The sequence below is a fragment of the Pseudolysinimonas sp. genome (assembly GCF_044239695.1).
GTDB lineage: Bacteria > Actinomycetota > Actinomycetes > Actinomycetales > Microbacteriaceae > Pseudolysinimonas_A.
Map to the genome: position 1 here is coordinate 1 of NZ_JBIIAW010000006.1, position 57,406 is coordinate 57,406.

49 protein-coding genes, 1 pseudogene and 1 riboswitch are annotated in these 57,406 nt (G+C 70.6%); of the genes and pseudogenes, 25 read left to right on the plus strand and 25 right to left on the minus strand.

What is annotated here, in order from left to right; all coding sequences use genetic code 11:
• From ACILQS_RS01845 to ACILQS_RS01855, 3 genes and pseudogenes are all read right to left on the minus strand, one after another.
• Window positions 1-154 (minus strand): annotated as a pseudogene (locus ACILQS_RS01845) (N-acetylneuraminate synthase); the annotation flags it as partial.
• On the minus strand, window positions 151-1,350 hold the full coding sequence (locus tag ACILQS_RS01850) for a cytidylyltransferase domain-containing protein (protein WP_395638395.1): 1,200 nt from the start codon (window positions 1,348-1,350) through the stop codon (window positions 151-153). The gene ACILQS_RS01850 and the pseudogene ACILQS_RS01845, both read right to left, overlap by 4 nt.
• Window positions 1,347-2,270 (minus strand): hypothetical protein, encoded by a 924-nt coding sequence (locus tag ACILQS_RS01855; RefSeq protein WP_395638396.1) that lies wholly within the window; start codon window positions 2,268-2,270, stop codon window positions 1,347-1,349. The genes ACILQS_RS01850 and ACILQS_RS01855 overlap by 4 nt, the downstream gene beginning before the upstream one ends.
• A gap of 88 nt (window positions 2,271-2,358) precedes the next feature.
• Between ACILQS_RS01855 and ACILQS_RS01860 the strand changes: the two genes are divergently transcribed.
• From ACILQS_RS01860 to ACILQS_RS01870, 3 genes are all read left to right on the plus strand, one after another.
• Window positions 2,359-3,972, plus strand: coding sequence for an acyl-CoA carboxylase subunit beta (locus ACILQS_RS01860; protein ID WP_395638443.1), 1,614 nt, complete (start codon window positions 2,359-2,361; stop codon window positions 3,970-3,972).
• A complete protein-coding gene (locus ACILQS_RS01865; protein WP_395638397.1) occupies window positions 3,972-4,190 on the plus strand; it encodes an acyl-CoA carboxylase epsilon subunit in 219 nt (72 codons plus the stop codon). Before ACILQS_RS01860 ends, ACILQS_RS01865 begins: the two co-directional genes overlap by 1 nt.
• 453 nt (window positions 4,191-4,643) lie before the next feature.
• The gene (locus ACILQS_RS01870) at window positions 4,644-5,426 is read left to right on the plus strand and encodes an FkbM family methyltransferase (protein ID WP_395638398.1); all 783 of its coding nucleotides are present in this window, start codon (window positions 4,644-4,646) and stop codon (window positions 5,424-5,426) included.
• On the opposite strand, the gene ACILQS_RS01875 is transcribed toward ACILQS_RS01870, so the two are convergent.
• The 4 genes from ACILQS_RS01875 to ACILQS_RS01890 all read right to left on the minus strand — a co-directional run bounded on the left by ACILQS_RS01875 (window position 5,423) and on the right by ACILQS_RS01890 (window position 9,786).
• Window positions 5,423-6,457, minus strand: a complete 1,035-nt coding sequence (locus tag ACILQS_RS01875; protein WP_395638399.1) for a hypothetical protein — start codon at window positions 6,455-6,457, stop codon at window positions 5,423-5,425. The two genes, ACILQS_RS01870 and ACILQS_RS01875, sit on opposite strands and share 4 nt — an antisense overlap.
• Entirely contained in the window at window positions 6,454-7,719 is a 1,266-nt protein-coding gene (locus tag ACILQS_RS01880) for a sensor histidine kinase (RefSeq protein ID WP_395638400.1), read from the minus strand. Before ACILQS_RS01880 ends, ACILQS_RS01875 begins: the two co-directional genes overlap by 4 nt.
• A complete protein-coding gene (locus ACILQS_RS01885; protein WP_395638401.1) occupies window positions 7,706-8,419 on the minus strand; it encodes a response regulator in 714 nt (237 codons plus the stop codon). The genes ACILQS_RS01880 and ACILQS_RS01885 overlap by 14 nt, the downstream gene beginning before the upstream one ends.
• A 125-nt stretch (window positions 8,420-8,544) precedes the next feature.
• A complete protein-coding gene (locus ACILQS_RS01890) occupies window positions 8,545-9,786 on the minus strand; it encodes a class I SAM-dependent RNA methyltransferase (RefSeq protein WP_395638402.1) in 1,242 nt (413 codons plus the stop codon).
• Between the two features lie 18 nt (window positions 9,787-9,804).
• Between ACILQS_RS01890 and ACILQS_RS01895 the strand changes: the two genes are divergently transcribed.
• The 3 genes from ACILQS_RS01895 (at window position 9,805) to ACILQS_RS01905 (ending at window position 12,794) form a co-directional block, all read left to right on the plus strand.
• Window positions 9,805-10,419: a Maf family protein gene (locus tag ACILQS_RS01895; RefSeq protein WP_395638403.1), complete on the plus strand. Its 615-nt coding sequence runs from the start codon at window positions 9,805-9,807 to the stop codon at window positions 10,417-10,419.
• Window positions 10,420-10,542: 123 nt separating this feature from the next.
• Complete coding sequence (locus tag ACILQS_RS01900; RefSeq protein ID WP_395638404.1) at window positions 10,543-12,318, plus strand: acetyl/propionyl/methylcrotonyl-CoA carboxylase subunit alpha; 1,776 nt, start codon at window positions 10,543-10,545, stop codon at window positions 12,316-12,318.
• Window positions 12,319-12,341: 23 nt separating this feature from the next.
• Entirely contained in the window at window positions 12,342-12,794 is a 453-nt protein-coding gene (locus ACILQS_RS01905) for a hypothetical protein (protein ID WP_395638405.1), read from the plus strand.
• Between the two features lie 105 nt (window positions 12,795-12,899).
• Here the strand turns inward: ACILQS_RS01905 and ACILQS_RS01910 are convergent, their stop codons facing one another.
• A complete protein-coding gene (locus ACILQS_RS01910; protein WP_395638406.1) occupies window positions 12,900-14,336 on the minus strand; it encodes an NAD(P)H-quinone dehydrogenase in 1,437 nt (478 codons plus the stop codon).
• 61 nt (window positions 14,337-14,397) lie between these two features.
• Here ACILQS_RS01910 and ACILQS_RS01915 point away from each other — a divergent pair, with 61 nt between their 5' ends.
• From ACILQS_RS01915 to ACILQS_RS01925, 3 genes are all read left to right on the plus strand, one after another.
• The gene (locus ACILQS_RS01915; protein ID WP_395638407.1) at window positions 14,398-15,228 is read left to right on the plus strand and encodes a purine-nucleoside phosphorylase; all 831 of its coding nucleotides are present in this window, start codon (window positions 14,398-14,400) and stop codon (window positions 15,226-15,228) included.
• 4 nt (window positions 15,229-15,232) lie between these two features.
• Window positions 15,233-16,879 carry a phospho-sugar mutase gene (locus ACILQS_RS01920; RefSeq protein ID WP_395638408.1) on the plus strand — a complete coding sequence of 549 codons (1,647 nt, stop codon included), beginning with the start codon at window positions 15,233-15,235 and terminating at the stop codon, window positions 16,877-16,879.
• A gap of 63 nt (window positions 16,880-16,942) precedes the next feature.
• Window positions 16,943-17,614 (plus strand): response regulator transcription factor, encoded by a 672-nt coding sequence (locus tag ACILQS_RS01925; protein ID WP_395638409.1) that lies wholly within the window; start codon window positions 16,943-16,945, stop codon window positions 17,612-17,614.
• Here ACILQS_RS01925 and ACILQS_RS01930 read toward each other — a convergent pair.
• The 10 genes from ACILQS_RS01930 to ACILQS_RS01975 all read right to left on the minus strand — a co-directional run bounded on the left by ACILQS_RS01930 (window position 17,611) and on the right by ACILQS_RS01975 (window position 30,087).
• The gene (locus ACILQS_RS01930) at window positions 17,611-18,729 is read right to left on the minus strand and encodes an adenosine deaminase (protein WP_395638410.1); all 1,119 of its coding nucleotides are present in this window, start codon (window positions 18,727-18,729) and stop codon (window positions 17,611-17,613) included. The two genes, ACILQS_RS01925 and ACILQS_RS01930, sit on opposite strands and share 4 nt — an antisense overlap.
• Before the next feature lie 60 nt (window positions 18,730-18,789).
• Window positions 18,790-20,520, minus strand: coding sequence for a hypothetical protein (locus ACILQS_RS01935; protein ID WP_395638411.1), 1,731 nt, complete (start codon window positions 20,518-20,520; stop codon window positions 18,790-18,792).
• Window positions 20,521-20,713: 193 nt separating this feature from the next.
• Complete coding sequence (locus tag ACILQS_RS01940) at window positions 20,714-22,006, minus strand: thymidine phosphorylase (RefSeq protein ID WP_395638412.1); 1,293 nt, start codon at window positions 22,004-22,006, stop codon at window positions 20,714-20,716.
• A gap of 52 nt (window positions 22,007-22,058) precedes the next feature.
• Window positions 22,059-22,469, minus strand: coding sequence for a cytidine deaminase (locus tag ACILQS_RS01945; protein ID WP_395638413.1), 411 nt, complete (start codon window positions 22,467-22,469; stop codon window positions 22,059-22,061).
• 3 nt (window positions 22,470-22,472) lie between these two features.
• Window positions 22,473-23,759 (minus strand): ABC transporter permease, encoded by a 1,287-nt coding sequence (locus tag ACILQS_RS01950; protein WP_395638414.1) that lies wholly within the window; start codon window positions 23,757-23,759, stop codon window positions 22,473-22,475.
• Window positions 23,756-25,105: an ABC transporter permease gene (locus ACILQS_RS01955; protein WP_395638415.1), complete on the minus strand. Its 1,350-nt coding sequence runs from the start codon at window positions 25,103-25,105 to the stop codon at window positions 23,756-23,758. Before ACILQS_RS01955 ends, ACILQS_RS01950 begins: the two co-directional genes overlap by 4 nt.
• Window positions 25,102-26,598 carry an ABC transporter ATP-binding protein gene (locus ACILQS_RS01960; protein ID WP_395638416.1) on the minus strand — a complete coding sequence of 499 codons (1,497 nt, stop codon included), beginning with the start codon at window positions 26,596-26,598 and terminating at the stop codon, window positions 25,102-25,104. The genes ACILQS_RS01955 and ACILQS_RS01960 overlap by 4 nt, the downstream gene beginning before the upstream one ends.
• 140 nt (window positions 26,599-26,738) lie before the next feature.
• Complete coding sequence (locus ACILQS_RS01965; RefSeq protein ID WP_395638417.1) at window positions 26,739-27,812, minus strand: BMP family protein; 1,074 nt, start codon at window positions 27,810-27,812, stop codon at window positions 26,739-26,741.
• Between the two features lie 153 nt (window positions 27,813-27,965).
• Window positions 27,966-28,934, minus strand: a complete 969-nt coding sequence (locus ACILQS_RS01970; RefSeq protein ID WP_395638418.1) for a nucleoside hydrolase — start codon at window positions 28,932-28,934, stop codon at window positions 27,966-27,968.
• Between the two features lie 28 nt (window positions 28,935-28,962).
• Window positions 28,963-30,087, minus strand: coding sequence for a mannose-1-phosphate guanylyltransferase (locus ACILQS_RS01975; protein WP_395638419.1), 1,125 nt, complete (start codon window positions 30,085-30,087; stop codon window positions 28,963-28,965).
• Between the two features lie 108 nt (window positions 30,088-30,195).
• Between ACILQS_RS01975 and ACILQS_RS01980 the strand changes: the two genes are divergently transcribed.
• From ACILQS_RS01980 to ACILQS_RS02000, 5 genes are all read left to right on the plus strand, one after another.
• Window positions 30,196-31,329, plus strand: a complete 1,134-nt coding sequence (locus tag ACILQS_RS01980) for a glycosyltransferase family 4 protein (RefSeq protein ID WP_395638420.1) — start codon at window positions 30,196-30,198, stop codon at window positions 31,327-31,329.
• Between the two features lie 128 nt (window positions 31,330-31,457).
• Entirely contained in the window at window positions 31,458-31,886 is a 429-nt protein-coding gene (gene sdhC, locus ACILQS_RS01985; RefSeq protein WP_395638421.1) for a succinate dehydrogenase, cytochrome b556 subunit, read from the plus strand.
• A gap of 2 nt (window positions 31,887-31,888) precedes the next feature.
• A complete protein-coding gene (locus ACILQS_RS01990; RefSeq protein ID WP_395638422.1) occupies window positions 31,889-32,326 on the plus strand; it encodes a succinate dehydrogenase hydrophobic membrane anchor subunit in 438 nt (145 codons plus the stop codon).
• Between the two features lie 13 nt (window positions 32,327-32,339).
• Complete coding sequence (gene sdhA, locus ACILQS_RS01995) at window positions 32,340-34,136, plus strand: succinate dehydrogenase flavoprotein subunit (RefSeq protein ID WP_395638423.1); 1,797 nt, start codon at window positions 32,340-32,342, stop codon at window positions 34,134-34,136.
• Between the two features lie 2 nt (window positions 34,137-34,138).
• The gene (locus tag ACILQS_RS02000; RefSeq protein WP_395638424.1) at window positions 34,139-34,912 is read left to right on the plus strand and encodes a succinate dehydrogenase iron-sulfur subunit; all 774 of its coding nucleotides are present in this window, start codon (window positions 34,139-34,141) and stop codon (window positions 34,910-34,912) included.
• A 243-nt stretch (window positions 34,913-35,155) separates the two neighbouring features.
• Here ACILQS_RS02000 and ACILQS_RS02005 read toward each other — a convergent pair whose 3' ends face one another.
• Window positions 35,156-36,688, minus strand: a complete 1,533-nt coding sequence (locus ACILQS_RS02005) for a sigma-70 family RNA polymerase sigma factor (protein ID WP_395638425.1) — start codon at window positions 36,686-36,688, stop codon at window positions 35,156-35,158.
• A gap of 196 nt (window positions 36,689-36,884) precedes the next feature.
• Window positions 36,885-41,750: a hypothetical protein gene (locus ACILQS_RS02010; RefSeq protein WP_395638426.1), complete on the minus strand. Its 4,866-nt coding sequence runs from the start codon at window positions 41,748-41,750 to the stop codon at window positions 36,885-36,887.
• 275 nt (window positions 41,751-42,025) lie between these two features.
• On the opposite strand from ACILQS_RS02010, the gene ACILQS_RS02015 reads away from it, so the two are divergent.
• Genes ACILQS_RS02015 through ACILQS_RS02030 form a run of 4 tightly spaced genes read left to right on the plus strand, consistent with a single transcriptional unit; the run spans window position 42,026 to window position 45,484 of the window.
• Window positions 42,026-43,039: a YihY/virulence factor BrkB family protein gene (locus ACILQS_RS02015; protein WP_395638427.1), complete on the plus strand. Its 1,014-nt coding sequence runs from the start codon at window positions 42,026-42,028 to the stop codon at window positions 43,037-43,039.
• Window positions 43,040-43,090: 51 nt separating this feature from the next.
• A complete protein-coding gene (locus tag ACILQS_RS02020) occupies window positions 43,091-43,921 on the plus strand; it encodes an exodeoxyribonuclease III (RefSeq protein WP_395638428.1) in 831 nt (276 codons plus the stop codon).
• An 8-nt stretch (window positions 43,922-43,929) separates the two neighbouring features.
• Window positions 43,930-44,934 (plus strand): tryptophan--tRNA ligase, encoded by a 1,005-nt coding sequence (trpS, locus tag ACILQS_RS02025; protein WP_395638429.1) that lies wholly within the window; start codon window positions 43,930-43,932, stop codon window positions 44,932-44,934.
• 1 nt (window position 44,935) lies between these two features.
• A complete protein-coding gene (locus ACILQS_RS02030; RefSeq protein ID WP_395638430.1) occupies window positions 44,936-45,484 on the plus strand; it encodes a GNAT family N-acetyltransferase in 549 nt (182 codons plus the stop codon).
• Between the two features lie 68 nt (window positions 45,485-45,552).
• Here ACILQS_RS02030 and ACILQS_RS02035 read toward each other — a convergent pair whose 3' ends face one another.
• Window positions 45,553-46,416 carry a hypothetical protein gene (locus ACILQS_RS02035; RefSeq protein WP_395638431.1) on the minus strand — a complete coding sequence of 288 codons (864 nt, stop codon included), beginning with the start codon at window positions 46,414-46,416 and terminating at the stop codon, window positions 45,553-45,555.
• A 247-nt stretch (window positions 46,417-46,663) separates the two neighbouring features.
• A riboswitch (FMN riboswitch) is annotated at window positions 46,664-46,801 on the plus strand.
• Window positions 46,802-46,872: 71 nt separating this feature from the next.
• Between ACILQS_RS02035 and ribD the strand changes: the two genes are divergently transcribed.
• Genes ribD through ribH form a run of 4 tightly spaced genes read left to right on the plus strand, consistent with a single transcriptional unit; the run spans window position 46,873 to window position 50,272 of the window.
• A complete protein-coding gene (gene ribD, locus ACILQS_RS02040; protein WP_395638432.1) occupies window positions 46,873-47,886 on the plus strand; it encodes a bifunctional diaminohydroxyphosphoribosylaminopyrimidine deaminase/5-amino-6-(5-phosphoribosylamino)uracil reductase RibD in 1,014 nt (337 codons plus the stop codon).
• Complete coding sequence (locus ACILQS_RS02045) at window positions 47,887-48,489, plus strand: riboflavin synthase (protein WP_395638433.1); 603 nt, start codon at window positions 47,887-47,889, stop codon at window positions 48,487-48,489. It begins immediately after the preceding gene.
• Window positions 48,486-49,805 (plus strand): GTP cyclohydrolase II, encoded by a 1,320-nt coding sequence (gene ribA / locus ACILQS_RS02050; RefSeq protein WP_395638434.1) that lies wholly within the window; start codon window positions 48,486-48,488, stop codon window positions 49,803-49,805. The genes ACILQS_RS02045 and ribA overlap by 4 nt, the downstream gene beginning before the upstream one ends.
• On the plus strand, window positions 49,802-50,272 hold the full coding sequence (gene ribH, locus ACILQS_RS02055; protein WP_395638435.1) for a 6,7-dimethyl-8-ribityllumazine synthase: 471 nt from the start codon (window positions 49,802-49,804) through the stop codon (window positions 50,270-50,272). Before ribA ends, ribH begins: the two co-directional genes overlap by 4 nt.
• Here the strand turns inward: ribH and ACILQS_RS02060 are convergent.
• The 4 genes from ACILQS_RS02060 to ACILQS_RS02075 all read right to left on the minus strand — a co-directional run bounded on the left by ACILQS_RS02060 (window position 50,269) and on the right by ACILQS_RS02075 (window position 53,692).
• Window positions 50,269-51,030, minus strand: a complete 762-nt coding sequence (locus ACILQS_RS02060; protein ID WP_395638436.1) for a DUF4184 family protein — start codon at window positions 51,028-51,030, stop codon at window positions 50,269-50,271. The genes ribH and ACILQS_RS02060 overlap by 4 nt on opposite strands.
• A gap of 91 nt (window positions 51,031-51,121) precedes the next feature.
• Window positions 51,122-51,943 carry an ABC transporter permease gene (locus ACILQS_RS02065; RefSeq protein WP_395638437.1) on the minus strand — a complete coding sequence of 274 codons (822 nt, stop codon included), beginning with the start codon at window positions 51,941-51,943 and terminating at the stop codon, window positions 51,122-51,124.
• A 10-nt stretch (window positions 51,944-51,953) separates the two neighbouring features.
• Window positions 51,954-52,769: an ABC transporter permease gene (locus ACILQS_RS02070; protein WP_395638438.1), complete on the minus strand. Its 816-nt coding sequence runs from the start codon at window positions 52,767-52,769 to the stop codon at window positions 51,954-51,956.
• A complete protein-coding gene (locus tag ACILQS_RS02075) occupies window positions 52,766-53,692 on the minus strand; it encodes an ABC transporter ATP-binding protein (RefSeq protein WP_395638439.1) in 927 nt (308 codons plus the stop codon). Before ACILQS_RS02075 ends, ACILQS_RS02070 begins: the two co-directional genes overlap by 4 nt.
• Window positions 53,693-53,756: 64 nt before the next feature.
• Between ACILQS_RS02075 and ACILQS_RS02080 the strand changes: the two genes are divergently transcribed.
• Genes ACILQS_RS02080 through ACILQS_RS02090 form a run of 3 tightly spaced genes read left to right on the plus strand, consistent with a single transcriptional unit; the run spans window position 53,757 to window position 57,124 of the window.
• Window positions 53,757-54,527 carry a hypothetical protein gene (locus ACILQS_RS02080; RefSeq protein WP_395638440.1) on the plus strand — a complete coding sequence of 257 codons (771 nt, stop codon included), beginning with the start codon at window positions 53,757-53,759 and terminating at the stop codon, window positions 54,525-54,527.
• A gap of 9 nt (window positions 54,528-54,536) precedes the next feature.
• A complete protein-coding gene (locus ACILQS_RS02085; protein ID WP_395638441.1) occupies window positions 54,537-56,342 on the plus strand; it encodes an ABC transporter ATP-binding protein in 1,806 nt (601 codons plus the stop codon).
• A gap of 17 nt (window positions 56,343-56,359) precedes the next feature.
• Entirely contained in the window at window positions 56,360-57,124 is a 765-nt protein-coding gene (locus ACILQS_RS02090) for an IclR family transcriptional regulator (protein WP_395638442.1), read from the plus strand.
• The last annotated feature ends 282 nt before the right edge of the window (window positions 57,125-57,406 follow it).

Consider the following 57,406-nt stretch of genomic DNA (forward strand, 5'->3'; position numbering starts at 1 on the left):
TCTGGAACTTCACGGCCTGCGCGCCGGCGTCCGCCGCGACGTCGATCAGCTTCTTGGCGATCTCGACGTCGCCGTTGTGGTTGAGGCCGATCTCGGCGATGACGTAGGCCGCGAGGCCCTCGCCCACGACGTGGGATCCGATACGGACGTTCATGGTGTTCTCCTTGTGTTCGCTGTGGTCTTCTGGTCGGCCCGCTCACGGGCGGCGAGGATGCGCTCCGCCGCCTCGCGGACCGCGCCCCGCCCGCCCGGGCTCCCGAGCACGACCCGGGCCGCGGCCAGCACCCGCGGGTGCGCGTCGGGAACCGCGAGCGGCCAGCCGACGAGGTCCAGGCACGGCAGGTCGTTGACGTCGTTGCCGAGGTAGGCGATGCGGTCGAGGCTGAACCCGTGCTCCGCCGCCCAGGCGCGCAGCACCGAGGCCTTGTCGCCGAGGCCCTGACGCACCTCGACGCCCAACTTCGCCGCGCGCGCGCCCACCACGGGGTTCGTCTCGGTCGAGAGGATGAGGGTCGGCACTCCCGCCTTCCGCAGCAGGGCGACGCCCATGCCGTCCCCGCGGTCGACCGTCACGAACTCCGCGCCGTCCTGCCCGACGAGCACCGAGTCGTCGGTGTGCACCCCGTCGAAGTCGGTGACGAGTGCGTCGACGTCGAGGGTCGCGCCCGACGAGACGAGCGGAGCGATCGCCGTGGCGATCCGCAACTGCTCCTCGGTGTCGATCTCGAGCGCGTGACGTTCCTCGACGACCGCGACGCCGGTGCGCCCGAAGAAGCGGTGCCGCGCCACCCGGAAGCCGGCGGCGTCGAGCACGTAGAACGCGCCGGTCTCGAGGTACTCCGGTTCGCGGTCCTGACGGCGAGGACGCGCGGCGGGATCGTGGTTGACACCCGTCATCCCCTCGGCACCATGGCGCCAGAGGAAGCCCCACGCCTGCGCGGCCGAGAACACGACGTCCTCCGGCCCCTCCGCGACCCGGCCGATCGCGTCGTCGAGATCGGCGGCGTCGATGAACGGCGAGGTCGCCTGGAGGAAGACGAGGATGCCCGCCTCGATGCCGTGACCGCCGAGCACGTCGAGCGCGTGCAGGAGCGCCGACTCGCTCGACGCGGTGTCCCCCGAGAGGTCCGCCGGTCGGTCGACGACCTCGGCGCCCCACTCCCGAGCGACCGCGGCGATCTCGGCGTCGTCGGTCGACACCACCACGCGGTCGACCCGGGAGGCGTCGCGAGCCGCCGCGACCGCGCGTGCGACCAGCGGGATGCCGCCGACCCGGCGCAGGTTCTTCCCTGGCACGCCCTTCGACCCGCCCCGCGCCGGGATGACGGCGACGACCTCGCCCCGGCTCATGCCGACGCCTCCAGCACGCGCGCGAGCGTCGTGTCGGCGCTCGACCCCGACGACCTGACCTCGAGCCCGTCCAGCCCGGCCAGGAAGAGCTCGACGGGAAGCCCCGGCTCGACCACGGTCACGCCGGGGATCGCCCGGATCAGCTCGACCTCGGCGGCGGACTCGCGGCGATGAGGCAGGTACACGGTGGCCGCCGCCGCCGCGAAACGGCGCACCTCCGCCCGGTGCGCGACAGCGTCGAGCAACCCGTCGGCGACCCGCGACGTGCCCAGCAGCACGCGACCCGCGGGCAACCGCGGCGGCCGCGCGGTGCGGCGGGTCCACGCGAACCGATGGCCGCGCAGCCGCACCCCGAGAGCGGCGGCAGCGGCGAACCCGGGATCGTCCGTGCCGAAGATGGTGAAGAACTCGAGGCGGCCGTGGCCGGCGAGGCCGAGAAGATGGTCGCGCGTCAGATCCCCGAGCACGCGGCGCAGGCCCGTCGAGTGCTGCTCGGGTCGTTCGAACGCGCACTGTCCGGCCAAGGCGGCGGCGAGGCGCAGGCTCATCGTGCCGTCGTCGAGGAGGGTCACGGCTCGCGGTCGGAGCACCGCGGCAGCGAGTCGGAACTGTCCCGAGAGCCCATCGCCGACCACCCACTCGGACGCCCGCGCCAGCTCTCCCCAGGGGATGCCGACGTACGGGATGCAGGAGGCGAACGGCGCGCCGCGGGAGAGTAACTCCGCCGCGGTCTCCGACATCTGCGGGCCCAGGCGGAAGACCGCGCGCATCCGCACGCCGCGGTCGGCCGCCAGCTCGGCCGCCGAGACGAACTGCAGGGGCGACTCCACCCACACCACCGGATAACCGGCCATCACCGCCTCGATCTGTCGCTTGCTGAAGGCGACACGTCCACGCTCACCCGGGACGGTGGACGGCATCCGTCGTCGAGGTGTCGGGCAGGTGAACCGGAAGCGTCGTCGCAGTTTGGAGGTTCCCGCCAATTCGCGGCAGGGAAGCGTCGATAGGCTGAAGACCGTGACCGACGCCGCCTCTACGCCCGCGCCCGACCTGCGAACGACTGCCGGGAAGCTCGCGGACCTCAAGGTCCGCTACCACGAGGCGGTCACCGCGAGCGGCGAAGCCGCCATCGCGAAACAGCACGCGAAGGGCAAGAAGACCGCCCGCGAGCGCATCGAGCAGCTCCTCGACCAGGGCTCGTTCGTCGAGCTGGACGAGTTCGTGCGGCACCGCACGACGGCTTTCGGGATGGACAGGAACCGCCCCTACGGCGATGCCGTCGTCACCGGCACCGGCACCATCCACGGCCGCCAGGTCGCGGTGTACTCGCAGGACTTCACCGTCTTCGGCGGGTCGCTCGGCGAGGTCGCCGGGGAGAAGATCATCAAGGTCATGGAGCTCGCGCTCAAGACGGGCGTGCCGATCATCGGCCTGCTCGACTCGGGCGGCGCGCGCATCCAGGAGGGCGTCGTCGCGCTCGGCAAGTACGGCGAGATCTTCCGACTCAACACCGCGGCGTCGGGCGTCATCCCGCAGATCTCGGTGATCATGGGCCCGGCCGCCGGCGGCGCCGTCTACGGACCCGCCCTCACCGACTTCGTGATCATGGTCGACAAGACCAGCCAGATGTTCGTCACCGGGCCGGACGTCATCAAGACCGTCACCGGCGAAGACGTCGGGATGGATGAACTCGGCGGCGCCCACACGCACAGCCAGCGCACCGGCGTCTCGCACTACATGGCCGCCGACGAGGACGACGCCCTCGACTACGCCCGCGCGCTCATCTCGTTCCTGCCCGACAACAACCTCGTCGAGGCGCCGGTCTACGAATCCGACATCGCGCTGGAGATCACCGACGAGGACCGACGGCTCAACACCGTCATCCCGGACTCGCCGAATCAGCCGTACGACGTCACGACGATCATCGAGTCCCTCGTCGACAACGGCGACTTCCTCGAAGTCGCGCCGCTCTTCGCCCCGAACATCGTCATCGGCTTCGCGCGCATCGAGGGACGGAGCATCGGCATCATCGCCAACCAGCCGCAGGCGATGGCCGGCACGCTCAACATCGACGCCGGCGAGAAGGCCGCGCGGTTCGTGCGGTTCTGCGACGCATTCTCGATCCCGATTCTCACCCTCGTCGACGTGCCCGGCTACCTCCCCGGAACGGATCAGGAGTGGACCGGCGTGATCCGCCGCGGCGCGAAGCTGATCTACGCCTACGCCGAGGCCACGGTCCCGCTCGTCACCGTCATCACCCGCAAGGCCTACGGCGGCGCGTACATCGTGATGGGCTCCAAGCAGCTCGGCGCCGACCTCAACTTCGCCTGGCCGACCGCCGAGATCGCCGTCATGGGAGGTCAGGGCGCGGTGAACATCCTCTACCGCGGCGAGATCAAGAAGGCCGAGGAGGCGGGAGAGGATGTCGCCGCCGTGCGCACCCGTCTCGCGAACGAGTACACGTACAACGTCGCGAACCCGTACCTCGCGGCCGAGCGCGGAGAGCTCGACGGGATCATCGAACCGGCGGCGACCCGCGTCGCCATCGTGAAGGCGCTGCGGGCCCTGCGCACCAAGCGCTCCTCGCAGCCGCCGAAGAAGCACGGGAACATCCCCCTCTGATGCCCGAACAGCAGCCTGCGCCCCAGATCCGCGTCCTCGGCGGCAACCCGAGCGACGAGGACGTCGCCGCCGTCACCGCCGTGCTCGCCGCCGCCCTCGATGAACTCGCGGGCGAGAGCCGCCGCCGTGGCGACGAGGGTCCGACGGGGTGGCAGGTCAGCCAGCGCGCGATTCGCGCGCCGCTGCCGTTCGGCGCCTGGCGCGACTTCCGCGCCTGAGCCGCGCCGCGGAATCCGTCGTCGCCTCGCGCGAAGTCGTCGAATGAGAGCGTCCCGACGCGGCATCCCGGGGCACTTGTCCCCCGGATCAGAGGCGTAATCGGAGAATTTCCCCCCTGTTTTCGGCAGTTGGGAGAGCTGATGTCCCCCGAAATGACGACTTGGGTGATGCCGGGTGCCCGGGTACCGTGGAGTCAGCAGGTGAGTCTCGCATCGCGAACTCACCACCATGGATCGGCGACAAGGGTAAGCGCGCCGATCATGTGGGGGCGAGTCAGGGCGATATTCGGGTTGTCGCCCTGACTCGATTATTGGGCGGGGCCGGGTCATCGATCCGGCCCCTTTCCCATTCCCCCGCGCGCGCGAACGCGTCATCCGCCAGGACGACGTCTCCCGCTTCTCCCGCCCATTAGAGTTGTCGCGACCCGCGCCCCCCTTTGATCAGAGGTACTCGTGACCGAAGCCGCCGTCCCGACGGCCTCCGCCCCCGCACCGGCCCGCCGTGGAGGCTGGCGCTCGCGCGTCGGGCACGCCATGTATCTCGCGGCAGGCCGCCTCGACTGGGCCGAGCCCGAGATCAAAGGCCTCGCACAGCTGGTGCATCCGGGCGACACCGTGATCGACATCGGCGCCGGGCTCGGCATGTACACGGTGCCGCTCTCGTACCTCATCGGCTCCACCGGGCGGATCGACTCGATCGATCCGCAACCGCGCAACTTCCACGTCGTCCGATTCCTCCGCGGGCTGGTCGGCACGGCCGACGGCAAGCTGCGCCGCGTGGCCATGGGGCCGCAGCCCGGCGAAGGCGAAATCGTCGTGCCGGTGAACGGACCCTTCCCGATCTTCGGCCACGGCCACCTCCGCCCGGTCGGGACGCCGTCGGATCGACGCGTGCACCGGGTCCGCACCGACATCGACACGGTCGACGCGTGGGTGGAGCGCGAGAACCTGGGCCGGATCGCGTTCATCAAGATCGACGTCGAAGGCTTCGAGCCGCTCGTCGTCGAAGGGGCCCGGGGCGTCATCGACCGTGACCGTCCGAGTCTCCTCATGGAGATCGAGGATCGTCACCTCGTGCGGTACGACCGCGACGCCGCCGGGTTCCTCGCCGAGATCCGCGATCGGTGGCCCGAGTACCGCATGTACACCTGGGTCGACGGTGCGTGGACGCGCACCGACGCCGTGCGGCCCGAGGTGCGCAACTACCTCTTCGCGACCGAGAAGGCGCTTCCCTAGACGGTCCTGGGGATCTCGAGCCAGAGCTCGACCTCGTCGTCGTCGAGCGAGTCGCCGAGCAGGCTGGCGCTGCCGTCGTCGCTCGACCGCAACCCGACGACGGTCACGGCCACGTCGGACCCCTCGGGCACCGTGCGGGCGATGACTTTGTCGGCGTTCGTGCGGCGCAGCGCGTCCGCGAGCGCGCCGAGCACGCGGTCGAGGTCGTCGCCTTCCAGATCGTCGATGCCGCCCTCGTCGAGGAGAGTCACGGTCGTGCCCCTCCGCCGGGCGAGCATGACCTGCTCCCGCACGGAGTCGTTGAGCAGCTTGCGGCCGCGGATCTCGTCGCGGATGGCGCCTTCCAGGTGGAGGCACTCGGCGCGTTGCGCCGCGGTGAGGTCGCCGGCGCTCTGCTGGATGGTGCGCAGCATCGGCAGCGCCATGACCGTCGTCTGCCCGAGGCGGAACTGCCGCTCGTTGAGGTGGGCTTCCTGGGCGGCCTGCCACTCGGCCGCTCCGCGCTCGGCCACCGCGAACCGCTGCGAGTCGCGGACGGCCTTCGCGAGCGCGTTGGTGAGCAGGTGCGCGACCCCCACCCAGGACGCGCTGCCGATGACCCCGAGGCTGGCGAGCCCGTCCGGGCCCGCCCAGAACACGGTCTGCACGACGAGGAACCCGATCCCGAACCACGCGAACCCGGGGCGCCGACGCACCGCCGTGATCGTCATCAGGGCGCCGATCGCGGCGACGTACCAGGTGGCGTACCCGTTGCCGCCCTCACGATTCGGGTCGAGCACCAGCGTCACCAGCATCGGCATGACGACGGCGATGGCAACGGCGAACGCGGCGAGCCAGATCGGCATCCGCGGACGCTTGTCGGGGATGAGAATGGCGACGGTCGCGAGCGCGTAGATCGCCAGGGCGGCGACGACGGTTTCGCTCGACGACGCGAAACCGAAGGGCAGCGAGTAGATCCCGAGCACGATGATGTAGCCCGAGAACAGCGCCGCGACCAGCACGATCAGCGGTCGCGGGACCGTGACCCTCACGTCGCCTCCTCGGTCTCGCGCGGAGTGCTCTCCGGTGCGGCGGGGCTCGCGCCGTCCCAACTGAGGGTCACGACGGTGCCTTCACCGGGCGCGGTGTCGATCCGGGCCTGCCCGCCCGCGCTCGACACCCGCTCGAGGATGGACACACGGACCCCGAGACGCTCGGTCGGGATGAGGGCAGGGTCGAAGCCGGCGCCCTTGTCGCCGATCTCGATCGTGAACGCCTCGTGGCCGTGCGAGCGCACGTCGACCCACCGGTCGACGCCGTGGCCGGCGTGCTGGAGGCTGTTGACCATCGCCTGCACCGTCGCGGAGTAGGCGGCTTCGGCGACATGCACCGGGATCAGGCACCACTCCTCGGCGAAGGTGCGCACCCGGTAGGTCTGGGACATCGAGTCCGCGGCGCTGACGATCCGCTGCGCCACCATCTCTCCCGAGACCGTCGCCTCGGAGTCGGGGGCGACCGCGACCGCCTCGCGCAAGTGACCGATCGCGTTGCTGGCCATGGTCGCGGCGAGGGCCTTCGCTTCCGGCGTGAAGGCGCGTGCCGCAGAGAGCAGCGTCGTCAGAACGCTGTCGTGCACGATCGAGTCGACCTGCACCCGCTCCGCCTCGGTCGCGTGCTGACGCACGGCGTGGGCGTAGCGTTCGAGGGCGTTCTGCTGCGCCGTGTCGACGCCGCTCGCCGCCGTGCGCAGCACGACGATCAGGATCAGGATGCTGCCGCCGAGCAGGATCGAGTACACCGAGTCGAGCAGGGCCCTGCCGACTTCGACGTTGCCGCCGGGCGGGGTGATGCGGATGAGTCCGTAGAGGATCGGCGTGCCGACGGTGTAGAGCACGGCGATGGGCAGATCCATCGCGACGGATGCCATCGCCGTCGCGATCGTGAGCAGGAAGTAGAGCCAGTAGCTGTCTCGCGGCGCGTCCGCCTCGCTGAGCACCGCGAACGGCCAGCTGACCAGGGCGATCAGGTAGATCACCGCGAACGCGACGTACGCGGACCGCACCATCCGCTTGAGGGTCGCCGCGACCGCGCAGGCCACGAGCGAGGTGATCAGCAGGGTGAGGATGGCGACGTTCCACGCGGGTGCCATGTTGGGCAACTGCGCGAGCTGGAGCGGGATCGACTGGAGGAAGAACGCTCCGCCGATGACGGCCGCGAGCCGCGCGACGGCCGCGTCGACGCGGAGGAGGCTGAGCGGGTTGCGAACCGGACGCCCGAACGCGGGCTGACCGGTTGCCAGCTCAGGCGTCGCCACCGTCGGGGTCGAGACCCGGCAGGATGCCGTCCTCGACCGCGCGGCGGAGCAGATCGACCTTCGTCGGGGCGGGGCGACCGACCTCGACGTATTTCACGCGGATCCGGTCGAGGTATTCGCGGGCCGTCGAGTAACCGATCCCGAGTTGTTCGGCGGCGAGTTTGAGCGGCAGACCGGAGGCGTACAGGTGCAGGATCTCCCGCTCGCGTCGGCCCAGTTGCGCCTTGGCGAAGTCGCGGTCGGCATCGATCGCGGTCGCCCACTCGAGGTTGTTGAGCACCTCGCCGCGCGCGACCGTGGCGGCGGCGATGATGACCGTCTTCGTGGCCGACGACTTCGGGATGACCCCCGCGGCTCCCGCGGCGAGAGCCTCGCGGACGAGACCCACGCGGTCGGCGATGCTGTGGATGAGCACGGCGGCACCGGCGCCTTGCACGCGCTTCACGTTGTCGGTGACGGTCGATCCGTCGCCGAGCGACAGGTCGAGAACGACGACATCGACCTCGCGACCCGCGAGTGACGTGATCAACTCGTCGACATTGGCGCCGACGGCCACGACGTCATAGCCCTCGTCGGCGAACGCGGCCTTGAGCCCCAGGCGCACCGACTCGTGGTCGTCGACGATCGCGACGCGGACCCCCGACCTGTCGGGCGCGCCGGACGAGTCGGCGGCAGGGCCAGGATCGACCGTCTGCGACATGCTCATCCGTTCTTTTCCCCGCGATCGGACTAGCAGCATCCGGGCGGTCCTGATCCGCTCCTTATCGTACTCTGACGCCAGGTGGGCGGGCCGATCTATCCACACCCCTAGTTCAGGGTTCGGGATCAGCGGCGACGGAAGGTGCCGACCGCCTCGACGTGATGCGTGTGCGGGAAGAGATCGAGGGCGCGCAGGCGATCCAGCTCGTACCCCGCCTGCGCGAGCACGGCGACGTCGCGGGCGAACGCCACCGGGTCGCAGGCGACGTAGACGATCTGCGCGGGTCCCGCGGCGGCGAGCGGCTCGAGCACCGCGGCACCCGCCCCCGACCGCGGCGGATCGAGGACGACGGTCGCGGCGGCGAGCCGGGCGCGCTCCGTCACCGAGGCGTCGGCCAGCCCGCGCGCGAACGACTCGACGCGCGCGGTGACGACTGCGGCGCCCAGCCACTCCGCGAGGTTCTCGGCGGCGTGCTCGGTGGCACGTTCGTCGGACTCGACGGAGGTGATGCGGAGCCCTGCGCCGAACCTGTCGCCGACGGCGGCGGCGAGAAGCCCGACCCCGCCGTAGAGGTCGAGGTTGGCGGCCTTCGGGTCGAAGAGGTCGGGGTCGATGGCATCCTGCACCGCCGCACTGAGCGTCGCGGGCGCGGCGGTGTGCACCTGCCAGAAGCCGGTGTCGTCGACGCGGAACTCGCGATCGCCCACCCGCTCGCGGATGACGGTGGGCTTCTGCGCCCCGATCACCAGTCGCGCGCCCTCACCCACGCTCGGCGCGAGGATCGTGACGGTGCCGGCCCCCGGCATCCGCTCGGAGAGGGGGGCGTGCTCGCGCACCGCGTCGACGGCGAGCGGGAGCCCGGCGACCGCGATGACCCGGTGCGAACGAGCCGCGTAGGGTCCGAGCCGGCCGTCGTCGCCGACGTGCAACCGCTCGCGCGTGCGCCAGCCGGTGCCGTCGGCCGTGGACTCCGGCGTCGAACCCGGCAGCGCCTCGACGACGACCTCGCGCTCGACCTTCGCCATCCGGCTGAGTGCGTCGACGAGCACGCCGGCCTTCAGGTCGCGCTGGAAGGCGAGGTCGATGTGCCCGTAGTCGGCTCCGCCCGGCCGGCCGGCGGGGTCGCGGTCGACGGATGCCTCCGGCCAGACGTGCGCTCGCCGGTGCGGGCTCGGCTCGAGCACCCGCACGGTGTCGGCCCGCCAGAAGCTCTTCTTGGTGTCGTCGGTGACCCGCGCGACGACCTTCTCGCCGGGGATCGCATCCGCGACGAAGACGACGCGGCCCTCGTAGCGCGCGACGGATTCACCGCCGTGGGCCATGTTCGTCGTCTCGACCTCGATCTCGCGGCCCTGCATGTCGCCCATTCGAGCAAGCTTAGGAGGGTGACCGTGCCCTTCCACCTCGCCTCCACCTCCCCCGCACGCCTCGCGACGCTGCGGGCCGCCGGGATCGAGCCGATCGCGATCGCCCCCGGCGTCGACGAGGAGGCCGCGGTCGCCGCTGCCGGCCCGCTCGCGCCGCCCGAGATGGTGATGCTCCTCGCCCGGCTCAAGGCGGAGGCCGTCGCCGTCGCCCACCCCGACCTCGACGGCCTCGTCTTCGGCGGCGACTCGGCGTTCGAGTTCGACGGCACGGTGTACGGCAAGCCCCACCTGCCCGAGGTCGCCCGCGACCGCTGGCGCGCCCACCGCGGCCGCTCCGGCCGCCTGCACTCGGGCCACTGGCTCATCGACCTGCGCACCGGTCGGGCCGTGGGCGCGCCCGCCGTTGCCACCGGGAACTTCGCCGACGACATCACCGACACCGAGATCGACGCCTACATCGCCACCGGCGAGCCGCTGGAGGTGGCGGGGGCGTTCACGATCGACGCCAAGGGCGCCGCGTTCATCACGTCGATCGAGGGCGACCCGCACGCGGTCGTCGGTTTGAGCATCCCGTTGCTGCGCGACCTCACCCGACGCCTCGCGATCGACTGGCCGGATCTCTGGAACCGCTGACGACCACCCCGGGCGACAGCGGCATCCGTTCGGCGCACTGACGATCGGCCACCGCGTTTCGCGCGCGTTTCTGTGGGACGCCGACAAAAAGAACCCCGGAGCCGAAAGATATGCTCGGGAGTTATGGCCTCCGCCCCCGCACGTCGAATCACCAAGGTGCTCATCGCGAATCGGGGGGAGATCGCCGTGCGCGTCATCCGGGCCGCGCGTGATGCCGGCATCGGGTCCGTCGCCGTCTACGCCGACCAGGACCGCGACGCCCGGCACGTGAAGCTCGCCGACGAGGCCTACGCGCTCGACGGCACCACCTCGGCCGAGACCTACCTCGTCATCGAGAAGCTGCTGTCGGTCGCCCGGCGCTCCGGGGCGAACGCCGTGCACCCGGGATACGGGTTCCTCGCCGAGAACGCCGACTTCGCCCGCGCCGTGATCGACGCCGACCTCATCTGGATCGGGCCCTCGCCGGACTCGATCGAACGGCTCGGCGACAAGGTGTCGGCCCGGCACGTCGCCGAGAAGGTCGGGGCTCCGCTGGCACCCGGCACGCTGAATCCGGTGAAGGATGCCGCGGAGGTGCTCGAGTTCGTCGATCAGGTCGGCCTCCCGGTCGCGATCAAGGCGGCCTTCGGCGGCGGCGGACGCGGCCTCAAGGTCGCCCGCACCCGCGAGGAGGTGCCGGAGCTGTTCGACTCCGCCGTGCGCGAAGCCGTCGCCGCCTTCGGCCGCGGCGAGTGCTTCGTCGAGAAGTACCTCGACGAACCGCGCCACGTCGAGACCCAGTGCCTCGCCGACTCCGCCGGCACCGTCGTCGTGGTCTCCACACGCGACTGCTCGCTGCAGCGCCGCCACCAGAAGCTCGTCGAGGAGGCCCCCGCGCCGTTCCTCACGCCCGAGCAGACCGAACTGCTGTACACCTCGTCGAAGGCGATCCTCAAGGAGGTCGGCTACCTCGGGGCCGGCACCTGCGAGTTCCTCATCGGCAAGGACGGCACCGTCTCGTTCCTCGAGGTGAACACCCGCCTCCAGGTCGAGCACCCGGTCTCGGAGGAGGTCACCGGCATCGACCTCGTGCGCGAGCAGTTCCGCATCGCCGAGGGCGGCCTGCTCGACCCCGTCGACCCCGTGACCCATGGGCACTCGATCGAGTTCCGCATCAACGGCGAGGATCCGGGGCGCAACTTCCTGCCGACCCCCGGACCGGTCAACATCCTGCGCTTCCCCGGCGGACCCGGTGTGCGCGTCGACTCCGGCGTCACCACGGGCGATGTCATCTCCGGCTCGTTCGACTCGCTGCTGGCCAAGCTCATCGTCACCGGCCACACCCGCGCCGACGCCCTCGAGCGCGCCCGCCGCGCCCTCGACGAGTTCGAGGTCGCCGGGCTGCCGACCGTGCTGCCGTTCCACCGCAAGATCGTGCGCGACCCCGCGTTCCTCGCCGAAGACGGCCACTTCGGCGTCTACACCCGCTGGATCGAGACCGAGTTCGTCAACGACATCGAACCGTGGGGCGGGATGCTGCCGGAATCGGGGGCGCCCGAGAAGCGTCACTCCGTCGTCGTCGAGGTCGAGGGCAAGCGCATCTCGGTGTCGCTGCCCACGAAACTGCTCCCCGGCTCCGGCTCGGTCTCGGCGGCTCCCGCGCCGAAGAGACGCTCGGGCGGCGGCGGATCGTCGTCGGCCACCGGCGCCACCGTGCAGGCCCCGATGCAGGCGACGATCGTGAAAGTCGCCGTCGCCGAGGGCGACAAGGTCGTCAAGGGCGACCTCGTGCTCGTGCTCGAGGCGATGAAGATGGAGCAGCCGATCACCGCGCACAAGGACGGCACGATCGCCGCCCTCGACGCCACGGTCGGCGCGACGGTCTCGGCCGGCCACCGGCTGCTCGCGATCGAGGACTGACCGCGCGACCTAGGCTTCGGGGTATGCCCACCCCGCTGCCGGAGCTTCTCGCGCTCGTCCCGACGCTGAACTCCCCCGACGTGCCGATCGTCTACGCCGTGGAGGGCGACACGATCGTCGCCCGCTGGGACGTCGTCAACGCGCAGACCGTGTACCCGACCGAGTTCGCCACGGTCGACCGCGATTTCTCGGTGACCGTGACCTTCGACGAGAAGAAGGGCACTTGGAGGTCGAAGGACCACGAGACGCAGTCCACGACCTCGTTCGGCCCCGGTGGCATCCGGATGGAGAAGAGCTTCTTCTCGGGTAAGAAGGTCGGCAAGGAGTTCCACCTCGAGCTCGGCGGCCTGACCCGGCAGAACGGCGAACTCTCCCCCGTGTTGGCCTGGTCGTTCGACACCGCACGGATCAAGAAGCCGCTGTTCGCGTTCCTCGAGCAGCACGGCTGGACGAAGAAGCGCGGCCTCTTCGGCTGACCCCGGTGGCCGGCAGGCCGCCGACATCCACGATCTGCGACGAGCGCGCAGACTCACGCACGCGCACTCGACGCGAATCGATGCACTCGGCCGGGGTGCGCGGGGTCAGCCGACGATGTGCATCGCGCGTGCGGCGTCGGTGATCGACCCCGAGAGCGACGGGTAGACGCTGAACGCGCGGGCGAGCTGATCGACCGTGAGACGGTGCTCGACGGCGAGCGCGATCGGCAGGATGAGGTCGCTCGCCTTCGGCGCCACGATCACCCCGCCGATGACGGTGCCCGATCCGGTGCGGGCGAAGATCTTCACGAACCCGTCCTTGATGCCCATCATCTTGGCGCGCGGGTTGCTCGCGAGCGGGAGCTTGTAGATCTCGCCCTGCGCGATCCCCTCCTCGATCTGGTGCTGCGACCAGCCGACGGTGGCGACCTCGGGCTGCGTGAAGATGTTGCTCGTCACGTTGCGCTGCTCGGTCGGGGTGACCGCATCCCCCATCGCGTGGAAGACGGCGGTGCGGCCCTGCATCGAGGCGACGGATGCCAGCGGCAGGAAGTCGGAGCAGTCACCGGCCGCGTACACCGACGGCATCGAGGTGCGGGCGACGCGGTTGACCCGGATGTGCCCGGACTCGGTGAGCTGGATGCCCGCCTCCTCGAGCCCGATCCCGGCGGTGTTCGGCACCGAGCCGAGGGCGAGCAGCGCGTGCGACCCGGTGACCTCGCGACCGTCGACCAGTTTCACGACGACGGAGTCGCCGTCGCGCTCGACCGACGCCATCCGGCTCTTGTTGAGCACGGTCATGCCGTTGCGGCGGAACACGTTGCCGATGACCTCGGCGGCGTCGGCATCCTCTCCCGGCAGCACCTGGTCGCGGCTGGAGACCAGCGTGACCTTGGCGCCGAGTGCGAGGTAGGCGGAGGCGAACTCCGCCCCGGTGACGCCGGAGCCGACGACGATGAGATGCTCGGGGATCGACTCGAGGGAATAGAGCTGGGTCCAGGTGAAGATGCGCTCGCCGTCGGGCTTCGCCGTCGGCAGGATGCGCGGCGCGGCGCCCACGGCGACGACGAGGGTGTCGGCGGTGATCTCGTCGAAGTCGGTGCGGGCCTTGCCGCGACCGGTCGAGGCGATGATCGTGTTCGCGTCTTCGAGACGTCCGTCGCCCTGCACGATGCGCACCCCGGCCCGCACGAGCTGGGCCTTCATGTCGGCGGACTGCTGCTGGGCGAGTGCGAGGAGGCGCTTGTTGACGGCGCCGAGGTTGACCGCGACCTCCGGGCGCACGGGGCGGTCCTTGTCGTTGCGGGTGAAGAACTGCACCCCGAGGTCGGCGGCCTCGCCGACGGCGGTGGCGGCTTCGGCCGTCGCGATGAGGGTCTTGCTGGGGACGACATCCGTCAGCACCGCGGAGCCGCCGACGCCGGCCCGCTCGACCAGGGTCACCTCGGCGCCGAGCTGCGCGCCGGTGAGCGCGGCCTCGTACCCGCCGGGACCACCGCCGAGGACGGCCAGACGGTGGGTGCGCTCGAACTCGTACGGCATGCCCCCATCCTCCCAGGAACGCCGTACTCCCGCGGGCACGACCGGGTTCTAGAGTGAACGGATGGGTAACGCCGCCAATCCTCTCGACGCCTCCGACGCCGACCCGTTCGCCATCGCGAAAGAAGCCGCCGCACAACTGGCCGCCGCGACCGGGGTCGAGAAGCACGACGTGGCCCTGACCCTCGGCAGCGGCTGGGCGAAGGCGGCCGACCTGCTCGGCGAGACCGTCGCGACGATCCCGGCGACCGAGATCGTCGGGTTCGGCAAGCCCGCGCTCACCGGCCATGTCGGCACACTCCGCAGCGTGCGCCTGCCGAACGGGAAGCACGCGCTGGTCATCGGCGCGCGCACCCACTACTACGAAGGTCACGGCGTGCGTCGCGTCGTGCACTCGGTGCGCACGGCGGCGGCGGCGGGGGCATCCATCATGGTCCTCACCAACGGCGCCGGCGGCATCAAGGAGCACTGGACCCCGGGCACCCCCGTGCTGATCTCGGACCACATCAACCTCACCGCCGACTCCCCGCTCGAGGGGGCGACCTTCATCGACCTGACCGACCTGTACGCGCGGCGCCTGCGCGACATCGCGCGCACCGTGCAGCCCGGACTCGACGAGGGCGTCTACACGCAGTTCCGCGGACCCCACTACGAGACCCCGGCCGAAGTGCAGATGGCGAAGGCGATCGGCGGCCACATCGTCGGGATGTCGACGGCGCTCGAGGCGATCGCCGCCCGCGAGGCCGGCATGGAGGTGCTCGGCTTCTCGCTCATCACGAACCTCGCGGCCGGCATCTCGCCCGAACCGCTGAGCCACGCCGAGGTGCTGCAGGCCGGCAAGGACGCCGAGTCGGCGATCTCGGACCTGCTCGCCCGGGTCGTCGCGGCGCTGTAGTCCGATGGGAGCCCTGGAGGACGCCCGCGCCTGGATGGCGCAGGACCCCGACCCGGTGACCCGGGCGGAACTCGACGCGCTGCTGGCGCGCTCCGCGGCCGGTGACGCCACGGCGACGGATGATCTCGCCGACCGGTTCTCCGGACGCCTCGAGTTCGGCACCGCGGGCCTGCGCGGCGAACTCGGCGCGGGTCCGATGCGGATGAACCGCGTCCTCGTCGCCCAGGCGGCCGCCGGTCTCGCCGCCTACCTGCGGGCCAGGGACCCGCATCCGACCGCCGTCATCGGCTACGACGGGCGCCACAACTCGGCGGTCTTCGCCCGGGATTCCGCCGCCATCCTCGCCGGGGCCGGCGTCGAGACGACGATCCTGCCGCGCCCGCTGCCGACCCCGGTGCTCGCCTTCGCGGTGCGCGAGCTGCGGGCGAGCGCCGGGATCATGGTGACCGCGAGCCACAACCCGGCCCGCGACAACGGCTACAAGGTGTACCTCGGCGGCGGCGACGACGGCTCGCAGATCGTGCCCCCCGCCGACGGCGAGATCGCGGCCGAGATCGAGCGCGCCGCGACCGTGGCCTTCGGCGACCACCCGACGTCCTCGATCTACGCGACCGCGGACGAGTCGGTCATCGACGCCTACGTCGAGCGCACCGCCGGGATCGCCACGGAACCCGAGCCGCTGCGCTACGTCTACACGCCCCTGCACGGCGTCGGGCGCGAAGTCGCCGAGCAGGTGTTCGGCGAGGCCGGTTTCGCGGCTCCGATCGTCGTCGCGACCCAGGCCGACCCCGACCCCGACTTCCCGACCGTCGCGTTCCCGAACCCCGAGGAGCCGGGGGCGATGGACCTCGCGTTCGCCGCCGCGCGAGCATCGAATGCCGACCTCGTGCTCGCGAACGACCCCGACGCCGACCGCATCGCCGTGGGCGTGCCCGACCCGCACGTCGAGGGCGGCTGGCGCCGGCTCAGCGGGAACGAGGTCGGCCTCCTGCTCGGCTGGCGCGCGGCCCGGGAGCACGACTCCGGCACCCTCGCCTGCTCGCTCGTGAGCTCCCCGGGCCTGCGCGAGATCGCCCGCGTGCGCGGTCTCGACTTCGTCGAGACGCTCACCGGGTTCAAGTGGATCTCGCGCGCCCCGGGCCTGATCTTCGGCTTCGAGGAGGCTCTCGGCTACCTCGTCGACCCGTCGAAGGTGCGCGACAAGGACGGCATCTCCGCCGCGGTCGCCGTGCTGTCGCTGTTCTCCGAGCTGCGAGCGGCGGGTGAGACCCTCGACTCGGACCTCGAGCACTTCGCCCTCGAGTTCGGAGCGTTCGCGTCGGCGCAGATCTCGATCCGCGTCGCCGACCTCGCCGAGATCCCCCGCGCGATGGCGCGCCTTCGCGCCGAGCCGCCGGCCTCGATCGGCGGACTCGCCGTCGCGGGCGTCGACGACTACCTCACCGGGGTCGACGGCTTCCCGCCCAACGACATCCTGCGCTTCCGCACCGTCGGCGGCGGGCGGGTGATCGTGCGGCCGAGCGGCACCGAGCCGAAGCTCAAGTGCTATCTCGATGCGTCGTCGAACGAGGGAACGGCCGCCGCGCGGCGGGCGGCGGCCGCCGCGGCGGTCGCGACGCTCGAGGCCGGGATGCGCACCCTCCTCGGCTGACACTCAGGGAAAGTACTCCCCGAGGATGACGCCGACCCCGCGTCGCGTCGGAAGACTCGGGTCATGCCCGCAGAGAGTCGCCCCGTCCGCATCCTGGTCGTCGACGAGGAGGAGACGTTCACTCACGTCGTGCGCCTCGCCCTCGAGCTCGAGGGCTGGGAGGTGAAGGTCGTGCACTCGGCCGCCGACGCGATCGCCGACAGGTCGCGCCCCGACATCGTGCTGCTCGACATGATGCTGCCCGACGGGCTGGGCACCGACGTGGTCGCCGCGCTCCGCTCCGCCGGATCGCGCGCCGTCGTGGTGTTCGTGACCGGGCGCGCCGAGCACGAGGAGCGGGCCGCCGCGTACGCCGCGGGCGCCGACGGCTACCTCACGAAGCCGTTCTCGCTGGAGGAGGTCGTCGACCACCTCCAGATGATCGTGCGGCGGCTGGGACTCGCCGCGACCAGTCGCGTCGCGGGCGACCTCGTGCTCGACGTCGACGCCGGGATGGCGTGGCGGGCCGACGAACTGCTGCCCCTCACGTCGCTCGAGTTCGAGTTGCTGCGGGAACTCGTCGAGCATCGCGGCGCACGGCGCAGCACGGGCGAGCTCGTCCGGGCCGTCACCGCCCGCGGCATCCGCGTGCCCCGCGAGTTCGTCGCCCGCATGCTCGAGCGCATCCGCGTCGCGGTCAACGGCGTCGGCCGCCCGCTGCTCGTCGGCGACGAGGCGGGCTGGCAGGTCGGCTAGGCCCGGCCGAATCCCGTCACGATGCGCTCGACCAGCTCTTCGCGATCCTCCAGCGGCAGGAACGCCGCGTCGGCCGCGTTGACCATGAACTGCTCGACATCGTCGGCGTCGTAGCCGAAGGCATCCACGAGCAGCGCGACCTCCCGGGTGAGCGAGGTGCCGCTCATCAGCCGGTTGTCGGTGTTCACGGTGACCTTGAAGCCGAGCTGATACAGCACGTCGAACGGGTGACCGGTGATGCCCGGACCCCAGCCGGTGAACGCCGCCGTCTGCAGGTTCGACGACGGGCTGGTCTCCAGCGGGATGCCGCGGTCCTTGATCCACTGCGCCAGCCGGCCGAGCGTGACCAGACTCGTCTCGTCGTCGTCGCCGTCCTCGAGCTGGATGTCCTCGGCGATGCAGACGCCGTGGCCGATGCGCAGGGCGTGACCGTCGACGAGGGCCGAGCGGATGCTGTCGAGCCCGTCGGCCTCACCGGCGTGCACCGTCACCGGGAACGACTCGTTCGCGAGCAGGTCGAACGCGTCGGCGAACCGCGACGGCGGGAAGCCCTTCTCCGGGCCGGCGATGTCGAAACCGTGGGCGCCGCTGTCGCGATGCCGCAGCGCGAGCTGGGCGATCTCCATGCCGCGGTCGTTCTGCCGCATCGCCGAGATCAGCTGCCCGGCGCGGATCCAGCCGCCGCCCGCCTCGATCGCCTCGATCGCCTCGTCGATGCCCTCCTGCACCGCCTCGACCGCCTGGTCGAGGCTGAGGCCGCCGGCGAGGTGCTGCTCGGGCGCCCAGCGCAGTTCGCCGTAGATGACGCCGTCCGCGGCGAGGTCCTCCACGAACTCGCGCGCGATGCGCGTGAGGTTCTCCGCCGTCTGCATCACCGCGATCGTGATGTCGAAGGTCTTCAGGTAGTCGACGAGTTCCCCCGACGAGCACGACGCGAGGAACCAGGCCTCGAGCGCCTCGGCGGTGTCGGCCGGGAGCTCGACCCCCGCGGCCGGCGCGAGGTCGATGATGGTCTGCGCCCGCAGCCCGCCGTCGAGATGGTCGTGCAGCGAGATCTTGGGCAGCTGGCCCAGGGGCACGCGGGAACCGGGGAGGATGCGCTCGGCGTCAGTCACCCGTTCAGCCTAGAGCGACCGGCAAGGGGCACGACCCGCGCCGACCCCTCCCCGGGTCGCTCAGGCGTCCGCGTCCCGGCGGCGACGACGGAAGAGGAGGAAGAACAGCCCGGCGAACACCAGCACCACGGCCGCCGCGAGCGCCAGCCAGAGCAGCAGCAGATCGGTGCCGCCCTGCTGATCGCCGGCTCCCGCGGTCGCGTCGGGGTCGGGCGACCCGTCCGGATCGTCGTCGGCCGGCGCGTCGTCCGCCGGTTCGTCGGTCTCGTCGGTCTCGTCGTCGTCGGTCTCGTCCTCGGTGAACGGCAGCGTCGTCAGCTGCGCGGTCCCACCGCCGGCCGCCGGGGTCGTGCCCGTCGTGCCCGTGCCGCCACCTGTGGCCGGCGGGACGACGGCCGGCAGGTCGAAGACGATCTGGAAGCAGCCCGCCTGGATCAGCGTCAACATCCCGTCGCCGGTCACGCCGGAGCCGAGCGAGTAGCCGATGGCCAGGCCCTTCGCGTCCGGCCAGACCGCGAGGTACTGGTCGATCGTGCCGTTGATCGACCCACCGCCACCACCGACCGCCGGAGCGCCCGTCGTCGCGAAGCCAGGGGCGATCGACGCCAGCCACAGGTTCTGACCATAGAACGCCGGCTCGAACACCAGGATGCCGTCCGCCGAGCCGTTGCCGTCGAGGTCGACCACCATCTGGCCGCCGGGTGCCGGACTCGTCCCCGTCCAGCCGAGCGCGACCGTGCCGGTCTGCGTCAGCGGGAAGTCGGGCACATCGAGATAGCCGGCCGCCTTCCGCGGATCCGGCGACCCGGTCGCCGTGCCGGTCCAGACGCGGAGCGCGCCGTCGACGATGAGGTTGTTGCCGTCCGATCGGGTCGACGACAGGTCGAGATCGCTCAGGGAGTCGACCGCCACGGGCGTGAAGACCGTGCACGCCTGGTTGGTCGCGGCTTCGAAGACGAAGGTGTCGCAGCCGATCGTCAGCGAGGTCACGACCCCTGCTCCGACCGACCCGGAACCGCCCGAGTAGCCGATCGCCGTGACATCGACATCCCAGCCGGCGGCTTCGAAGGCGGCGAGGAACTCGTCGAGGGTGCCGTAGGCGAGCTGGTAGCTCGGGTTCGGACCGGCCGACATCCCGGGCACCGACTTGTTGATCCAGAACGCGTCGAACAGCGGCTCGTCGACGAGGTTGCCGAACCAGGATCCGTTCTTGAACAGGGTCAGGTTCAGCCCGGCGCTGGCCCCCGACGTGCTGGTGTATCCCATCCCGGGGACCCCCACCTCCGCGAACGGCACATCGACGGGAAGATACCCGGCCGACTTCGACAGCGAGAGGTTCGCGTGACTCCAGGCGATGCTCAGGCCGTTCGCCGTCAGGGAGTGCGAGCCGCCGGCGCGATCCTCGAAGAACATGCCCGTCGTGGTGCGCACGATGGTGTCGGCGTTCGGCGCGGCGCACAATTCGACGGTCGAGGACGTCGAGGCGGTCGTGAACGACGCGGCTGAGAGGCGTGCGGCACCGAGGGGCTCATCCGCCGTCTCCTCGCTGTCGCCGGCCTCCCCGGAGTCCGAGGTGTCGTCGGGCTCGATCGCATCCGTCGGCTCGACCGCGGGCTCGTTCGGCTCCGCGGCCGGCTCGGTCGCCTCGGCGGTCGGATCGACGGGCGCGCCGGTCGAGGCGACGGCGGAGTCGGTCGATTCGTCGGCCAACCCGGGGGCGGCGGCAGCGACGAGGGCGAGGCTCGCCCCGAGGGCGACGGCGCCGACGGTGGCGAGGATCTTCCTGAACACGGGGGAACTCCAGGGGTCGGCGACATCAAGGCAGCGCACATCGCAGAAGACCCTGATCACGCACCCGTGGGGGACGGTCGGCACGGGGGTACGGCCTCGGGAGCGTGGCGCCACGGTAGCAGCGCGTCGCGGTGTCCCTCAAGTGGGGGACCGGGGCTACTCCCCATGTACCCCTGGGTACCCGGGGAGTCCGTCAGTCGACGCGGCCGGCGATGAGCGGACCGCCGTCGTCGACCGGGGACCCGGGTTCGCCGATCGCCCAGGCTCCCTCGAGGGCTTCGAGCGCGCGGGCGAAGCGGGCGGGCTCGTCGGCGGAGAGGGTGAAGAGCGGCTGTCCCTTCGTGACGGTGTCGCCGGGCTTGGCGTGCAGGTCGATCCCGGCGGCGTGCTGCACGGGATCCTCCTTGCGCGCACGACCGGCGCCGAGACGCCAGGCGGCGATGCCGAACGGCAGCGCTTCCTGCTTCACCAGGATGCCGTCGCGATCCGCGGTGACGACCTGCGTCTCGCGAGCGACCGGGAGGGCGGCATCCGGGTCGCCGCCCTGCGCGGTGATCATCGCGCGCCAGGAGTCCATCGCGCGTCCGTCCTTCAGCGCAGCCTCGACGTCGGCATCCGGAAGTCCGGCGAGCGCGAGCATCTCGCGAGCGAGAGCGACGGTGAGCTCGACGACATCCGCCGGACCACCCCCGGCGAGCACCTCGACGGACTCGCGCACCTCGTTCGCATTGCCGATCGCGAGCCCGAGAGGCACGTGCATGTTGGTCAGCAGGGCGACGGTCTTCGTGCCGGCGTCGTTGCCGAGCCGCACCATCACCTCCGCGAGTTCACGGGACCGCACCGGGTCCTGCAGGAACGCGCCCGAGCCGTGCTTGACGTCGAGCACGAGGGAGGCCGTCCCCTCGGCGATCTTCTTGCTCATGATGCTCGATGCGATGAGCGGGATCGCCTCGACCGTGCCGGTGATGTCCCGCAGCGCATAGAGCTTCCCGTCCGCGGGGGCGAGGCCCGCACCGGCCGCGCAGACCACGGCGCCGACCTCCTCGAGCTGCCGCATGAACTCGTCGTTGGAGAGCTTGGCGCGCCATCCCGGGATGCTCTCCAGCTTGTCGAGCGTGCCGCCGGTGTGACCCAGCCCGCGGCCCGACAGCTGCGGCACCGCGACGCCGAACGACGCGACGAGCGGAGCCAACGGGAGGGTGATCTTGTCACCGACTCCGCCGGTGGAGTGCTTGTCGGTCGTCGCCTTCGACAGCCCCGAGAAGTCGAGGGTCTCCCCCGTTGCGATCATCGCGAGGGTCAGATCCTTGATCTCCTGCGGCGACATCCCGTTGAGGAAGATCGCCATCGTCAGCGCCGACATCTGCTCGTCGGCGACATAGCCGCGGGTGTAGGCGTCGACCAGCCAGGAGATCTGCGGCGTCGAGAGCGTGCCGCCGTCGCGCTTGGTCTTGATCAGGTCGACGGCGTCGAAGGGTTCAACCATGGGTCCTCCTCGGACAGGGTTTCGATACGCGTCCGGCTTCGCCGGGCGCTACTCAACCCGCGGTGGCTTCGTACTCCGCCAACTGGCGGGGGCCGAACGCGTCGGGCAGCACCTCGTCGATCGTCTTGATGCCCGACACCGTCTCGAGGAGCATCCCCGGGGCGGAGAATTCGTAGAGCAGTTGCCGGCAGCGACCGCACGGCATCAGCACGTTGCCGTGACCGTCAACGCACGAGAAGGCGACCAGCTTGCCGCCGCCCGACGAAGCGAGGGCCGAGACGAGTCCGCACTCGGCGCACAGTCCGACGCCGTAGGAGGCGTTCTCGACGTTGGCGCCCTGCACGATGCGGCCGTCATCGACGAGCGCGGCGGCGCCCACCGGGAAGTTCGAGTACGGCGAATACGACCACCCGAGGGCTTCGTTCGCCTTGGCGCGGAGCAGTGCCCAATCGATCTCGGACACGGCCTACTCCTTCACGTACGGACGACCGACCGCCTTCGGCGCGACGGCCCGACCCACGAGCACGGCGACCGCGATGAGCGTGACGAGGTAGGGCGTCATCGCGATGAGGTCGGGCGGGATCGTCGACCCGGCCTGCCCCGCCCAGATGCGGAAGTTGCGCGAGAACCCGAACAGCAGCGCCGCCGAGGCCGCCAGGAACGGGTTCCATCGGCCGAGGATCACGCAGGCGAGGGCGATGAAGCCCTGGCCTGCGCTCATCTCACGCACGAACGGCCCGATCGAGCCGAGAGTCAGGGCGGCCCCGCCGAGGCCGGCGATGAGGCCGGCGACGGAGACGGTCCAGAACCGCCAGCGGTTGACGTTGATGCCCACCGTGTCGGCGGCGAGCGGGTGTTCGCCGAGCGCCCGGATGCGCAGGCCCCAGCGGGTCTTGAACAGGAAGAACCAGACCGCGGGCACGAGCACGAACATCGCGTACGTCGTCGGTCGCTGATCGAACAGCACCGGGCCGATCACCGGGATGTCGGAGAGGAACGGGATCGGCAGGAACGGCAGGGTACCGGGGAAGTTCAGCACCTCGCTGTTGCCGGAGAGCGCCGCCGAGTAGAAGAAGTTCGTCAGCCCGATCATGAGCGCGATGAGCACCACGCCGACGATCACCTGGTCGACGAGGTACTTGATCGAGAACGCGGCGAGCACCATCGAGAGCAGCATGCCCGTCAGCATCCCGGCGATGAGTCCGACGAGGAGGTTGTCGGTGACGCTCGCGACGACGGCGGAGGTGAACGCACCGCCGAGCAGCTGACCCTCGATCGCGATGTTCGTCACGCCGACGCGTTCCCCGAGCACGCCGGCGAGCGACCCGAAGATGACCGCGGTGGAGAGCCCGATCGTGCCGGTGAGCAGGAAGACGACGGGGATGTTGCCGCTCTGGCTACCGGCCGCCACCGACGCGACGAGCGCGACGAGGAACGCGAACGCCGTGAGGAAGGTCAGCACGAGCGGCACCTTGCGGGCCAACGCGACGAGCACCAGCGCCGTGACCGCGCACGCCTCGGCGATCACCGCGAGCACGAGGCAGATCAGCTGCGCGTTGACGACCGTCGCGGGGATGACGGCCTCCTGCCCGGTGTCGTTCCAGGAGAAGAACACCTCCACGGGCCCGGTGGTGAGCGCGAAGGCGAGCGTGATCTGGGCGACGACCGCCATCACGATCGCGCCCTTCCAGTTGCGCGGGGCGACGACGACGGGTCCGACGACCGGCGCCTCGGGTGCGAGCGTCTGGGTCATAGCGGGGACTCCTTCTCGGCCTTCGAGGCGCCGTCGTTCGCACTGTCACCCTGGGCCGTGTCGACCTGCGCCGACGTCGCCGCAGCGCTCGGCGCGACACGCGATCGGCGGGGCGAGGACTTGGCGACGACCACCCGCGGCTCGGGGAGGAAGCGGAAGATCTGCCGCACGAGGGGAGGTGCTGCGACGAAGAGCACGATGAGCCCCTGCATGACGATGAGCACCTCGGGGGCGACATCCTGCACCTGCATCGACGGGCCCGCGGCCTTCATGGCGCCGAAGAGGAGCCCGGCGAACAACACCCCGAACGCGCGGGAGCCGCCGAGCAAGGCGACCGTGATCGCGTCGAATCCGATGCCCGCGTCGATGCTCGGCCCGAAGGTGCCCTCGCGTCCGAGCGCCTGGTTGATGCCGGCGAGGCCGACGAAGAGACCCGACAGCACCATCGCGATGATGAAGACGGCCTTGACGTTGACGCCCGCGGTGCGCGCCGCATCCGGGTTCAAGCCGACCATGCGCAGGCGGAAGCCGAGCTTGCTGCGCTCCATGAGCCACCAGAAGACGAACACGGCCGCGATGCAGAGGATGAATCCCAGGTGCAGGGCGAAGTCGGGGCCCAGGATGCGCGGCAATTGCGCCGTGGGGAGCGGAGCGCGTGCGGTCGGGTTGTTCCCCGACTCCATGTCGTGCAGCACGGGCGTGCGCATGAAGAAGGTCACGAGGCTGACCGCGATGTAGTTGAGCATGATCGTGACGATCACTTCGTGCGCGCCGGTGAAGGCCTTGAGCAGGCCCACGATCCCCGCCCAGAGCCCGGCGCCGATGAACCCGAAGGCCATCGCGACGAGCAGGTGCAGCCCCCACGGCAGCGGGAACCACATCGCCGCGAAGCCGGCGAACGCGGCGCCCATGAGCATCTGCCCCTGGCCGCCGATGTTGAACATGCCGACCCGGAAGCTCAGCGCGATGCCGAGCCCCGCGGCGATGAGCGGCCCGGCGAACCGCAGCGACTCGGTGAGCGGACGGATCGCGGCCTCGAACGAGCCGGCGTTGTAGTTGAACACCGCGCCGCGGAAGAGGGCCGCGTAGGCGTCACCCGCCGCACGGCCGGCGGCTCCGAAGAAGTCGCCGGGGCGGGCACCGAAATAGCCCAAGGTCTCGAGCACGTCTTCATTGGTGAAGATGATCAGCAGCGAGCCGATCGCGAGCGACAGCAGCACGGCGAGGAAGATCCGCAGCGGGCCGCCGCTCGCGATGTCGTAGAGCACCTCGCGCGCGGTCGGACGCCCCGAGGTGGAGGTGGTCGCCGGCGTCGTCGGCAACGGGTCGAGGGTCGGGGTGGTCATCCGGTCACTCCCGCCATGAGCTGGCCGAGCTTCTCGCGCGGGGTGCCGGCCGGCACGATGTCGATGATGCGGCCGCGGTACATCACGGCAATCCGGTCGGCGAGGGCGAGCACCTCGTCGAGTTCGGTGGAGATGATCAACACGGGCACTCCGCTGTCGCGCACGGCGACGATGCGCTCGTGGATGAATTCGATGGAACCGACGTCGACCCCGCGCGTGGGCTGCGAGGCGACGAGCAGTTTGAGGTCGCGCGACAACTCCCGGGCGAGCACGACCTTCTGCTGGTTGCCGCCGGAGAGGCGCCCCACCGGGGTCTCGCCGTCGGGCGTGCGGATGTCGAACTCCTCGATGGCATCCGCCGCGAACGCGTCACGGTAGGCGAAGTCGATGTTGACCCCCTTCGTGAAGGGCCCGGAGACGCTGCGGTCGAGCATGAGGTTCTCGGCGACGGTGAACTCCGCGACCAGCCCGTCCTTCTTGCGGTCCTCCGGGACGAAGCCGACTCCCGCGTCGAGGGTGTGCCGCACCGAGGAATGGGCGATCTCGACCCCGTCGAGCACGATGCTGCCGTGCACCCGGTCGCGCAGCCCGATGATCGCCTCCGTGAGCTCGGTCTGGCCGTTGCCCTGCACGCCGGCGACGACGAGGATCTCGCCCGCGTGGATCTCGAACGAGATCTCGTCGAGCAGCTTGCGTCCGAGGTGGTCGTAGAGCGTGACGTCCGAGACGACGAGGGACGCGGCGCCGGGCGTCGCGACCGCCTTCTCGACCGTGAGTTCGACCTCGCGGCCGACCATCATCGTGGCCAGCTCCTCCGTCGACGCATTCGGGGCGGCGGTTCCGACGACCTTGCCGAGGCGGATGACGGTGATGGTGTCGGCGACGGCCTTCACCTCGCGCAGCTTGTGGGTGATGAACACGATCGAGGTGCCGGCATCCGACAACTGGCGCATGGTGTCCATCAGCTCGTCGGTCTCCTGCGGGGTGAGAACGGCGGTCGGCTCGTCGAGCACGAGCACCTTCGCCTCGCGCGAGAGGGCCTTGACGATCTCGACCCGCTGCTGGGCGCCGACCGGAAGATCTTCGACCTTCGCATCGGGGTCGATGTCGAACCCGAACTTCGCCGAGATCTCGCGTACCCGTGCCCGGGCGGCATCGAGGTCGATGATGCCGAACCGGGAGGGTTCGTGGCCGAGCATGACGTTCTCGGCCACCGTGAACACCGGGATGAGCATGAAGTGCTGGTGCACCATGCCGATACCGGCGGTCATCGCCTGGCCGGGCCCGGAGAACCGGACCGGCTGGTCGTCGAGGAGGATCTCGCCCTCGTCGGCGTGATAGAGGCCGAAGAGAACGTTCATCAACGTCGACTTGCCGGCGCCGTTCTCACCGAGGAGGGCGTGGATCTCGCCCGGCTCGACCGTGATGTTGATGCCGTCATTGGCGACGAGACTCCCGAAGCGCTTCGTGATGCCGCGGAGTTCGAGTTTCATCGGGTCCATCCTGCACGAGGGGGCGGGCCGATGCGAGAACGGGCGGGACTCGACATCGGGGGAAAAGGCGATGTGCCGGGGCGGCCGAAGCCACCCCGGCACATCGTTCGATCAGCTCATCGCCGATCTAGGACTGCGGATCAGGCGAGCGGGTCGATCGATCCGTCGATGATCCCGGCCTTGAGCTCGTCGAGCTTCGCGAGGAGCTCGTCCGAGATCTTGTCGCTGTCCGACAGCGCGGTGCCGTCGTTCTCGAGGGTGCCGACGTACGCCTCGACGTCGAACTCGCCGCCCGAGGACAGGTCGGAGATGATGTCGAACACGGCCTGCGTCATGCGCTTCTCGACCGAGGTGAGGACGAGGTCCGCGTACTCGGGCGAGGTGACGGCGATGTTCTTGTCGACGCCGAGGAAGACGGCGGTGGTCGAACCCGACTCGGTGATCGCCTCAGCGGTCGAGGCGAACAGGCCGCCCGCGACCGGGAAGATCACGTCGGCGCCCTCGGCGAGGAAGCCCGCCGAGATCGACTTCGCGCCCTCGGTGTCGCCGAACGACAGGCCCGGGTCGGTGAACGTGCCGGTGCCGGCGATCGGGTCGCGACCGAGGACCGTGACGGCCGTGCCGGTCTCGGCCTCGTAGGCCTTGGCGCCGTAGTAGAAGCCGTCCATGAAGGCGGTCACGGCGGGGATGTCGAGGCCGCCGTAGGTGCCGATGACCTTGGTCGTCGAGTAGGCCGCCGAGAGGTAGCCGGCGAGGTAGGACGACTGCTCCATCGCGTAGGTGATGGGCTTGAGGTTGGTCTGGCCCTGGTTCCAGCCGTCGATCCAGACGAACTGCGAGTCCGGGTTGGCGTCGGCGACGGTGAAGATGGTGTCGTTGATCGAGAAGTTGAAGCCGACCGCGAAGGTCACGTCGCAGGGGACCTCGACCATCTGGGTGAGGTTCGGCTCGAAGTCCTCGATCGACTGCGACTCGGCGTCGTTGATCGACACGCCCAGCTCGTCTTCGGCCTTGAGAAGACCGTCGTAGGCGGCCTCGTTGAAGCTCTTGTCGTTCCAGCTGCCCTCGTCGGAGACGGCGCAGGCGGTGAAGTCGACAGCCTCGCCGCCGCCATCGCCCTCTTCAGGGGCGGCGCCACAGCCGGCGAGCACGAGCGCGCTCGCGCCGGCGAGCGCGATGCTCAGCAGCGCACGCTTACGGGTGATCAGGTTCACTTGGGTCCTCCATGTGCAAAAGCCCCGGCGGGGACGCCGGGGTGTGATGGGCCCAGAGTAACGCGGCGTCACACGCGGCCACTACCCGCCCGGCCCCCGTGGGCGATTAGTTACCCGATCGCGACACATGCGAAATGTGGCGGAAATGATCGCCTACAGAACCGGGCTGAACGGCCTCGGCGGCGTGGTTTCCAGGCTCAGCAGGGAGATCAAGTAGTCGAGGAACGCGAGCCGGTCGACCGACTCGATCACGGTCGCGTTCTCGGGCAGTCCGTGGACCCCCCACGACATCGCCGAGTACCCGCGGGTGAGCTCCGAGTCGGCTTCGACATCGACGGCGTACCGAGCGCTCGCGGCGATCAGCTCGGGGTGCAGCACGAGCGCGGCCGTCAGGGAGTCGGGATGCGTCGAGCCCATGATGCCGACCGACTCGTCGAAGGCGAGGGTCGCCTCGCAGACGCGCACGACGAACTTCGCCAGCGGCGTGCCGACGGCCGCGATGCGCGAGATCTCGTCACGGTCGAACACGCCGTCGACGAGGGTGAGCGGAGCCCAGGGCACGACGACGATGTCGGCGAAGCCCGCCGCGAACACCGTCTTGGCCGCATCCGGATCGACGTAGAAGTTGAACTCCCCGGCGGCGGTGATGTTGCCGCGCGCGTTGTTCGAGCCGCCCATAATGTAGAGCGACTTGACGTTGGCGACGAAACCCGGATCCTTGATGATCGCCATCGCGATGTTGGTGAGCGGCCCGATGCAGACGATCGTCAGCTCCCCCGGCGCTTCCGCGGCGAGGCGGATGAGGGCATCCACCCCGTGCTCGGCCTGCGGGGCGAGTCCGCTCTCGTCGATCGCGAGCCCGCCGCCACCGTCGCCGTGCACGTTCTCGGCGGAGACCCATTCGCGCACGAGCGGGCGTCGGCACCCGAGGTAGACGGGGACGTCGAGCCGATCGGCGACGTTGAGCGTCATCCAGGCGTTCTTCACCTGGCTCTCGAACCCGACGTTGCCGGCGACCATCGTGATCGCCCGCAGGTCGGCGGCGGGGTCGAGGAGCCCGACGAGGATCGCGACGCAGTCGTCCTGGGCGGTGTCGGTGTCGATGACGAGGGGGATGCTCACGGGTCCACGCTAGGACAGTGTGCGGTCGCTACAGCACCTCGGAGCGGCCCGAGAGCTTGAGGGCATCCACGACGCTCTTCACGCGCTGGGCGTTCGCGGTCGTCGTGACGAGGAGCGCGTCGGGGGTGTCGACGATCACGATGTCGCGCACACCGATGAGCGAGATGATGCGGTCGCTCTGGCTGATGACGACGCCGCTGGATGCGTCGGCGAGCACGCGCGCGTTCTCGCCGAGGATTGCGAGGTCGTTCTTACGGCCCCCGGAGTGCAACTTCGCGATCGACGCGAAGTCGCCGACGTCGTCCCAGTCGAAGGTGCCCGGGATGACGGCGAGCTTGCCGGCCGCGGCCGCCGGCTCCGCCACCGAGTAGTCGATCGCGATCTTGATGAGCCCCGGCCAGATGCGGTCCACGGCGGGGCCGCGGGTCGTCGGGTCGTCCCACGCGGACGCGAGTTCTTCGAGCCCGGCGACGAGTTCGGGCTGGGTCTGCCGCATCTGCTTGAGCAGAACGTCGGCCCGGGACACGAACATGCCGCCGTTCCACAGATGATCGCCGCCCTCGACGTAGCCTTCGGCGGTCGCCAGGTCGGGCTTCTCGACGAAGCTCTCCACCCGCAGCGCCTTCGGCGCGCCCTCGATCCCGAGCGCCTCCCCGCAATGGATGTAGCCGAATCCGATCGCCGGTTCCGTCGGCGTGATGCCGATCGTCGCGATGTAGCCGGCATCCGCGACCACGACGGCCTGCTCGATCGCGCGGCGGAAGGAGCGCACGTCGCCGATGACGTGGTCGGCGGCGAACGACCCGATGATCACGTCGGGCTCGCGAAGCTTCAGGATGGCCGCGGCCAGCCCGATCGCGGCCGAGGAGTCCTTCGGCTCGGTCTCGAGCACGATGTTCGCGTCGACGAGTTCGGGGAGCTGCGCCTCCACGGCGGCGCGGTGGGCGCGGCCGGTGACCACCATGATGCGCTGGTCACCGGAGAGCGGTGCCAGCCGGTCCCAGGTTCCGCGCAGCAACGTGCTTCCCGAACCGGTGAGGTCATGGAGGAACTTCGGCGCGTCGGCACGCGAGAGGGGCCAGAGCCGCGATCCGACACCGCCCGCCGGGATCACGCTGTAGAAGCGGGCGAGGGCATCGGAGCGGTCGGCCATGCGTGCCAGCGTATCGGGGCCGCTTCTGGTCAACTCTTCAGCGGACGTACACCGTCCGGTCACGCCGTCGTCGCCGGAGCCCGCGGCGAACGCACCTACCGTCGCGGCATGAGGGTCGCAGTCGTGAGCGAGAGTTTCCTGCCGACGGTCAACGGCGTGACCACCTCGGTCGTGCGGGTGCTGGAGCATCTCGCGGCACGCGGCCACGAGGCGATGGTCGTCGCACCGGCCGCGGGCTCCCCCCGCGAGTACGCCGGATTCCCCGTGAGCCAGGTGCCGGCGCTGGCCTACCGGCAGTTCCCCGTCGGGCTGCCGAACGCGCAGGTGAGCGGTCTGCTCGCGGCGTTCCAACCCGACGTGCTGCACGTCGCCTCGCCGTTCCTGCTCGGCGCGCAGGCGATCGCCGCCGGCAATCGGCTCGGCGTGCCCAGCGTCGCGATCTATCAGACCGACGTCTCCGGCTACGCGAAACGCAACCGGCTGTCCGCCGCGAGCGCGTTCGCGAAACGGCTCACCCGATGGATCCACGAGGGCGCCGACCTCACCCTCGCCCCGTCGACCTCGGCACTCACCGACCTGCGCGCGGCGGGAGTGCCGCGCCTGGCACGCTGGGGCCGGGGGGTCGACCTGGAGCGCTATCACCCGCGCCGGCGCGATGGCGAGGGTGCCCGCGAGCTGCGGTCGCGGCTCGCGCCGAACGGGGAGACGATCGTCGGCTACATCGGCCGGGTCGCCCCGGAGAAGAGCCTCGAACGCCTGGCCGAACTCCGTGGCGTTCCGGGGATGCGCCTCGTGATCGTCGGCGACGGACCGTCGCGGCCCGCTCTCACCCGGGTGCTCGACGGGATGCCGGTGGAGTTCCTGGGTGCGCTCGGCGGCGAGGATCTCGCGAACGCCTACGCCGCGCTCGACGTCTTCGTGCACACCGGGACCGAGGAGACCTTCGGCCAGACCCTTCAGGAGGCGCACGCGAGCGGGCTTCCGGTCGTCGCGCCCCGAGCGGGAGGCCCGATCGACCTCGTCGACTCGGGGGTCGACGGCGTGTTGTACGAACCCGCGGTGGAGGGCGACCTCCGGCAGGCGGTCGCCGGGCTGGTCGCCGCTCCCGAACTGCGGGCCCGGATGGGCGAAGCCGGCCGACGCCGCGTGCTGAGCCGCTCCTGGTCGGCGATCTGCGACGACCTCCTCGAGTTCTACGGGCAGGTCGTCACCGCCCGCGCCCTCGCCGACGCCCGGCCGTGAACGTCCGTCGGGGTTAGGCCCGCCTTCCCTGCGACCGCCGCGGGGCGGGCCTAGACTGAGCCGTACCGAACCACCTGCGGCGCCACCCCGCTTGGAGACAATCCACTCTGGAGTACGAGGAGGAATCCGTGTCCACCGAGGCCGCGGCCAAGATCCGGGCTCCCAAGACCACGAAGACCCTGAAGCGACCCGTCGGAACCCTGTACCGCGGTCGTGAGGGCATGTGGTCCTGGGTGCTCCACCGGATCACCGGAGTCGCCATCTTCTTCTTCCTGCTCGTGCACATCATGGACACGTCGCTGATCCGCATCTGGCCGGCCGGCTACGACGTCGTGATCGAGTCGTACAAGACCCCGATCATGGGTCTCGGTGAGATCGGACTCGTCGCCGCGATCGGCCTGCACGCGCTCAACGGGCTGCGGATCATCGCGATCGACTTCCTGGCGATCGGCCCCCGCATCCAGCGCCTCATGTTCTGGATCGTCATCGCGCTGTGGGCCGTGCTGCTCGTCGGGTTCATCCCGCGGCAGCTCATGCACATCTTCGGAGGCGAGTGAACATGACCGCCATCCCGATGCCGAACGAACGAGCCCCCCGACGCCGCCGCGTCAACTGGGAGATGTGGGGCTGGCTCTACATGCGCTTGTCGGGCGTGCTGCTCGTCGTGCTGATCTTCGGCCACCTCCTGGTGAACCTCTTCCTCGGCGACGGCGTAAAAGCGATCGACTTCGCCTTCGTCGCCGGCAAGCTCGCCGATCCGTTCTGGATCGTCTACGACATGCTGCTGCTCTGGCTCGCCCTGATCCACGGCTCCAACGGCATGCGGACGATCATCAACGACTACGCCCGCGGTCGTCTGCGCGTCGTGTTCCTCGTGCTGCTCGCCATCTCGACGGTGTCGTTGCTCGTGCTCGGCAGCCTCGTGCTGACGACGTTCGATCCCTGCCCGGCCGGGACCCCCGCCGACATCCTGCCCCAGTTCTGCTCGACTCTCTAAGGCGCCGCACCACATGGACTTTGAAGACGGGGATGTCATCGACGGCGTCCATTACCACCGGTACGACGTCGTCATCGTGGGGGCGGGCGGAGCCGGGATGCGCGCGGCGATCGAAGCCGCCCCGAAGGCCCGCACGGCCGTGATCACGAAGCTGTACCCGACCCGGTCGCACACCGGCGCGGCGCAGGGCGGCATGGCCGCGGCGCTCGCGAACGTCGAGGAGGACAGCTGGGAGTGGCACACCTTCGACACCGTCAAGGGCGGTGACTACCTCGTCGACCAGGATGCGGCCGAGATTCTCGCCAAGGAGGCGATCGACGCCATCCTCGACCTCGAGAACATGGGTCTGCCGTTCAACCGCACGCCCGAGGGCAAGATCGACCAGCGCCGCTTCGGCGGCCACACCCGCGACCACGGCAAGGCGCCCGTGCGTCGGGCCTGCTACGCCGCCGACCGCACCGGGCACATGATCCTGCAGACGCTGTTCCAGAACAGCGTGAAGCTCGGCGTCGAGTTCTACAACGAGTACTACGCGCTGGATGTCGTCATGACCACGGTCAAGGGCCGCGAGCAGCCGTCGGGCGTCGTCGCCTACGAGCTGTCGACGGGCGAGATCCACGTGTTCCAGGCGAAGTCGATCATCTTCGCCACCGGTGGCTTCGGCAAGATCTACAAGACGACCTCGAACGCCCACACTCTCACCGGCGACGGCGTCGGCATCATCTGGCGCAAGGGCATCCCGCTCGAGGACATGGAGTTCTTCCAGTTCCATCCGACCGGACTCGCCGGCCTCGGCATCCTCCTGACCGAGGGCGCGCGCGGCGAGGGAGCCATCCTGCGCAACGCGAGCGGCGAGCGCTTCATGGAGCGCTACGCGCCGACGATCAAGGACCTGGCGCCGCGCGACATCATCTCGCGATGCATGGTGCAGGAGGTCGCGGAGGGCCGCGGCGCTGGTCCGCACAAGGACTACGTGCTGCTGGACTGCACCCACCTCGGCGCCGAAGTGCTCGAGACGAAGCTGCCCGACATCACCGAGTTCGCCCGCACCTACCTCGGTGTCGACCCGGTCGTGGAACCGGTGCCCGTCATGCCGACGGCCCACTACGCCATGGGCGGCATCCCGACCAACGTCAAGGCCGAGGTGCTGCGCGACAACGACACCGTCGTACCAGGTCTCTACGCCGCCGGCGAGTGCGCCTGCGTTTCGGTGCACGGCTCCAACCGCCTCGGCACCAACTCGCTGCTCGACATCAACGTGTTCGGCAAGCGCGCCGGCAACAACGCCGTCGACTACGCGAAGACCGTCGACTTCACGCCGCTGCCCGAGAACCCCGCCGCGTTCGTGATCGGACTCGTCGAGCAGTTCAAGAACGCGACCGGTACCGAGCGCATCGCGGCCATCCGCAAGGAGCTGCAGGAGGAGATGGACAAGAACGCCCAGGTCTTCCGCACCGACGAGTCGCTCGAGCGGGTCACCCACACGATCCACACCCTGCGTCAGCGGTACCAGAACGTGTCGATCCAGGACAAGGGCAAGCGGTTCAACACCGATCTGCTCGAGGCGATCGAGCTCGGCTTCCTGCTCGACCTCGCGGAGGTCGTCGTCTTCTCGGCGCGCAACCGCAAGGAGAGCCGCGGCGGCCACATGCGCGACGACTACCCCGACCGCGACGACGCCAACTACATGAAGCACACGATGGCGTACCTCACCGGCGACCCGCACTCCGCCGACGCCGCCGACCACATCACGATCGATTGGAAGCCCGTCGTGATCACCAACTACCAGCCGATGGAACGGAAGTACTGAGGATGTCCACGCACGCCCCCGCCGCCGAGGCCCCCGTGCAGGCGTTCACCGTCACCCTCATCATCCGCCGGTTCGACCCGGAGGTCGACGAGGAGCCGCGCTGGGTCGACTACGACGTGCAGATGTACCCGACCGACCGCGTGCTCGACGCGCTGCACCAGATCAAGTGGGAACAGGACGGCTCGCTGTCGTTCCGCCGGTCGTGCGCGCACGGCATCTGCGGATCGGATGCCATGCGCATCAACGGCCGCAACCGGCTCGCCTGCAAGACCCTGATCAAGGATCTCGACATCTCGCAGCCGATCTACGTCGAGGCGATCAAGGGCCTGCCGCTCGAGAAGGACCTCATCGTCGACATGGAGCCGTTCTTCGAGTCGTACCGCGCCATCCAGCCGTTCCTGATCGCGAGCGACAAGCCCGACAAGGAGCGCATCCAGTCGGTCGCCCAGCGCGCCGTGTACGACGACACCACCAAGTGCATCCTGTGCGCCGCGTGCACGTCGTCGTGCCCGGTCTTCTGGACCGACGGCCAGTACTTCGGCCCGGCCGCCATCGTCAACGCGCACCGTTTCATCTTCGACAGCCGCGACGAGGGCTCGCAGGTGCGCCTCGACATCCTCAACGACAAGGAAGGCGTCTGGCGCTGCCGCACGACCTTCAACTGCTCCGAGGCCTGCCCGCGCGGCATCGAAGTCACGAAGGCGATCGCGGAGGTGAAGCAGGCGGTGCTCCGCGGCAACCCCGGCCTGCCGAAGCTCGACCTGACGGTCGTCTGACTTTCCGTACCCACGAGAAGGCCCCAGAACCCTCTGCCGGTTCTGGGGCCTTTCGCATCATGGAGTGATGGTGAGGAATCCGACCCCGCGGAGGCTGGGATCACCGCGGGGCCGGAAAGGGTGCCCTCGCTGGGACGTTGAGGGCGGCCGTCGTTGGCCTCACAGGAAGAGACCCGCGCGGCCCGCGGTTATGACGCGGCGCGCGAGAAAAATGTCCCCCGGGTTCGGGGGACATCTCGGGGGTCAGCCGACGAGGTGCACGGCGACCGTGCCGCCGCCGGACGAGAGCCCGAGCGGTTGGATGAGGGCACCGATGAGCCCGTCGAGGAGGCCGAGCACTTCGGCGAGCGGGTTGTCGCCGAGCACCAGTCCCTTGAGGTAGTTGCGGTCGACCGTCTGCACCAGCTCGAGCGAGGCGAGACCGCTCGGGAAGGCGGCGATGTCGAGAACGTAGTGGCCGGAGGCATCCACCTGGACGCTCGCGTAGACCTGACCCGCGGCCCGCGCCGTGACCGTCGCGCCGGGGGTGCCGGTGCCGGTGAGGCGCAGGGCGATATCGGCGTCGATGACCGATCCGTCGTCGTTCGTGATCGTGTCGATGACCGAGTCGACGGTCTCGCCGAGGGTCTCGCCGATCCCCTGCACGTCGCCGGCGAGGACGTCTCCGACCACCCCGTCGCCGAGGTCGGCGGCGGGGACGGCTCCCTCGACGGCGCCGGTCGCCTCGGGATCGGTCTGCTGCTCGACCGCGGCAGGTGGTGGGGGCGAGCCCCCGTCCTCCCCGACGGTCGGCGCGAGCCCGAGCGCGATGCTTCCGGCGATGACCGCGGCGACCGCGAACCCGCCGACGAGCGAACCCGCCCCGGTCGCGGCGCCGAGCGAGAGTCCGCCGACGATCGGGGCGGCGAGCACTCCGCTGCCGGCCATCGTCTGCAGGGCGAGAGGCACGTCGGGGATGGGAAGCTCCGCGGCGGCGGCGCCCGAGGCCTGACCGAGCGTGGCCAGCAGCGAACCGCCCGCGACCCCGCCGAGCACGAGCGGCAGCATGACCATCGCGAGGTGCGAGCCGACCTCGTCGACCTCGTCCGAGACGATCGTGCACTTGGCGCAGTCGGCGAGGTGGACGGTGAGGCGTTCGCGGTCTCGGTTCGACAGGCCGTCGCGGGCGTGTTCGCCGAGCCGGGACATCGCCCACTGGCACTCCCCGGATGCGGTGGCATCCGAGACGTGCGCCTGCAGCCAGGCCTTCCGCAGCCCCTCGCGCGCGCGGTAGGAGAGCGCCGCGACGCCGTTCGCGGTCATCCCCATGAGCGGGGCGACCTCGTGCGGGTCCATGCCTTCGACCTCGGTGTACCAGAGCACCGTCTGCCAGCGCTCCGGGAGCGCGCGGAACGCGCGCGCCGTCAGCGTACGGTCGAGTGCCCAGGCCGCCGGGTCGTCCGGGATCCTGTCGTCTTCGAAGTCTTCGATGATGTCCACCTGGATGTCGCGTGACGCGGCTCCCCAGCTAGACGCGAGATTACGGATGGTCGTATAGAGGTACGGGCGGAAGGCCCCGGTGGGCCCGCCGCCCGCCAGCACACGCTGGTAGATCCGTGCGTACGCCTCAGAGACGAGGTCGTCCGCATCGATCGACGACGTGAACTGACGGGCGACGCGAGCGGCAGAACGGTAATGACGGCGCCACAGTTCCCCGAAAGCGCGCGGATCCCCCGATCGCGCGCGTTCGATCAGCTCCGCATCCGAAGTGGTTGGCTTCGCGTCCTGACTGCTCATCCCCCTGATCCATTCCCGGGCCTCTCTGTGTCCCTTGTTCGTGAGGTTCCGTGGATGGTGAGTCCACATCGCCTCGATCAGAGAGACAGCCCGTTCGATCCACTATGACGCCGGTTCTCACCCGCGCCTCACCCCCCTATTCGGGGGGCAGACGCATCCGTCGCCACACCGTAGCGTGCGCCCCGCGCCTCGCGTGTCAGTGCCGCGGCGCGGGCCGACGGCGGGACATCAGCAGGAGGAATCCGCCCGCCAGCAACGTGATCGCGAGCAGCAGGCCACCGCCCGCGGTGGCTCCTGTGAGAGCCAGCGTCGGCAGGTCCGGCGGCAGCGGCAGAGTCGGCAGATCGGTCGCGGCGATCGGTGCGCAGGCATCGTCGGTCAGCACGTCCGCGCCCGAGGTGAGGACCGCGCCGTTGAAGTAGCCGTGTCCGGCGGTCGCCGGAAGGCACGCGAGGTCGGCGTCGGCGACGAACAGCGTCGGCAGCGCGTGCACGAGCACCGTGTACTCGTGCGTCGCGCCGCCGGGCAGCTCCTGCGCGGTGACGATCCGGATGTCGGCGCCCTCCCCGCTCCACGACGGGTCGACGGTCACGCCCGCCGGGCCGGCGACCGTGGCGTCGAGGATCGTGACGCCGGACGCGAAGCCGAGCTCGTCGTCGAGGTCGTAGACCAGCACGAGCGCGCTCGGGTTCGTCACGGTCACGGTGTAGCCGATGTCGACGGTGCCGTCGGCCCGCTTGACCGGGGCGGCGGTGAGCGCTTTCACGAGCGTCGGGAGTGCGGGTGCGGCACAGGCCTCGGCCGTGCGCGTCGCGGTGCCGCTGCGCAGCACGACGGTGTTGAGGAACCCGGTCCCGCCCTCCGCCGCGTCGAGCGTGCAGTCGGCCGCGGCCGAGGTCGTCACTCCCGCAGCGAGTTCGGCGCGGACCGTGACGAGGTACTCGTGACTCGCGCCCGCGGGCAGCAGGACGTCGGCGGCGAGTTCGACGGAACCGGTCGCCGTGCCCGTCCACGCGGGGAGCGCGCCCGAGGGGCCGCTGGCGGCGGCGGACACGATGGTCGTGCCCGTGCCGAAGGCCAACGTGTCGTCGAGGTCGTAGCGCGTGGCGATCGTCGTGCCGGCCGGCGTCGACACGGTCACGTGGTAGCGGATCTCCCAGTCGCCGTCGGCGAGCTGGCGCGGGTAGCCCGCGTCGACGGTCTTCGCGACGAGCGGCAGCACCGACTCGGCGACGGGACCGCAGTCGGCATCCGTCAGCGTGTCGTCGCCCGCGGTCAGCGTCGCCGAGTTGAAGAAGCCGTGCCCGGAGCCGGCGACGTCGCATGCGCGGAGTGCGGGCGGCATCCCGGCATCGAGGGTGACGGTGAAGACGACGAGGTAGGTGTCGCTCTCACCGGCCGGCAGCACGCGGCCGGACGCGAGCGGGGACGTGCCGTCCCAGACGAGCGGGGCGCCGTCGAGGGTGACCGTGCGGTCGGTGATCGTCACGCCGGACGGGAAGCCCGGCACGTCGCTCAGCGAGTAGGCGACCTCGGCGTCGGCCGCGGGGTTCGACGCCACCACCGAGAACGTCACGGCCCAGCTGGAGTCGGCGTTCTGGGCCGCCGAGACGAAGGACTTGTCGAGCGTCGGAGTCACCGGCTGCGCACAGTCGGACGCGATCGCACTCGCCCCCGCCGAGGTCAGGGTGGCGCGATTGAGGAACCCGGTTCCCAGCTCGGGTGCGACGAGGGCGCAGTCGGCGGCCGCCGTGCCCGTCACGCCGGACGCGACCGAGGCGGCGACGGTGACGGTGAAGACCTGGCTGGTGCCCCCGGCGATCGGCACGTCGGAGACGACCGAGGTGTGCGGGGCGGCTCCGGTCCAGCCGGCGATCGGCACCGGCGCTCCGGCACCCGCGGCGACCGACGACGACACGACCGTGATCCCGGCGCCGAACCCGAGGGCGTCGGCCAGGTCGTAGCGGGCGACGCCGCTGCCGGTCGCGGTCACGGTGATGTCGTAGACGACGGTCCAGTCGCCCGTCGCCGGGTCCTGCGCGATCGGGTCGCGCACGACCTTGGTGTGCGCGACCGTCGGCAGCACCACCGGGACGCAGGCGTCGTCGGTGATCGGCGCGCCGGAGGCCGGAGTGAGCGTGGCCTCGTTGTCGAACCCATGGCCGGGGGCGTCGCAGGCGAGAACGGCGGGCGAGACGGTCGAGGGGATGCGGACGGTGAGAGTCACCGTGTAGACGTGCGGGGCAGCCCCGGCGGCGATCTGGGCGTCGTCGGCGATCACGAGGTCTCCGCCGGCCCAGGCCGCGACGTCGAGCACCGTCGTCGGGCCCCGGGTCACGGTCGCCGCGACGGGCTGCACTCCCGCGGGCAGGTCGGGGGTGTCGACGAGGTCGTAGACGAGCGGGAGCACCGACGACGGGTTCGTCGCGGTGAGGGTGTAGGTGATGTCCCAGGTGCCGTCGACGGCATCGGCCGTGGCCGTGCCCGCACTCTTGGTGAACAGGGGGACGAGGGCATCCACGGTGTTGGTGATGACGCACTCGATGCTCTGGCCGAGAGCCGGGGTGACGGCGGAGGCCGTTCCGACCGTCGTGCCGACCCCGGGGCCGGCCGTGACGGTGCAGACCCAGGCGCTCGCACGGAACTCGGAGTCGTCGAACCCGTCGGCCGCCGACTCGGCGAGCGCGTAGGAAGCACCGGCGACGACCGGGGCGTAGGCCGCGAGACCGAGGCCGCTGACGGTGGTCTGGCCGGCCGAGGTGGCCGTCAGGCGCCAGTTGTCGGCATCGACGACATCGTCCGTGACGACCTTGCGCAGTTGCAGCTGCGGGGCGATCGCGGTGTTGGTGAAGCGGCAGAAGGTGTGCTGCTGCGCGGCGACGGTGACGGTCGTGACCGTCGGGCCGGTCCACGGGCCGGTCGCACTCGCGGCGCAGACGATCGCAGTCTGCTGGTACCCGGCCGGGCCTCCCGACTCGGTGAGCGCGTACGGGATGCCCGCCGAGACGGCACCCGAGACGCCGCTCGTGCCCGAGATCGCGGCCCCGGTCGCGGGGGTCGCGGTCAGCGTCCAGGCGGTCGGCGCGGCGGTGCCGCCCGACGTTCCGTTCTCGACGTTCTTCAGCAGGGTGAGCTGCCCGGTGCAGACGACCGTGTTGGTGACGGTGACGGTGTTCGACGACCCCGTGGCGAGCGCCGGCGTCGTGTAGGTCGCGACCCCGGCGAGGTCGACAGGCGTGATCGCCGAGCCGTTGAACGCGGTCGCCTGCTGCGCCGTGAGGGTGCAGTAGCCGGCGGGCACGGTGACCGCCGACTCGTCGATGACGACGGCGCCGGCGTTCACCTGGGTCGCCGAGCCCCAGGTCGCGGTGGCCCCGGCGACGCTGGGGGTCGCGGCGTAGCCGTCGGGGAAGACGCCGAGGGTCTGCGCGACGCCGTTGACGATCCACTGCTTCTCGACGGTGATCGTCGCGCTCGGCTGAGGCGCCCGGTTGTACACGGTGCAGGTGACGATGTCGGACTTGCCGACCGGCACCGAGAAGCCGAGCGCTCCGTCGTTGGTGACCGCGACGGCCGTCGTGCCGTTCGTCACGCACACGGCGTTCTTGCCGCCCTGCTGCACGAGGGAGTACCCCGGCTGCTGCACTTCGGCGATCGAGAAGGTCGCGCCGCCCGGGATGTCGGCGAGCTTGTAGTTGATCGTGCCGTTGTCGCCCTGACCCGGGTTGCTCTTGGTGGTCTGCGCGGTGGCCGGGGTGACGGTGCCGGTGCTGGTCGTCGGGGCGGCGAAGCCCCATCCGCCGGTCGGCGTCGCGCCGGTGATCCCCGCGGCGTCCCACGGCACGACCTGCTTGACGACCGTGACGGTGCCCTCGCAGTTGGCGCGGGCGAGGTCGTCGAGCACGGCGGCGAGTTCCGTCCAGCCGCTGATGAAGTAGTCGGAGCCCACGGTCGGGCCGGCGATGGCGCGCAGGTTCTGTCCGGCGTCGAAGTTGCTCGCGCCGCCGACGCCCACCGTGACGATCCGGCTGCCCGCCGCCTTGAGGGTGTTGGCCGAGAACACGGCGTTCTCCAGCTCGACGAAGCGGGTGTTGCTGCTCGAACCGCTGGCCGGGATGCCGCTGCGCGTCGGGTTGCCGTCGGTGATCACGACGACCTGGTCGTAGCCTGCGCCGAACAACTGCCGCAGACCCGCATCCCAGTTGGTGTAGCTCTGGTTGCTGATCGTGTACGCGTCGATCGCGGCGTGCAGAGCGTTGACGTGCGCCGGGTCGAGCGTCGACTGGTTGAGGAGGGTGCTCGTGCCGGGGGCCGGAGCGGTGGTGCCGAAGGTGTACAGCGACACCGTCGACGGCGTACCGGCGAGGGCGTCGACGAAGCCGTTCGCGGCCTCCTGGAGGTCGTCGAGCGAGTTGCTGATCGCGACCGAGTAGGAGAGGTCGGAGACCAGGGCGATGTTCAGCCCGCACTGCGACGCGGCGGCGGGGTTGTCGTAGGAGTTCTGCCAGATCCCCGAGGTCGTCGCCGCGCCCGACCCGCCCGCGCCGATCGTGCGCGTGGTGTTCTGGGCGAGATCGGTGACGGCGAGCCGGTAGTCGGTCGAGGTGAACGTGCTGCCGTCGGTGCTGGTGACGAAGGTCGGGTTGGTGAAGTAGTCCGCTGCCGCCGGCGAGCCCGCCTGGAAGGTCGACGCCTGCACGACGTAGAAGTCGCTGCTGCCGTTGGCGTTCAGCTGGTCGTTGCCGATCGAGAAGACGCAGTCGCCGTCGGCATCCGACGTGCAGGTCGCCTTCAGGGCGTTGCCGCTGGTCGCCCGCAGCTCGAGCTGCACGCCGGCGAGGCCGGTGACCGCGCCGGTCCCGGCGTCGCGCTGTCCGCCGGCCTTGACCACGACCTGGCTGGTGTTCGCCGCGCGGGTGGGCACGGCCGCCGACGCCGCGGTCGGGGCGAGCAGCACCAGACCGCCGGCGACGAGGCCGACCGCGACGAATGCGGCCAGGATGCGGCGGGCACGGGTGCGGGGGATGCGGGCGCGTGAGGGCGCGGCGAGGCCAGAAGACATGGGGGATGCCAATCGGCGCACGTCCGAGACGACCGGCGCATCTGATCGCTGCGCCGTCGGGTGTCGGGTCGGGGTGTCGCGGGGTTTCGGGTAACTGCTGCGGGTGTTCGGGTGTACTGCGGGGGATCAGCGGTGGAGCGGGGTACGACCGTTCGGGCGGCCGTGTCCGCACAAATGCTGACACTCCCTCGGAGTCGCATGGTACCCCCAACTGGTGGGTCACCGGGGACGTCAACCCCCGAAGGCCTCCGCGGCCCCGCGCCTAGGCTGATCGCATGGCGCTGAAGGACACGATCACGGCCGCCGTCGCGTGGGTGCAGCGCCGCAAGCCGGTGCGCGTCGTCGTGCGCTACGGGCAGGATCGCGGTCCGATTCTCGCGAGCGGGATGGCGTACCAGGCCCTGTTCGCGGTGTTCGCCGGCCTCTGGGTCGGCTTCTCGATCGCGGGACTCGTCGTCAGCCGGGATGCCGGCCTGCAGCAGGTCATCGTCGACGCCCTCGACCAGGCGGTGCCGGGGCTGATCGCCGCGGACGGCCCGGACTCGGGCGCGATCGACCCCGAGGATCTCCCCACGGGCATCGCCTTCAGCATCTCGGGCCTCATCGCCGTCTTCGGTCTGCTCTTCACCGCCCTCGGCTGGCTCGCGAGCGCCCGGGACTCGGTGCGCACCCTGTTCGACCTCCCGCCCGCGACCACCAACCCGGTCCTGCAGAAGCTCGTGGATCTCGGCCTCGGCGCCGCTCTCGCCAGCCTCCTCCTCGTCGCGGCGGGGCTCTCGTTCGCCGGGACGACGGCAACCGAGTTCGTGCTCGAGTGGCTCGACATCGACACGCGCTCCGTCGTCGGCTTCGTGCTGAGTCGCACGGTCACCCTCGTCGTCGCCGTCATCGTCTACGGCCTCGCTCTCGCCGGCATCTACCGGCTGCTCGCCGGGGTGAAGGTGCCCGCGCGCATCCTGCGGCACGGGGTGACGATCGGCGCCATCGGTCTCGCCGTCCTCACGGTGCTCGGCGGGCTGCTCCTGGGCGGTGCCCAGAACAATCCCCTCATCGCCTCCTTCGCGGTCGTCGCGGGCCTGCTCATCTACTACAACTTCGCATCGCAGGTGATCTTGATCGCGGCGACCTGGATGGCGGTCGACGTCGCCGACGAGGGCATCGTCATCGACGAGAAGGTCTTCGCGTCGCGTCTCGAGGCCGCGCGCGCCCTCGTCGCCGCCCACGAGCCGGAGCCCGAGCCCGAGAACCCGGGGTTCTTCGCACGGCTGTTCCGGCGTCGAGGACGCTGACCGCCCCACGCCGCCCGTTCGGCATCGGGGGCTGCCGGTAATGTCCCTGGGGTGACTCGCCTCCGCCTCGCCTCGGTCAACGTCAACGGGGTGCGCGCCGCGTTCCGCAAGGGCATGGGCGAGTGGCTCGCCGCTCGGGATGTCGACATCCTGGCCATGCAGGAGGTGCGGGCCGAGACCTCCCACCTCGAAGAGCTGCTCGGTGACGAGTGGGACATCCTGCACGACCCCGCCACCGCGAAGGGTCGCGCGGGCGTGGCGATCGCCTCGCGCCGCGCGGCCTCAGTGCACCGGGTGACCTTCGGGGCCGACGACTTCGACTCCGCCGGCCGGTGGCTCGAGGCCGACTACGACATCGACGGCACGGTCGTCACGGTCGTCTCCTGCTACGTGCCGTCGGGGGTCGTCGACACCCCCAAGCAGGAGCAGAAGTGGACTTTCCTCGACGGCATGCTCGTGCACCTCGCCCAGCTGAAGGCCCACAATCCGCTCGCCGTCGTCGTGGGCGACTTGAACGTCGGCCACCGCACCCTCGACATCCGCAACTGGAAGGGCAACGTCAAGAAGTCCGGCTTCCTCCCCGAAGAGCGGGCCTACCTCGACCAGATCTTCGGGTCCCCCGACGAGGAGCGCTACAACGCGGGCGCGGGCCTCGGCTTCGTCGACGTCGGGCGCCGGTTCGCGGGGGAGGTCGACGGGCCCTACACCTGGTGGTCGAACATGGGGAAGGCGTTCGACACCGACACCGGTTGGCGCATCGACTACCAGGCGGCGACCCTCGAACTGGCCGCTAAAGTCGTGGAGGTGAAGGTCGATCGGGCAGCGGCGTACGACGAGCGATGGTCCGACCACGCTCCCCTCGTCGTCGACTACCAGCTCTAAGGACCACCATGACCAAGCCCCGCCTCTTCTCGGGGATGCAGCCCTCCGCCGACTCGCTGCACGCCGGTAACTACATCGGCGCGCTCCTGCAGTGGCGCGACCTGCAGGTCGAGTACGACACCGTCTACTGCGTCGTCGACCTGCACGCCATCACCGTGCCGCAGGATCCCGCGGCCCTCCGCGAAGCGACCCGCCGCACCGCCGCGCAGTACATCGCCGCCGGGATCGACCCGGCATCCAGCATCCTGTTCGTGCAGTCGCACGTGCCCGCGCACGCCGAACTCGGCTGGGTGCTGAACACCCTCACCGGGATGGGCGAAGCCGCCCGGATGACCCAGTACAAGGACAAGGCGTCGAAGCAGGGATCGGACGCCGCGTCCGTCGGCCTGTTCACCTACCCGATCCTGCAGGCGGCCGACATCCTGCTCTACGACGCCGAGATCGTGCCGGTCGGCGAGGACCAGCGCCAGCACATCGAGCTGACCCGCGACCTCGGGCACCGGTTCAACACTCGCTTCGGCGACACGTTCGTGCTGCCGGAAGCCCGCATCCAGTCGGCGACGGCGAAGGTCTTCGACCTGCAGAACCCCGGCTCGAAGATGTCGAAGTCGGGCGAGTCGCCGCAGGGCATCCTCTGGCTGCTCGACGACCCGAGCGTGAACGCGAAGAAGATCAAGTCCGCCGTTACCGACGCCGACCGCGACATCCGCTTCGATCCCGCCGAGAAGCCCGGGGTGTCGAATCTGCTGCTGATGCTGTCGGTGCTGTCGAAGACCCCGATGGATGCTCTCGTCGACTCGTTCGCGGGCAAGGGCTACGGCGACCTCAAGTCGGAGACCGCGGATGCCGTCGTCGCCGAGTTCGAGCCCGTGCGGGATCGCGCGTTGGAGTTGCTCGCCGACCCGGCCGAACTCGACCGCGTGCTGTCGGGCAATGCCGAGCGGGCCGAGGCGATCGCCTCGGCGACGCTCGCGAAGGTGTACGACCGCATCGGGTTCCTGCCGCGGCGCTGACGTGCTTCCTGCTCAGCTGCGCACGGCGCGGCTCGTGCTCGACCAGCCGTCCCCGGCGGATGTCGACCTCATCACCGAGTACTGCCAGGATCCGCTGTTCGAGCAGTACCTGACCACGCCGTGGCCGTACGTGCGCGCCCACGCCGCGCACTTCGTCGACTACCACGTGCCCACGGGCTGGACGCGGGGCACCGAGTGCACCTGGGCCATCCGGTCGGGCGGCGCGCTCGTCGGCGTCATCGCGCTGCGGGCCGAACGCGACGACGTCGGCTTCTGGCTCGGCGCGCCCCACCGCGGGCTCGGGTACGGGGGTGAGGCCCTGTCGTCGGTCTGCGACTTCGCGTTCTCGCACGGCCGGGACCTCGTGCGGTGGGAGTGCGTCGTCGGCAACACGGCTTCGGCGGCGACCGCCCGCTCCGCCGGGTTCACCTACACCGGTGAGGCGGCCGCGGAGATCCCCGCGCGGGACGGGTCGGTGCCGCTCGCCTGGCACGGCATCCTCTCCAGCGGCGACTCGCGGGAGCGCAAGCCCGGCTGGCCGATTCCCTGAGCCGCTCCCGCGCCGTGCGCGGCAGGCGGGTCGTGCAGATCGTGCCGGTCGTGCCTGGCGTGCAGAACTCAGGCGAGCCCGATCCGCCGCGCCCGACGCTGCGCGACCGACGCGATTCGACCTGAGTTCTGAACGCGTCGATGCGTCCGGACGGCGCCGATGACCGCCGCCGCGACGCTCGGGAGGTCGTAGACGATCTGCGAGAACCGGAAGCGGAGGGCCGTGCGCCCCGCCGCGGCGTGGCGGGCGTCGCGACCGCGATCCCGGGAACTCGTCGCCTCCCCGTCGTGGAACTCGGACCCGTCCGTCTCGATCACGATCCAGCCTTCGACGACGAGGTCGGCGATGCCGATGCCGGGGAAGCGCACCTGACTGGCGACGCGAAGGCCGAGATCGCGAGCGAGCAGCCGCACGATCGTCTCGAGCCCCGACTGGGCCGAGGGGTCCGCCTCGGAGAGGCGGGCCGCGAACCGCGGGTTCCCGCGAACGAGCACGAGAGCGCTCCGCGCGACGAGTCCGGAGTTGAGCGCGCTGTCGATCGCGGCAACGGCCTGTGCACGCGGCAAGCACTCGACCGCCCGCACGAGAGCATCGACGACCCCGACGTGCGAGGGCGACGCCGCCGCGGGGTCGACGAGAGGATGCCAGTGCGAGACCACGTCGTCGACCGGTCGGAGTCGCGCGGCATTCGGTGCCACCTGCACGTGCGTCACCGTCGAGGCGAGCACCCACACGCCCCGGCGCCGCAGCTCGGAGACGCATGCCAGTCGGCCGCCGTGCCGCACCGCGACCCGCACCGCCGGGTCGACGGTCGGCGTCGCATAGTGCCCGTTCCGGAGGCGGATCAGCGTTCCGGCCCTCACGGCTCCGGTGATCCCGCGGGCCGACCACCCCCGCCCGAGCAGGTCGGCGCGAGTGAGCACGTCATCCATCCTCAGGACGTTCCCCGTCCCGGATGCCGGTCGGCCGCCGCGGCTCCTTCGCCGGGGACATCTGCCGGCGAAACCGGCTGTGGAGGCGGTGCGCGTGCGCGGAACTCAGGCCGGAAGGCATCCCTCGCCGCCGAACGGCCGACGCAGGTCGGTCCCGCCTGAGTTCTGCGCACCCGTCCCGGGAGGGGGCCGGGAGCCGCCGGGAATGCACGCGGGGGCGGGCGGGTTTAGGGTGGTGATCACGAAGCACGTGCTCCAGGGGCGGTGAAATCCCGCACCGGCGGTCATAGTCCGCGAACTCCTCAGGCCTCGCCAGAGCCCGGGGGAGCCGATCCGGTGGAAATCCGGAACCGACGGTCAAAGTCCGGATGGGAGGATGCACGCTGCCGGTGCACGCCCTGCGTGCGCACACCGGTTGCGCCACCCCTCTCGTCCCTGGACTGACCAGGAGAGACGATGAGCGAGACCGCAGCCTTCGAGGCACCGATGCGTCGCGCCCTCGACCTCGCCCGGCGCGGACCGGTCACCGGCGGCAACCCGCAGGTCGGCTGCGTGCTGCTGGATGCCGACGGCCGCATCGTCGCCGAAGGCTGGCACCGCGGCGCCGGCACTCCGCACGCCGAGATCGACGCGCTGTCGAAGGTCGTGGATGCCGACGGCCTCACCGCCGTCGTGACCCTCGAGCCGTGCAACCACTACGGCCGCACCGGACCCTGCACCGAGGCGCTCATCGCCGCAGGCATCGGCAAGGTCGTCTTCGCGGTGCCCGACCCGGGGGCGGTGTCGGGTCACGGTGCCGCGCGGCTCGCGGAGGCCGGCATCCCGATCGTGCACGGCACGTTGCACGACGAGGCCGAGGCCCTGCTGCACCCGTGGCTCGAGGCGATGCGGCGCGGGCGTCCGTGGGTGACGGTGAAGTGGGCCTCCACCCTCGACGGTCGGGCCGCGGCCGCCGACGGCTCCAGCCAGTGGATCACCGGTGCCGCCGCGCGGCAGAAGGTGCACGAGCAGCGGGCGCAGAGCGACGCGATCCTCGTCGGCACCGGCACCGTGCTCGCCGACGACCCGTCGCTGACGGCGCGCGGGGATGCCGGCGAGCTGCAGCCGACGCAACCGTTGCCGGTCGTCGTGGGTGAGCGGGAGATCCCGGCGTCCGCGAAACTCCGAGAACACCCGCGCGGGGTGCTCGAGACCCGCACCCGCGACCTCGACGCCATCTTCGCCGACCTGCACGAGCAGGGCATCCGCCGGGTCTACGTCGAAGGCGGGCCCACGCTGGCCTCCGCCGTCATCGCCGCCGGGTACGCCGACGAATACGCGATCTACCTGGCGCCGGCGCTGCTGGGCGGCCCGATGCTCGCGGTGGGGGATCTCGGCATCGGGTCGATGGATGCCATCCGCCGACTGCGCATCGACAGCGTCGAGCAGCTGGGCGACGACCTGTACCTGCATGCAGTGGAAGGAAAGTAGATGTTCACCGGCATCATCGAAGAACTGGGCGAAGTGCTCGCCTGGGAGAGGTCGGGCGACTCCGGCCGGCTGACCCTGCGGGCGCCGCTCGCGGTGAGCGACGCGACGCACGGCGACTCGATCTCGGTCGACGGCGTCTGCCTCACGGTCGTCGACCAGGGACCCGACTGGTTCACCGCCGACGTCATGGCGGTGTCGATCGCGATGTCGACCCTCGGCGACCTCAGAGTCGGGCAGCAGGTCGATCTCGAACGCGCCGCCGCCCTCGGCGACCGGCTCGGCGGGCACATCGTGCAGGGCCACATCGACGGCACCTCGACGCTGTTGTCGCGGGAGGAGGGGGATGCCTGGCGCGTGCTGCGGTTCTCGTTGGATCCCGAACACGCCCCGCTCGTCGTGCGCAAGGGCTCGATCGCCGTCAACGGCGTCTCGCTCACCGTGAGCGACGCCGGCGACGACTGGTTCGAGGTCTCGCTCATCCCCGAGACCCTCACCGCGACCGTTCTCGGCACGCTCGAACCGGGCGACCGGGTCAACATCGAGACCGACATCCTGGCCCGCCAGGTGCAGCGGATGCTTCAGTTCCAAGGAGAGAAGTCATGACACTGTCCGACATCCCCACGGCGCTTCAGGCGCTGCGCGACGGCAAGCCCGTCATCGTCGCCGACGACGAGGGCCGCGAGAACGAGGGCGACGTCGTGATGGCGGCGCAGTTCGCGAGCCAGGAGTGGATCGCCTGGACGGTGCGGCACACCTCCGGCTACCTGTGCGCCCCGATGACGAACGCGCGGGCCGACGAACTCGGGCTGCCGATCATGTGGGCCAAGAGCGAGGACCCGCGCGGCACGGCGTACACGATCAGCGTCGACGCCGCCGACCGGCTCTCGACCGGCATCTCGGCGTCCGACCGCGCGCACACTCTGCGGGTGCTCGCCGACCCGCTCTCGACCCCGGCATCCGTGATCCGGCCCGGCCACATCATCCCGTTGCGGGCGGTGGATGGAGGTGTGCGCGAGCGCGACGGCCACACCGAGGCGACCGTCGACCTGCTGAAGCTCGCCGGGCTGACCCCGGTCGGGGTGATCGGCGAGATCGTCGAGGACGGCGGCGAGATGATGCGCCTGCCCGGGCTGCTGGCGCTCGGCGCCGAGCACGGGGTGCCGGTCATCACGATCGAGGAGCTCATCCGCTTCATGGAGGAGCGCAAGTGCGAGACCGATCCGAGCGCGGTCGTCGAGATCCCGGAGACCGAGCGGGTGTCGTTCGAGGTGGAGACGAACGTGCCGACGAAGCACGGCACGTTCCGGGTGCGGGCCTACCGCGACCGCTCGACCGGAGCCGACCACGTGGCGTGGATCTCGGCCGGGCCCGACGGACAGAGCCCGACCGACGGGGCGATCGTGCGGGTGCACTCGGAGTGCCTGACCGGCGAAGCGTTCGGGTCGCTCAAGTGCGAGTGCGGTCCGCAGCTCGACGCCGCGCTCGAACGCATCCGTGATGACGGCGGCGTCGTCATCTACCTGCGCGGCCACGAGGGGCGCGGCATCGGTCTCATCAACAAGCTGCGCGCGTACAAGCTGCAGGAGGACGGGCTCGACACCCTCGACGCCAACCTCCAGCTCGGGCTGCCCGCCGATGCGCGCGACTACGGGGCGGCGACGGCGATCCTCAAGGACCTCGGCGTCGGCTCGGTGCGGCTGCTCTCGAACAACCCCGAGAAGGCCCGCCAGCTGCGTGAGCGCGGCATCGAGGTCAGCGAGCTGGTGCCGCTGGTCGTCGGTGTCGGCGAGTTCAACGAGGGCTACCTCGACGCGAAGCGCGACCGGATGGGGCACGCGCTGCCCGACCACGAAACCCTGGATGCCGCCCGGCTTCTGGAAGAAGAAGCACTGCAGTCCGCAGCGGAAGGAAACTCATGAGCGGCGAAGGAATGCCCGAACTCGACACCGACGGCACCGGCCTGACGGTCACGATCGTGTCGGGGCTGTGGCACACCCGCATCTCCGAGGGGCTGCTCGGCGGCGCCCGCGCGGTGCTCGCCGCCTCCGGGGCGACGGTGAGCGAGATCCAGGTGGCCGGCAGCTTCGAGCTGCCCGTCGTGTCGAAAGCCGCCCTCGAGGCGGGCGCGGATGCCGTGGTCGCCCTCGGCGTCATCGTGCGCGGCGAGACCCCGCACTTCGACTACGTCGCCGCCGCCGCGACCGACGGACTCACCCGGGTCGCCCTCGACACCGGCAAGCCCGTCGGCTTCGGCGTGCTCACCGTCGACGACGAGCAGCAGGGGCTCGACCGCGCCGGCCTGCCCGAGTCGAAGGAGGATGTCGGCGGGCGTGCCGCCGAGGCCGCCCTCGCGACGGCGAAGATCCTGCGGGACCTCCGGGGCTAGCCGCGGCGGAGCACGCGCACCGCGATCGACGCGAGCAGCGCGACGACGAGGATCGCCGCGCCCGCGGTCGTCCCGGCCGGGAACGCCGTGTCGCGCAGCGTCTGGTAGCTGGTCGGGATGCCGTCGAGCGCGACCTGCCCGGCGAACGAGCCGACCAGCAGCACCCCGGCGGCGACCCACGCGGCACCCCGCACGATCGCAATCGCGGGCCGGTCGCTGCGGTGGACGACGCCTGCCTTCCGGTACGCGCGCACCGCCCAGACCGCGAGCACGAGCAGGCCGATCAACGACGAGCCGTGCTGGAGCCACGTCGTGCCGACGGTCGGCCCCCAGCGCTCGCCGAGCGACGGGATCCACTCCGAGCCGAGGCGACGGGGATGCGTGAACAGGTCCCAGAACACGTGGGTCGCGACACCGATCAGAGCCGCGATTCCGACGAGCGCCGCCGCGCGTACCGGATGATCGGGGCGACCGACGCGATCCCAGGTCCACGGCATCCGGGCCCTCAGCGCCTCCGGCAGCAGGAGGGCTGAGGCGGCGGGCCGGATCGCGAGCCGCCAGACCGCGTAGAGCACGAGGGCGAGCGGCAGCGACACCACGAGCAGGCTCGGGAACCCGTGGGTCAGTTCGTACGAGATCGCCCAAGGGAAGAACAGTGGCAGATCGGGCGCCATGGCCCCGATCGCGACCGCGCCTGCCGGGAGCGGTGTGCGCGCGAACGGCAGGGCGACGATCGCATGACTCGGAGTGAACGGCACCGCGTCATCCTGCCATCGACTTCCTCGATGTGCGTCGAGAGCACGTGCCTGCGCGCGCGCACTCGACGCACATCGGTGCAGTGGGGTCGGGTCAGTCGAGGAAGAGCGCGCGGAGGCGACGGGTGGTGAAGATCACCCCGAGGGCGATCATCCCGGCGTAGTAGGCCAGGTGGCCGAGCATCGCCAGCGACAGTGCCCCCGTGGTGAGGCCGCGCACGAGTTCGACGCCGTGCCACAGCGGCAGCGCCATGACGAACCACTGCACGGGTTCCGGGTAGACGGCGATCGGGAAGAACGTGCCCGAGAGCAGGAACATCGGCAGCATCACGAGACCGATGACATCCATCTGCTGGAAGCTCTTCAGGTACGACGTGACGCCCATGCCGATCGACGCGAAGCCGCACGCGATCACGATGATCGCCGGCAGGGCGAGCAGCGCGGTCCAGGAGAGGTTGAGCCCGAACGCCTGCATGACGACGAGGAACGTCACCCCGTAGGCACCGCCGCGCAGCAGGGCGAGGGCGATCTCGCCGAGCGCGACGTCGAGTGGGCCGAGGGAGGTGGCGAGCATCCCCTCGTAGAGCCTCGCGAAGTGCATCTTGAAGAAGACGTTCCACGTGGAGTCGTAGATCGCGCCGTTCATCGCCGAGACGGCGAGCAGCGCGGGCGCGATGTAGGCGGCGTACGGGATGTCGGTGCCCGACGAGTCGGTGACGGTGCCGATCAGCCCGCCGAGGCCGACACCGAGCGCGAGCAGGTAGAAGATCGGCTCGAACAGCCCGGTGACGACGACCAGCCAGTTGGTGCTGCGCGTCGCGGTCAGTCCGCGGCCGAGCACGGCGCGGGAGTTGCCGGCGTACAGCGCGCGCACCCCGCGGCGACGGCGCGTGGATGCGGGCAGCAGCGCGGTCATCGGTCGAGCCTCATCGGTCGAGCCTGCCCGTCGCGATGCGCACGGTCAGCAGCCAGCCGACGAGCGCGAAGGCGAGCAGTACGACGACGTGGAGGAGGCTCAGCCAGAGCGGTTCCGTGGGGCCGTAGGAGAACTGCCGGGCGAGTTCGGCGCCGTGCCAGATCGGCGAGATCCAGCCGATCCACTGCAGGAAGATCGGCAACTGGCTGAGCGGGAAGACGGTGCCGCTGAACAGGGTGAGCGGCATCACGACGAGCCGCAGCACCATGTTGAACTGCGAGCGGTCTTCGGTGATCGAGGACGAGTAGGCGGCGATGCCGGCGAACGCGTAGGCGGTGAGCACCGCGATCGGCACGACGAGCACCGCCCAGGGCGACAGCGCCCCGCCGAAGATCGCGACCGCGCCGAAGTAGACGCCCGCCGTCGCCACCGCGCGGATGCCGACGTAGAGGAACATCCCGTCGATGATCTGCCGGGCGTCGAGCGGGGCGGCGTTCATCGCCTCGAAGTGCTTGTTCCACATGAAGCCCTGCAGGATGCCGAACATGTACTCCTCGACGGCGACGAGCACGGCGGCGTTGATGACGAGCGCCGGGGCGACGAACTGCAGGTAGCCGACCCCGGTGAGCTGTTCGAACCCGTCGTTGCGGGTGACGAGGGCGGCGAGCCCGACGCCGAACGCGAACAGGTAGAGGAACGGGGTGCCCAGAACGGTGACGAGCATCGTCCAGAAGTAGGCCCGCACCGCGCGCAGCTTGTGCTCGGCGACGTACCAGGCACCCCACCGGCGGGAGCGGGCGGGCGACACGTGCTGCTGAATCGTCATTCGATCAGCGACCGTCCGGTCAGCCGGAGGAACACGTCCTCCAGCGACGACCGCCGCACGAGGCTCGTGATGGGCTCGAGCCCGCGCCGCGCGACCTCGGCGAGCGCCGCCTCCCCGTCGGCGGAGTACACGAGGATGCGATCGGGCAGTACCTCGAGGCGGTCGCCGATCCCCTCGAGTTGCGCGGCAGCCCCGGCGTTGGCCTCCGACCCGAACCGCACCTCGAGCACTTCGCGACTCGAATGCTCCCGGATCAGCGCCGCCGGCGACCCTTCGGCCATGATGCGGCCCTTGTCGACGACCACGAGGCGGTCGCACAGCTGCTCGGCCTCATCCATGTAGTGCGTGGTGAGCACGAGCGTCGTGCCCTGCTCCTTGAGGCGGAACAGGCGGTCCCAGAGGATGTGCCGCGCCTGCGGGTCGAGACCGGTGGTGGGTTCGTCGAGCAGCAGGATGCGGGGGTCGTTGATGAGGGCCCGGGCGATGGTGAGGCGCCGCTTCATGCCGCCGGAGAGCTCGTCGACCTTCGCCTTGGCGCGATCCTGCAGTTGCGCGAAGGCGAGCAGCTCGTCGGCCCGCGCCGCGACGACAGTCCGCGGCAGCCCGAAGTAGCGCCCGTAGACGAGCAGGTTCTCGCGCACCTGCAGCTCGTTGTCGAGGTTGTCCTGCTGCGGCACGACGCCGAGCTGCGACCGGATCTCGGGTCCGTTGTCGTTCGGGTCGAGACCGAGGATGCTGAGCTGCCCCGAGGTGCGGGTCGACACCGCGCCGACCATCCGCATCGTCGTGGACTTGCCGGCGCCGTTGGGGCCGAGCAGCCCGAACGACTCCCCCGCGGCGACCTCGAACGAGATGCCGTCGACGGCGGCCGTCTGCTGGTACGTCTTGACGAGGTCGCGGGCGACGATGACGGATGCGGTCACGGGAGTCGAGCCTAGGTCGCGCCCCCGACGGTCGCACGGCGGCTCTCCCGCCTACGCTGAGGAGGTGCGCATCCGAGCAGCTCTCGCGGGGGTGTCGGTCGTCGCGCTCCTCACCGCCTGCGGCTCGGTCGGCGCGGAACCGTCGCCGAGGGCGAGCGACGCCGCGCAGACGCCGGCCGAGCTGGTGCTCCCCGACGATGCGGTGCTCGGGCTCGTCGGCATCCTCACCGCTCCCAACGGCGCGACCGCCGATCTCGCGGTGACGGTGCATGCGGCGCTGCCGTGGATGGTGCCCGAAGCGGCGGATGCCGTGGCCGCGACCGCGGCCTGGTGCGCCGGCGAGGTGGACGAGTCGGTCATCTCCGGCCGCGGCTTCACCTTTACCCAGGTCGACGTGCGGCTGACCGCGCGCGACGGCGAGTGGCCCGACGATCTGCCGCTGCTCGTCCTGCCGATCGCGAACCCCGAGACCGGGTCGGCGATCATCGGGCTCGAGGGTCTGCGCCAGGTCGACGAGGATGCATCGGGCGTGTACGACGACCTTGCAGTGCCGCACTGCCGTCAGCCCGCGCTGCTCGACGGCCTCGGCGAGGGGACGCTCTACCTCGGGATCCCGCAGGACATCGTCGGCGTCGACGATCTGGAGTCGTTCACCGCCTGGACGCTCCACGACTTCGGACTCTCGGCGGTGCTGCCCGGCGACCTCGCGGCCTCCGATGTCGTCTTCTCGTCGTGCACCTCGGCGCTGACCCCGCTCGGCGAGGAGTTCGGCGCTCCCAACGACACCTGGGCCGATCGATTCGACGCGACCGGATGCGCGGTCGGCGGCAGCTAGTCTCGAACGGTGAGCGACACCCGCGGCGGACTGCTGCGTCGAGGTAAGAAGGATGAGGGCCCCCGGGCCTCCTTCCGACAGCTGCTGCCCTACATCCTCGAGCACCGCGGGTTGCTCGCGGCGGCCCTCGTGCTGTCGCTGGTCGGCGCCGCGGCGTCGCTCGCCCAACCGCTGCTGGCCGGTCAGGTCGTCGGCATCGTCGAAGACGGCGGAGCTCTCGGCAGTCTCGTCTGGCTGCTCGTCGCGCTGCTCGTGGTCGGCGCGATCCTGGGCGGCGTGCAGCACTACCTGCTGCAGCGCATCGGCACGTCCGTCGTCTTCTCCGCCCGCAGCGCCCTCGTGCGCCGCATGCTGCGCCTGCCCATCTCGGATTTCGATCGGCGTCGCACCGGCGACCTGGTGTCGCGGGTCGGCTCCGACACGACGCTGCTCTACGCCGTCATCACCCAGGGACTTCTGGATGCCGTCGGCGGCGCGATCACCTTCGTCGGCGCCCTCATCGGCATGCTCGTCGTCGACCCCGTGCTGCTCGGACTGACGCTCGCCGTCATCGTCTTCGCGCTCGGCTCGGGGGCGCTCATCTCCTCGCGCATCCGCCCGGCCTCCAAGGAGCAGCAGGAGCGCGTCGGCGCACTCGCCTCGGCGGTCGAGCGCTCGATCGGGGCGATCCGCACCGTGCGCGCCGCGAACGCCACCGAGCGCGAGACCGACGACATCATCGTCGAAGCGGAAGCCGCCAAGCGGGCCGGCTTCAAGGTCGCGAAGATCTCGGCGATGGTCGTGCCGATCGCCGGCATCGCGCTGCAGGTCGCGTTCCTCGTCGTCATCGGCGTCGGCGGCTACCGGGTGGCGAGCGGGGCGATCGAGATCTCGTCGCTCGTGACCTTCATCCTGTTCCTGTTCCTGCTGGTGATGCCGCTCGGCTCGGCCCTCGGCGCCGTCAACTCGGTCAATCAGGCCCTCGGGGCCCTCGGCCGCATCCAGGAGATCATCGACCTCCCCTCGGAGACCGACGGGGATGCCCGCGTCGAACCCGCCGCCCCCGTCGTGACGTCGGCGGCGATCCGGTTCGACGACGTGCGCTTCTCCTACGCGGTGCCGCCGGCGGAGGACCCCGAGGCGCCGGCCGAGATCCGCGAGGTGCTCAAGGGCGTCACGTTCGAGGTGCCGCGCGGCAGCCGCGTCGCCCTCGTGGGGCCGTCGGGGGCGGGCAAGTCGACGGTGTTCGCGCTCGTCGAGCGGTTCTACGACCCCGACTCCGGCGTGGTGCGGCTCGACGGTCGGGATGTGCGCGGCCTCGCCCGCGACGACCTGCGGGCGCAGATCGGCTACGTCGAGCAGGACGCCCCGGTGCTCGCCGGATCCCTGCGCGACAACCTCAAGCTGGCCTCCCCCGACGCGACCGACGCGCAGTGCATCCAGGTGCTGCGCGACGTGAACCTCGGCGCAGTGCTCGACCGCGACCCGGCGGGCCTCGATGCGGCCGTCGGCGAGGACGGCATCATGCTCTCCGGCGGCGAGCGCCAGCGGCTCGCGATCGCCCGCGCGCTGCTCGCGGCGCCGCCGATCCTGCTGCTCGACGAGTCGACGTCGAGCCTCGACGGCATGAACGAGCAACTGCTGCGCGAGGCGATCGACGCCGTCGCGGCCGACCGCACGCTGCTCGTGATCGCCCACCGGCTCAGCACCGTCGTCGACAGCGACGTGATCGTCGTGCTCGAGAACGGCGAGGTGATCGGTATCGGCACCCACTCCGAACTGGTGAAGTCGACCCCGCTCTACCGCGACCTCGCCAAGCACCAGCTGCTGGTCTGAGTTCAGAGGAGCTGGCGATGGCGGGGAGGTCGGGCGAGCCGGGCGTCTCGCTGCTGGAGCGGGCATCCCGGATGCTGCGCGCCGTTCCCGAGGACGGCGCACCGATCGCCGTGCCCGACCTCGCGCGCCGCGCCCACCTGCCGGTGTCGACGGCACACCGTCTCGCGGCGGAGCTCGTGCGACTCGGCGCCCTCGACCGGCTGCCCGACGGCACCGTCGAGATGGGCCTCGCCCTGTGGGAACTCGGCGAACGCTCGGCGGTCCTCCGAAGGCTGCGCGAAGCCGCGCTGCCCGAGCTCGTCGAGCTGTACGACCTCACCGGGGAGAACGTGCACCTCGGGGTGCTCGCCGGCTCCGAGGTGCTCTACGTCGCGAAGGCGAACGGCAAGCGCGCGATCCCGACGCTCAGCGAGGTGGGGCAGCGGCATCCGCTGCACGCGACCGGCGTGGGCCGCGCGATCCTGCTCACCCACCCGCACTGGCTCGACGACTACCTCGCGACGGAGCTGCTGCCCGAGACCCGCCACACCATCACGGATGCCGCCCGGCTGCGGGACGTGATCGCTCGTGAGGCGGCACAGGGCTACGCGTTGACGCGACAGGAGATGACGCTCGGCAACGTGTCGATCGCGATGCCGCTGCGCCCTCGGCCGGGGCTGCCGCCGGCGGCGATCGGCATCGTCGCCCATGCGTCGTCCGCCGACGAGGTTCGGCTGCTCCCCCTGTTGCGACGAGCCGTCACCGCGATCGAAGCCAGGCTGGATCTCACCTCCGCGGGTTGAGTGCCGCCGCAGGCGGTGTATCGAAACCGCGAGGCTCCGCGGGTTGAGTGCCGCCGCAGGCTGTGTATCGAAACCCCGAGGCTCCGCGGGTTGAGTGCCGCCGCAGGCGGTGTATCGAAACCCCGAGGCTCCGCGGGTTGAGTGCCCGCGCAGCGGGTGTATCGAAACCCCTCCGCGGGTTACCCGGGGTGGGTTTCGATACACCGGGCTGCGCCCGGCACTCACCCCGCGGGGGGGGTGGGGTACCACTGAGTGGGATGCGACCGCCGCGGAGGGCGGAGT

Bases quoted from the DNA above. Each gene is read 5' to 3' on its own strand.
- ACILQS_RS02045 (WP_395638433.1), top strand. From the start codon at position 47,887: ATGTTCACCGGCATCATCGAAGAACTGGGCGAAGTGCTCGCCTGGGAG.
- ACILQS_RS01850 (WP_395638395.1), bottom strand. From the start codon at position 1,350: ATGAGCCGGGGCGAGGTCGTCGCCGTCATCCCGGCGCGGGGCGGGTCG.
- ACILQS_RS02010 (WP_395638426.1), bottom strand. From the start codon at position 41,750: ATGTCTTCTGGCCTCGCCGCGCCCTCACGCGCCCGCATCCCCCGCACC.
- ACILQS_RS01905 (WP_395638405.1), top strand. From the start codon at position 12,342: ATGCCCACCCCGCTGCCGGAGCTTCTCGCGCTCGTCCCGACGCTGAAC.
- ACILQS_RS01950 (WP_395638414.1), bottom strand. From the start codon at position 23,759: ATGACCCAGACGCTCGCACCCGAGGCGCCGGTCGTCGGACCCGTCGTC.
- ACILQS_RS01855 (WP_395638396.1), bottom strand. From the start codon at position 2,270: ATGCCGTCCACCGTCCCGGGTGAGCGTGGACGTGTCGCCTTCAGCAAG.
- ACILQS_RS01960 (WP_395638416.1), bottom strand. From the start codon at position 26,598: ATGAAACTCGAACTCCGCGGCATCACGAAGCGCTTCGGGAGTCTCGTC.
- ACILQS_RS01890 (WP_395638402.1), bottom strand. From the start codon at position 9,786: ATGGGCGACATGCAGGGCCGCGAGATCGAGGTCGAGACGACGAACATG.
- trpS (WP_395638429.1), top strand. From the start codon at position 43,930: ATGACCAAGCCCCGCCTCTTCTCGGGGATGCAGCCCTCCGCCGACTCG.
- ACILQS_RS01910 (WP_395638406.1), bottom strand. From the start codon at position 14,336: ATGCCGTACGAGTTCGAGCGCACCCACCGTCTGGCCGTCCTCGGCGGT.
- ACILQS_RS01925 (WP_395638409.1), top strand. From the start codon at position 16,943: ATGCCCGCAGAGAGTCGCCCCGTCCGCATCCTGGTCGTCGACGAGGAG.
- sdhA (WP_395638423.1), top strand. From the start codon at position 32,340: ATGGACTTTGAAGACGGGGATGTCATCGACGGCGTCCATTACCACCGG.
- ACILQS_RS02090 (WP_395638442.1), top strand. From the start codon at position 56,360: ATGGCGGGGAGGTCGGGCGAGCCGGGCGTCTCGCTGCTGGAGCGGGCA.
- ACILQS_RS01955 (WP_395638415.1), bottom strand. From the start codon at position 25,105: ATGACCACCCCGACCCTCGACCCGTTGCCGACGACGCCGGCGACCACC.
- ACILQS_RS01975 (WP_395638419.1), bottom strand. From the start codon at position 30,087: ATGGCCGACCGCTCCGATGCCCTCGCCCGCTTCTACAGCGTGATCCCG.
- ACILQS_RS02065 (WP_395638437.1), bottom strand. From the start codon at position 51,943: ATGACCGCGCTGCTGCCCGCATCCACGCGCCGTCGCCGCGGGGTGCGC.
- ribA (WP_395638434.1), top strand. From the start codon at position 48,486: ATGACACTGTCCGACATCCCCACGGCGCTTCAGGCGCTGCGCGACGGC.
- ACILQS_RS01865 (WP_395638397.1), top strand. From the start codon at position 3,972: ATGCCCGAACAGCAGCCTGCGCCCCAGATCCGCGTCCTCGGCGGCAAC.
- ACILQS_RS02015 (WP_395638427.1), top strand. From the start codon at position 42,026: ATGGCGCTGAAGGACACGATCACGGCCGCCGTCGCGTGGGTGCAGCGC.
- ACILQS_RS01900 (WP_395638404.1), top strand. From the start codon at position 10,543: ATGGCCTCCGCCCCCGCACGTCGAATCACCAAGGTGCTCATCGCGAAT.
- ACILQS_RS02005 (WP_395638425.1), bottom strand. From the start codon at position 36,688: ATGAGCAGTCAGGACGCGAAGCCAACCACTTCGGATGCGGAGCTGATC.
- ACILQS_RS01920 (WP_395638408.1), top strand. From the start codon at position 15,233: ATGGGAGCCCTGGAGGACGCCCGCGCCTGGATGGCGCAGGACCCCGAC.
- ribH (WP_395638435.1), top strand. From the start codon at position 49,802: ATGAGCGGCGAAGGAATGCCCGAACTCGACACCGACGGCACCGGCCTG.
- ACILQS_RS02035 (WP_395638431.1), bottom strand. From the start codon at position 46,416: ATGGATGACGTGCTCACTCGCGCCGACCTGCTCGGGCGGGGGTGGTCG.
- ACILQS_RS01990 (WP_395638422.1), top strand. From the start codon at position 31,889: ATGACCGCCATCCCGATGCCGAACGAACGAGCCCCCCGACGCCGCCGC.
- ACILQS_RS01885 (WP_395638401.1), bottom strand. From the start codon at position 8,419: ATGTCGCAGACGGTCGATCCTGGCCCTGCCGCCGACTCGTCCGGCGCG.
- ribD (WP_395638432.1), top strand. From the start codon at position 46,873: ATGAGCGAGACCGCAGCCTTCGAGGCACCGATGCGTCGCGCCCTCGAC.
- ACILQS_RS01980 (WP_395638420.1), top strand. From the start codon at position 30,196: ATGAGGGTCGCAGTCGTGAGCGAGAGTTTCCTGCCGACGGTCAACGGC.
- ACILQS_RS01940 (WP_395638412.1), bottom strand. From the start codon at position 22,006: ATGGTTGAACCCTTCGACGCCGTCGACCTGATCAAGACCAAGCGCGAC.
- ACILQS_RS02000 (WP_395638424.1), top strand. From the start codon at position 34,139: ATGTCCACGCACGCCCCCGCCGCCGAGGCCCCCGTGCAGGCGTTCACC.
- ACILQS_RS01915 (WP_395638407.1), top strand. From the start codon at position 14,398: ATGGGTAACGCCGCCAATCCTCTCGACGCCTCCGACGCCGACCCGTTC.
- ACILQS_RS02070 (WP_395638438.1), bottom strand. From the start codon at position 52,769: ATGACGATTCAGCAGCACGTGTCGCCCGCCCGCTCCCGCCGGTGGGGT.